Origin of the sequence: Nocardia nova, from assembly GCF_002933465.1 — a bacterium.
Lineage (GTDB): Bacteria > Actinomycetota > Actinomycetes > Mycobacteriales > Mycobacteriaceae > Nocardia > Nocardia nova_B.
In genome coordinates, this window is record NZ_PSZE01000009.1 from 173,015 (window position 1) to 215,611 (window position 42,597).

At 67.5% G+C, this 42,597-nt stretch carries 42 protein-coding genes and 1 tRNA gene (1 of these 43 running past the window's edge); 21 read left to right on the forward strand and 22 right to left on the reverse strand.

Features of this window, described 5'->3' with window-relative positions; genetic code table 11:
• The 5 genes in view from C5E41_RS14050 to C5E41_RS14070 are tightly spaced (at most 45 nt apart) and all read right to left on the reverse strand, a layout consistent with a single transcriptional unit that may run on beyond the window.
• On the reverse strand, positions 1–790 hold the 5' portion of the coding sequence (locus C5E41_RS14050; protein ID WP_104376254.1) for a glycosyltransferase family 4 protein. Its footprint begins 470 nt before the window's first position; only the first 790 of its 1,260 coding nucleotides appear in the window; the start codon lies at positions 788–790; its stop codon lies off the left edge, out of view.
• A gap of 45 nt (positions 791–835) precedes the next feature.
• Positions 836–1,696, reverse strand: a complete 861-nt coding sequence (locus tag C5E41_RS14055; RefSeq protein ID WP_104376321.1) for a TIGR03619 family F420-dependent LLM class oxidoreductase — start codon at positions 1,694–1,696, stop codon at positions 836–838.
• Between the two features lie 26 nt (positions 1,697–1,722).
• The gene (locus C5E41_RS14060; protein ID WP_104376255.1) at positions 1,723–3,207 is read right to left on the reverse strand and encodes an FAD-dependent oxidoreductase; all 1,485 of its coding nucleotides are present in this window, start codon (positions 3,205–3,207) and stop codon (positions 1,723–1,725) included.
• Positions 3,208–3,221: 14 nt separating this feature from the next.
• Entirely contained in the window at positions 3,222–3,680 is a 459-nt protein-coding gene (locus C5E41_RS14065; RefSeq protein ID WP_104376256.1) for a carboxymuconolactone decarboxylase family protein, read from the reverse strand.
• Positions 3,677–4,597, reverse strand: a complete 921-nt coding sequence (locus tag C5E41_RS14070; RefSeq protein WP_104376257.1) for an NAD(P)-dependent oxidoreductase — start codon at positions 4,595–4,597, stop codon at positions 3,677–3,679. Before C5E41_RS14070 ends, C5E41_RS14065 begins: the two co-directional genes overlap by 4 nt.
• Positions 4,598–4,995: 398 nt before the next feature.
• On the opposite strand from C5E41_RS14070, the gene C5E41_RS14075 reads away from it, so the two are divergent.
• The 5 genes from C5E41_RS14075 (at position 4,996) to C5E41_RS14095 (ending at position 10,114) form a co-directional block, all read left to right on the forward strand.
• A complete protein-coding gene (locus C5E41_RS14075) occupies positions 4,996–5,544 on the forward strand; it encodes a nuclear transport factor 2 family protein (RefSeq protein WP_104376258.1) in 549 nt (182 codons plus the stop codon).
• 5 nt (positions 5,545–5,549) lie between these two features.
• Positions 5,550–6,791: a hypothetical protein gene (locus C5E41_RS14080; RefSeq protein WP_104376322.1), complete on the forward strand. Its 1,242-nt coding sequence runs from the start codon at positions 5,550–5,552 to the stop codon at positions 6,789–6,791.
• 45 nt (positions 6,792–6,836) lie between these two features.
• Positions 6,837–8,450, forward strand: coding sequence for an acyl-CoA synthetase (locus tag C5E41_RS14085; protein ID WP_104376259.1), 1,614 nt, complete (start codon positions 6,837–6,839; stop codon positions 8,448–8,450).
• Positions 8,451–8,663: 213 nt separating this feature from the next.
• Positions 8,664–9,350 (forward strand): acetoacetate decarboxylase family protein, encoded by a 687-nt coding sequence (locus C5E41_RS14090; protein ID WP_104376260.1) that lies wholly within the window; start codon positions 8,664–8,666, stop codon positions 9,348–9,350.
• Entirely contained in the window at positions 9,347–10,114 is a 768-nt protein-coding gene (locus C5E41_RS14095) for an SDR family NAD(P)-dependent oxidoreductase (protein WP_104376261.1), read from the forward strand. Before C5E41_RS14090 ends, C5E41_RS14095 begins: the two co-directional genes overlap by 4 nt.
• Before the next feature lie 127 nt (positions 10,115–10,241).
• Here C5E41_RS14095 and C5E41_RS14100 read toward each other — a convergent pair whose 3' ends face one another.
• Positions 10,242–11,063, reverse strand: coding sequence for a crotonase/enoyl-CoA hydratase family protein (locus C5E41_RS14100; RefSeq protein ID WP_104376262.1), 822 nt, complete (start codon positions 11,061–11,063; stop codon positions 10,242–10,244).
• Between the two features lie 135 nt (positions 11,064–11,198).
• Here C5E41_RS14100 and C5E41_RS14105 point away from each other — a divergent pair, with 135 nt between their 5' ends.
• Positions 11,199–12,845: a succinic semialdehyde dehydrogenase gene (locus C5E41_RS14105; RefSeq protein ID WP_104376263.1), complete on the forward strand. Its 1,647-nt coding sequence runs from the start codon at positions 11,199–11,201 to the stop codon at positions 12,843–12,845.
• Positions 12,846–13,149: 304 nt separating this feature from the next.
• On the opposite strand, the gene C5E41_RS14115 is transcribed toward C5E41_RS14105, so the two are convergent.
• Positions 13,150–14,256, reverse strand: a complete 1,107-nt coding sequence (locus tag C5E41_RS14115; protein ID WP_104376264.1) for a HoxN/HupN/NixA family nickel/cobalt transporter — start codon at positions 14,254–14,256, stop codon at positions 13,150–13,152.
• Between the two features lie 365 nt (positions 14,257–14,621).
• Here C5E41_RS14115 and C5E41_RS14120 point away from each other — a divergent pair, with 365 nt between their 5' ends.
• The gene (locus C5E41_RS14120) at positions 14,622–15,455 is read left to right on the forward strand and encodes an SAM-dependent methyltransferase (protein WP_104376265.1); all 834 of its coding nucleotides are present in this window, start codon (positions 14,622–14,624) and stop codon (positions 15,453–15,455) included.
• A 1-nt stretch (position 15,456) separates the two neighbouring features.
• On the opposite strand, the gene C5E41_RS14125 is transcribed toward C5E41_RS14120, so the two are convergent.
• The gene (locus C5E41_RS14125) at positions 15,457–16,461 is read right to left on the reverse strand and encodes an isopenicillin N synthase family dioxygenase (RefSeq protein ID WP_104376266.1); all 1,005 of its coding nucleotides are present in this window, start codon (positions 16,459–16,461) and stop codon (positions 15,457–15,459) included.
• A gap of 349 nt (positions 16,462–16,810) precedes the next feature.
• On the opposite strand from C5E41_RS14125, the gene C5E41_RS14130 reads away from it, so the two are divergent.
• Entirely contained in the window at positions 16,811–17,746 is a 936-nt protein-coding gene (locus C5E41_RS14130) for an ABC transporter substrate-binding protein (RefSeq protein ID WP_258080965.1), read from the forward strand.
• A gap of 75 nt (positions 17,747–17,821) precedes the next feature.
• Positions 17,822–19,090, forward strand: a complete 1,269-nt coding sequence (locus tag C5E41_RS14135; protein WP_104376268.1) for a low temperature requirement protein A — start codon at positions 17,822–17,824, stop codon at positions 19,088–19,090.
• 65 nt (positions 19,091–19,155) lie between these two features.
• On the opposite strand, the gene C5E41_RS14140 is transcribed toward C5E41_RS14135, so the two are convergent.
• Entirely contained in the window at positions 19,156–19,413 is a 258-nt protein-coding gene (locus C5E41_RS14140) for a hypothetical protein (RefSeq protein ID WP_146097542.1), read from the reverse strand.
• On the opposite strand from C5E41_RS14140, the gene C5E41_RS33850 reads away from it, so the two are divergent.
• Complete coding sequence (locus C5E41_RS33850) at positions 19,400–19,570, forward strand: hypothetical protein (protein WP_181063239.1); 171 nt, start codon at positions 19,400–19,402, stop codon at positions 19,568–19,570. The genes C5E41_RS14140 and C5E41_RS33850 overlap by 14 nt on opposite strands.
• 121 nt (positions 19,571–19,691) lie before the next feature.
• Here C5E41_RS33850 and C5E41_RS14145 read toward each other — a convergent pair.
• Positions 19,692–19,765: transfer RNA gene (locus C5E41_RS14145), tRNA-Pro, on the reverse strand.
• 56 nt (positions 19,766–19,821) lie between these two features.
• Positions 19,822–20,451 (reverse strand): hypothetical protein, encoded by a 630-nt coding sequence (locus tag C5E41_RS14150; protein WP_146097543.1) that lies wholly within the window; start codon positions 20,449–20,451, stop codon positions 19,822–19,824.
• Between the two features lie 39 nt (positions 20,452–20,490).
• Here C5E41_RS14150 and C5E41_RS33295 point away from each other — a divergent pair, with 39 nt between their 5' ends.
• The gene (locus tag C5E41_RS33295) at positions 20,491–20,739 is read left to right on the forward strand and encodes a hypothetical protein (protein WP_146097544.1); all 249 of its coding nucleotides are present in this window, start codon (positions 20,491–20,493) and stop codon (positions 20,737–20,739) included.
• Between the two features lie 727 nt (positions 20,740–21,466).
• Here the strand turns inward: C5E41_RS33295 and C5E41_RS14155 are convergent.
• Positions 21,467–22,453 (reverse strand): metallophosphoesterase, encoded by a 987-nt coding sequence (locus C5E41_RS14155; RefSeq protein WP_104376271.1) that lies wholly within the window; start codon positions 22,451–22,453, stop codon positions 21,467–21,469.
• A gap of 147 nt (positions 22,454–22,600) precedes the next feature.
• Between C5E41_RS14155 and C5E41_RS14160 the strand changes: the two genes are divergently transcribed.
• Positions 22,601–23,065, forward strand: coding sequence for a GatB/YqeY domain-containing protein (locus tag C5E41_RS14160; protein ID WP_104376272.1), 465 nt, complete (start codon positions 22,601–22,603; stop codon positions 23,063–23,065).
• Positions 23,066–23,145: 80 nt separating this feature from the next.
• On the opposite strand, the gene C5E41_RS14165 is transcribed toward C5E41_RS14160, so the two are convergent.
• Entirely contained in the window at positions 23,146–25,509 is a 2,364-nt protein-coding gene (locus C5E41_RS14165; RefSeq protein WP_258080966.1) for a penicillin-binding protein, read from the reverse strand.
• Between the two features lie 281 nt (positions 25,510–25,790).
• Between C5E41_RS14165 and C5E41_RS14170 the strand changes: the two genes are divergently transcribed.
• Entirely contained in the window at positions 25,791–26,114 is a 324-nt protein-coding gene (locus C5E41_RS14170) for a WhiB family transcriptional regulator (RefSeq protein ID WP_030516437.1), read from the forward strand.
• 173 nt (positions 26,115–26,287) lie between these two features.
• Here C5E41_RS14170 and C5E41_RS14175 read toward each other — a convergent pair whose 3' ends face one another.
• Positions 26,288–27,484 carry an ArsA family ATPase gene (locus C5E41_RS14175; protein WP_104376274.1) on the reverse strand — a complete coding sequence of 399 codons (1,197 nt, stop codon included), beginning with the start codon at positions 27,482–27,484 and terminating at the stop codon, positions 26,288–26,290.
• A complete protein-coding gene (locus tag C5E41_RS14180) occupies positions 27,484–28,521 on the reverse strand; it encodes an ArsA-related P-loop ATPase (protein WP_181063240.1) in 1,038 nt (345 codons plus the stop codon). Before C5E41_RS14180 ends, C5E41_RS14175 begins: the two co-directional genes overlap by 1 nt.
• Before the next feature lie 157 nt (positions 28,522–28,678).
• Between C5E41_RS14180 and C5E41_RS14185 the strand changes: the two genes are divergently transcribed.
• The 3 genes from C5E41_RS14185 to C5E41_RS14195 all read left to right on the forward strand — a co-directional run bounded on the left by C5E41_RS14185 (position 28,679) and on the right by C5E41_RS14195 (position 30,182).
• Positions 28,679–28,843, forward strand: coding sequence for a DUF4177 domain-containing protein (locus tag C5E41_RS14185; protein WP_085997207.1), 165 nt, complete (start codon positions 28,679–28,681; stop codon positions 28,841–28,843).
• Positions 28,840–29,307, forward strand: a complete 468-nt coding sequence (locus tag C5E41_RS14190; protein ID WP_104376276.1) for a RidA family protein — start codon at positions 28,840–28,842, stop codon at positions 29,305–29,307. The genes C5E41_RS14185 and C5E41_RS14190 overlap by 4 nt, the downstream gene beginning before the upstream one ends.
• An 83-nt stretch (positions 29,308–29,390) precedes the next feature.
• Positions 29,391–30,182, forward strand: a complete 792-nt coding sequence (locus tag C5E41_RS14195) for an MBL fold metallo-hydrolase (RefSeq protein ID WP_104376277.1) — start codon at positions 29,391–29,393, stop codon at positions 30,180–30,182.
• 31 nt (positions 30,183–30,213) lie between these two features.
• Here the strand turns inward: C5E41_RS14195 and C5E41_RS14200 are convergent, their stop codons facing one another.
• Together C5E41_RS14200 and C5E41_RS14205 are read right to left on the reverse strand one after the other, a co-directional pair.
• Complete coding sequence (locus C5E41_RS14200) at positions 30,214–30,888, reverse strand: Crp/Fnr family transcriptional regulator (protein WP_104376278.1); 675 nt, start codon at positions 30,886–30,888, stop codon at positions 30,214–30,216.
• 269 nt (positions 30,889–31,157) lie between these two features.
• Positions 31,158–31,397 (reverse strand): hypothetical protein, encoded by a 240-nt coding sequence (locus tag C5E41_RS14205; protein WP_258080967.1) that lies wholly within the window; start codon positions 31,395–31,397, stop codon positions 31,158–31,160.
• A gap of 262 nt (positions 31,398–31,659) precedes the next feature.
• Between C5E41_RS14205 and nth the strand changes: the two genes are divergently transcribed.
• Genes nth through C5E41_RS14225 form a run of 4 tightly spaced genes read left to right on the forward strand, consistent with a single transcriptional unit; the run spans position 31,660 to position 35,014 of the window.
• A complete protein-coding gene (gene nth, locus C5E41_RS14210; protein WP_063024245.1) occupies positions 31,660–32,367 on the forward strand; it encodes an endonuclease III in 708 nt (235 codons plus the stop codon).
• The gene (locus tag C5E41_RS14215) at positions 32,364–33,017 is read left to right on the forward strand and encodes a TlpA family protein disulfide reductase (protein WP_104376280.1); all 654 of its coding nucleotides are present in this window, start codon (positions 32,364–32,366) and stop codon (positions 33,015–33,017) included. The genes nth and C5E41_RS14215 overlap by 4 nt, the downstream gene beginning before the upstream one ends.
• Positions 33,018–33,074: 57 nt before the next feature.
• A complete protein-coding gene (locus C5E41_RS14220) occupies positions 33,075–33,824 on the forward strand; it encodes an NUDIX hydrolase (RefSeq protein WP_104376281.1) in 750 nt (249 codons plus the stop codon).
• A complete protein-coding gene (locus C5E41_RS14225; protein WP_104376282.1) occupies positions 33,821–35,014 on the forward strand; it encodes a MarP family serine protease in 1,194 nt (397 codons plus the stop codon). Before C5E41_RS14220 ends, C5E41_RS14225 begins: the two co-directional genes overlap by 4 nt.
• Positions 35,015–35,094: 80 nt before the next feature.
• Here C5E41_RS14225 and C5E41_RS14230 read toward each other — a convergent pair whose 3' ends face one another.
• The 4 genes from C5E41_RS14230 to acs form a co-directional block, all read right to left on the reverse strand.
• Positions 35,095–36,066 carry an alpha/beta fold hydrolase gene (locus C5E41_RS14230; protein WP_104376283.1) on the reverse strand — a complete coding sequence of 324 codons (972 nt, stop codon included), beginning with the start codon at positions 36,064–36,066 and terminating at the stop codon, positions 35,095–35,097.
• Between the two features lie 21 nt (positions 36,067–36,087).
• On the reverse strand, positions 36,088–36,579 hold the full coding sequence (locus C5E41_RS14235; protein WP_104376284.1) for a phage holin family protein: 492 nt from the start codon (positions 36,577–36,579) through the stop codon (positions 36,088–36,090).
• A 39-nt stretch (positions 36,580–36,618) separates the two neighbouring features.
• Positions 36,619–37,830 (reverse strand): Na+/H+ antiporter NhaA, encoded by a 1,212-nt coding sequence (nhaA, locus tag C5E41_RS14240; protein WP_258080972.1) that lies wholly within the window; start codon positions 37,828–37,830, stop codon positions 36,619–36,621.
• 210 nt (positions 37,831–38,040) lie between these two features.
• Positions 38,041–40,029: an acetate--CoA ligase gene (gene acs, locus C5E41_RS14245; protein ID WP_104376286.1), complete on the reverse strand. Its 1,989-nt coding sequence runs from the start codon at positions 40,027–40,029 to the stop codon at positions 38,041–38,043.
• A 167-nt stretch (positions 40,030–40,196) separates the two neighbouring features.
• Between acs and C5E41_RS14250 the strand changes: the two genes are divergently transcribed.
• Positions 40,197–40,940, forward strand: a complete 744-nt coding sequence (locus tag C5E41_RS14250; protein ID WP_104376323.1) for an oxidoreductase — start codon at positions 40,197–40,199, stop codon at positions 40,938–40,940.
• Between the two features lie 488 nt (positions 40,941–41,428).
• On the opposite strand, the gene C5E41_RS14255 is transcribed toward C5E41_RS14250, so the two are convergent.
• Positions 41,429–42,208 carry an HAD-IB family hydrolase gene (locus tag C5E41_RS14255; RefSeq protein ID WP_258080973.1) on the reverse strand — a complete coding sequence of 260 codons (780 nt, stop codon included), beginning with the start codon at positions 42,206–42,208 and terminating at the stop codon, positions 41,429–41,431.
• Between the last annotated feature and the right edge of the window lie 389 nt (positions 42,209–42,597).

Below are 42,597 nucleotides of genomic sequence, written 5' to 3' on the forward strand. Positions count from 1 at the left end.
TGGCCACCAGCTGTAATTCGACATCGTGGGTGAGCCGCAGCCGTGCGAGCGCCTGCAGCAGGTGAGAGATGCCCTTGAGCGGTTTGTCGGCGCTGGCCACGGCCACGATCCGGCCCGGTACGCGACGCTCGCGGGGCCGGAACAGTTCGGTGTCGACGCCGAGCGGGACCACCCGCAACTGGGAGGCGTCGACGCCGAAGTCGTCGGCGATATCGGCGGCCGAGGTCGAGGAGACGGTGATCAGATCCGGGATCAGCCGGGCGACGCGCTGCTGCATGCCGAGGAACCCGTACCAGCGGTGGACGAACGCCTTGCGCCGCCACGGCGCGGCCGCCAGATCGACGGCCCGGTCGCGGGTGATCGGGTGGTGGATCGTCGCTACCAGCGGCACCCGGCGGGCGATGTCGAGCAGTCCCGAACCGAGGCACTGGTTGTCGTGCACCACATCGAAATCCGCCGCGCGCGAACGCAACAGCCGCGCCGCCCGCAGGCTGAACGTGCGCGGCTCCGGAAAGCCCGCCGTCCACATCGTGCCCAGTTCCAGCAGGTCGATGCGGTCCCGGATCTCCCCGGGCCGCGGCGTGCGGAACGGATCGGAATCGCGGTACAGATCCAGGCTCGGCACCTCGGTCAGCTTTACTCGGGCGTCGAGCAGTTCCGGGTAGGGCTGACCGGAGAACACCTCGACCTCATGGCCCAGTTCGGCCAGGCCGTGACTCAACTTCCGGACATACACCCCCTGCCCGCCACAGTGGGTCTTGCTGCGGTAGGACAGCAGGGCGATACGCACGTCTTCGGCTCACTTCCTGTTCAGGCGCCAGGTCGCGGTGGTGGTTCAGGCGCTCGCGCGCAGGGGCGCGAGCTTGCCGGCCAGGCGGTCGAGATAGGCCAGCACCTCGGCTTCGGACTTGTCCGGCAGTCCGTACAGTACGTCGGTCACCCCGGCGGCGCGCCATTCGGTGAGCCGCTGCGTGTCGGGTTTGCCGTCGAGGGCGACCACCCGCGGGGTGTCCTCGCGACCGGCCTCCTGCCACACCTTGGTCAGCAGCCGCAGGCGTTCCAGCAGCGTGTGGGTCTCGTACGGGGTGGTGATCCAGCCGTCGGCCGAGCGCGCGATCCAGCGGAAACCCTGTTCGGTGCCCGCGGTGCCGATCAGCACTGGCACCTTGGCCTGCACCGGCTTCGGCCACGCCCAGCTGGGGCCGAACTTCACGAAGTCGCCGTCGTAGCTCGCCTCTTCCTCGGTCCACAGCGCGCGCATGGCCTCGAGGTACTCGCGCAGCACCGTGCGGCGCTTGCTGCCCGGCACGCCGTGGTCGGCGAGTTCGTCGGTGTTCCAGCCGAATCCGGCGCCGACACTTACCCGGCCGCCGGACAGATGGTCCAGGGTCGCGATGGTCTTGGCGAGTGTGATGGGGTCGTGTTCGGTGGGAAGCGCCACCGCCGTGGACAATTCGATGCGTTCGGTGACCGCCGCCGCGGTGGCCAGCGCCACCCACGGGTCCAGGGTGCGCATGTACCGGTCGTCGGGCAGGCTCTCGTCACCGGTCAGCGGATGTGCCGCCTCCCGCTTGATCGGGATGTGGGTGTGCTCGGGCACGAAGAACGACTCGAAGCCGCGCTCCTCGGCGGCCTTGGCCGCGACCGCGGGGCGGATGCCGCGGTCGCTGGTGAACAGGACGATGCCGAAGCGCATGGTGTTCCTTTCGGTTCGGTCCGACATCAGCTCGATGCCGGACCGTCGTTGGCGGCGGCGCGGCCCGCGCGGCGACCGTAGAAGCTGCCGTCGCCGAGGGAGGTGCCGCTGGCATAGCCGCCCGCGCAGACGCCGGAGGTGCAGCGGCCGGCGGCGTACAGGCCGGGGATCGGCTCGCCCGTGACGTGGATGACCCGGGAATCCAGATCGGTGCGCAGACCGCCGAGGGTGAATCCGGCGGTGAAATTGCGCATATCGAACCCGGCCACCGGGGTGCCGATCGGCTTCACCCACTCCGGCTTCTTGCCGAGCAGCGGATCGGAGCCGGATTCGGCGTGCCGGTTGTAGACCTCGACGGTGGCCTGCAGTGAGCCCGCGGGCAGGCCGATATCGCTTTCGAGTTCCTCGATCGTTTCCGCCGCCCAGGTCGGGGGCTGGCGGAAGAAGGGGCTGCTGGTCTCGGTCTTCAGCGCTTCCTCGAGCGCGGCCTCGTCGATGATCAAGTAGGCCTGGTTGTCCTGTTGGATCAGCGTCGCCTGGCCGATCCGGCCCGGATAAGTGTCCTCGGCGATGTAGCGCTGACCGCGGCCGTTGACCAGAATGCCGCGCACCATCATCTGCGGATCGCCGAAGAAGGCGACCTCGGTGGCGTCCATATGTGCCAGTTCGGCGCCGAGTGCCTGGGCGACCCGGATACCGATGCCGTCGTGTTCCTCGATCGCGGCGGCGGGCCGGCCGATGAGTCGCGGTGCGTAGCTCTCGATCATCCGCTGCTCGTAGGCGAAGCTGCCGGTGGCCAGTACCACGCCGCGGCGGGCGCGGACGGTGATCTCCTTGCCGTAGCGCTTGGCCACCACGCCGACGACGCGATTGTCGGCCGCGACCACGAGCCGCTGGATCCGGATGTCGTATTCGGCTCGCACACCGAGGGATTCGGCGGTGTCGGTGAGCGGCTTCATCAGCATGTAACCGCCGCCCTGCTCGCCGATGCGCTTGTTCTGCATCTGCGGCAGATGGCCGCGCGGGGCGGGGGTGGCGATATCTTTGAACGGAGCGGCGTTCTCACCGCCGGAATACATCAGGCCCTCGTCGTGCGGGGGTTCCCAGCCCGGCTCGCCCCAAAATTCCTCTTTGAACGGAACACCCTGGGCGACGAGCCAATTGAAGTGCTCGACGCTGCCCTGGCAGTAGTCGTGGATCTTGGCCTCATCCACGCCGGGCCCGAGGGCGGCCAGCATGAACTTCTCCATGTTCTCCGGGGTGTCGTCGAAACCGAGCGCCTTCTGCAGCGGAGTGCCGCCACCCAGATAGATGAATCCGCCCGACAGGGAGGCCGCACCGCCCCAGCCGCCGGTGCGCTCCAGCACCAGCACGTCGGCGCCGGCCCGGGCGGCCTCGATCGCGGCGGCGACACCGGCGATGCCGTATCCGGCGATCACCACGTCGGCCTCGTAGTCCCAGTCGGTGATATCGGCGGCGGGCTGGGGTCGCACACCCAGGGTGTCGGACATGGTGGGTTCGTTCCTCACTTCTCGGCAGATTCGGCGGCGCGCTCGGCGGCGTTCTTTTCGGCGGCCTTTTTCTCGGCGGCCTTTTTCTCGGTGGCCTTTTTCTCGGTGGCCACGACTTTGCCGACGACGCTGTCGAGTTTCGTCCCGGCGGCCCAGCCGGTGTAGTGGCACAGGAAGATCGCGATCTCGCGCAACTGTTCCTCGGTCAGTTCACCGTTGCGCAGGGCCGCGCTGACCTGGATCTCCGTGACGTCGAGGTGGCCCTGTGCGGTGAGCGCACCGAGCAGCAGCAGGCGACGATCGCGCACGGACAGTTCCGGGCGGCTCCAGATGTCGGCGAACAGATGGTCCGCCGTCACGGCGAAGTGCGCGCCGGGTCCGTCGGACATCTCCCAGCCGTAGACCTCGCCCATCTTGGCCACCCCGCGCGCGCGACGCTGCTCGGGCGTGAGGCCGTCGGTTTCAGCGCTCATTGCTCTCCTCGGAAGTGTCGGTGGCGGTCCGCGGCCCGGGAGATATCGCCGGGCCCGACGCCGAGCCCGTCGCCGAGTCCGCGCAAAGCCATTCGGGCGAAGGGCAATTCGACTCCCAGCCGCTCACCCAGCGCCAGTGCCAGCGACAGATCCTTCTCCCCGAGATCGCGGGTGTGGGTGAAAATCGAATGCCAGAAGTCGTCCACCGCGACCGGCGCGGTGGTGTCGCGCAGCATGATCGCGCCCGCCCCGCCGGTGATGGCATCCGAATGCCGAACCACCTTGCCCAGATCGACGATGTTCAGACCGGCCGCCTCGGCCAGTCGCTGTGCTTCCGCGGTCGCCGTGAACGAGACGAAATGCAGCAGGTTGCGCGCCAGCTTCATCCGGGTGCCGGCGCCGACCTCGCCCGCGTGCACCACCAGTTCGGCCCAGTAGCCGAACGGTTCGCGCACCTTCTCGAAGGCGGCCTCGCTGCCGCCCACCATGACCGCGAGCGACCCCTTCTTGGCCCCCGCGCCGCCACCGCTGACCGGGGCGTCGACGAAGTCCACCTCGTGTTCGGCGCAGATGCCGGCGAGTTCGACGGCGGTCCGGTCGCTGATGGTCGAATGCACGGCGATCACCGTGCCGGGCCGCGCGGTGCTCAGCAGTCCGTCCGGACCGGTCACCACGGATCGGACCTGCTCGTCGTTGAGGACGACCACCGAGATCACCTCGGCGCGCTCGGCGACCTCGGCCGCCGTCTTCGCCGGCTCGGCGCCGCCGTCGACGAATGGCTGCACGGCCTCGGGCCGGGTATCGCAGACGACGAGGCCGCCGGGGCGCTTCAGCAGCCGCTCGGCCATCGGCGCACCCATATTGCCGAGGCCGATGAAGCCCGCAGCGCTGGCGCTGTCGTTCGTGGACCCGCTCATGGGTGCCTTTCGACGCTGTCTGGACACGTGTACGGAACTATAGGTTCGACTCTGATCTTGGCGCAAGAACTTGTTTCAATTCTGCGGTTGTGTCAAGGCGCGCGGAACCGGCGCCTACCACCGCGGGGGCGGTCGGCGGCGCCGTGGTTCAACGTCCGCTTCTTCGTAGCAAAAATGGCCGATCCATTGTCGGACTCCGATTGCGGTGGTACCGTCCAGACACATGTCCAGCGATGTGTCTTTCGCGCCTGTTCGCGAGGGATATCTCGGCCTGAACTCGTTCTCGAAAATGGGCTGACGGACCACGACGTTCGCGGCCGCCACAGCCCGGTGACCGCCCGGATCAGGCCGCGCCGGATATCGGCGCCGGCCCTCGACAGAATGTGAAGGAAGCTGCGATGTCCGGATTTTCCCGGGACGAACTCGACGAGATGGTCCGCCGCTGGGTGGTCGAGAACGAACGCTGCGAGGCGGCAGGCGACTGGCGGCCGCTGGCCGAGATGTACACCGAGGACGCCACCTACGGCTGGAACTACGGACCGACCCAGGAGTTCATGGCGGTGGGCCGCGACGAGATTCGCGAACTGGCACTGGGGCAGGAGATGGACGGCCTCGAGGGCTGGACCTACCCGTACCAGGAATTCGTTGTCGACGAGCGCAGCGGCAACGTGATCGGCTTGTGGAAACAGGTCAACGAGAACACCCGCCCCGACGGCCGCCACTACAGCCCGGAGGGCATCGGCGGCAGCTGGTTCCGCTACGGCGGCAACTTCCAATGGTCCTGGCAGCGTGACTTTTTCGACTTCGGCAACGTCTCCGCGCTGTTCGTGGAGATGATCACCGCGAACGCGCTGTCGGAGGGGATGCAGAAGCGGATCGAGCGCTCGGGCGCGGGACCGCTGCCGGGCTGGTACAAGATCGGCGAGTCGCCGGTCCCGCTGTGGTGAGCGCGATGCCCGCGAGTCGCTTCGCCACACTCAGCCGGGAGCAGCTGGCGGCGCTGGTGCCCGAACTGCTGCTGTGCGGGCATCTCATCGATCGCTCGGGAATGGCGCATTCGATCGGCGCCTTCGGGCGCGACGGGATGGCCGAGGTGGCGATCGAGGAATGGCGGCTGGCCAGCCCGATCTACACCCGCCGGATGCGCGCGGCCCTCGATATCCCGGGCGACGGCGTGGTCACGATATTCAAAGGGCTGCAACTGGATATCGGCGCGCCGCCGCAGTTCATGGACTTCCGGTTCCGGGTCGACGACGACCACAACGGCGAGTTCTGGCTCGACCACTGCGGTGCGCTCGCCGACGTCGAGCCGATGGGTGAGGACTACGTGGTGGCCATGTGCCACACCATCGAGGACCCCACCTTCGACGCGACCGCGCTGGCCACCAATCCGCATGCGCAGGTGCGCCCGATCCACCGGCCGCCCCGGCAGCCCGCCGATCGAGTGCCGGTGTGCGCGTGGACGGTTCGCATCGATCCGGCCAACGAACCGCCCGCGGTGCCGCGCAATGCGGCGCGCATGGCCGAATTCGCCGCTGTCGACATCGAATTGGCGCCGATCGAATCCGGTGGTCCGGGCCGGTCCGACTACCGCGGGCCGCTGCTGAGCGATATCGACTTCGCGGAATTCTCGCATTCGGCGCTGGTCCGGATGGCCGACGAGGTGTGCCTGCAGCAGCATCTGCTGAACCTCGGATTCCTGATCGCGGTCGGCGAGCGCGCGAACGCGGAGACCACGGCCGCCATCGCGCGCAAACAGTTCACCGGGATCGCCGGGCTCACCTCCGAACGCCTGCGCGCGGTACTGGGACTCGGTACCGGCTTCGGGGATCTGGCGCAGGTCCTGCGGCTGCATCCGGCGTGGAATCCGCTGCCCTATGTCGACATGCAGGTCGACGCCTATCACGATTCCGCGATCCTGCGCATCGCGCGCGACAGTCCCGGTGTGCGCGACGGCGGCTGGCCGGCCGCCGTCGACGCCGAACATCTGGAGCCGCTGGCGGCCATGGCGCGCGGGGTGAATCCGCGATTCGACGTGCACGCCCGCGACGGCGACGAGCGCGAGCTCGTCGTCGAGATCACCACTGCCGCAACGCCTTTCCGGGAGTCGCCGGAGGTGGCGATCACTCGGTTCAGCACCGGGGCGCAGTTCCAGTTCGCGCCCCGGCAGTCGCTGCCGCTGACGGTCGTCTGACCGCCCTCAGTCCCGAACCGCCGCTACCGACGAGAGATCTCAGATATGCCGAACAATTTCGCCGACCTGTTCGAGCACGCCGTGGACGCCATGCCGGATCGGGTGGCGCTGATTCAGGGCGAGCGCCAGGTCACCTATCAGGACCTGGAACGCCGCGGCAATCAGCTCGCCCACCACTTCGCCGCGGTGGGTCTGGGGGAGGGCAGCCATATCGGCTTCCAGATGCACAACAGCATCGAGACGGTGGAAACCCTGATCGCCGCTTTCAAGATCCGGGCGGTCCCGATCAATATCAACTACCGCTACGGCGCGGACGAACTGCGCTACGTCTACGACAACGCCGACCTCGAGGCGGTGGTACACCACCGGTGCTACGCACAGGTCGTGGATCAGGTGCGTCCGCAGGTGACCACGCTGCGCCACGCCTTCGTCGTCGACGACGATCAGGGAGGGGACGGACTGCCCAGCGAATCCGCCCCGTACGCGGAGGCATTCGAAAGCACTTCAACCGCACGCGATTTCGATGAGCGCAGCGCCGACGACCTGTTCATGATGTACACCGGCGGCACCACCGGCATGCCCAAGGGCGTGATGTGGCGTCAGGAGGACATGTGGCGGGTGCTCGGCGGCGGCATCGACTTCTACACCAACGTGCCGGTGGCCGACGAGTTCGAACAGTCCCGGGTCGGATCGCAGAACGACTCGCTGCGCTGGCTGATCCTGCCGCCGCTGATCCACGCCGCGGCGCTGATGCCCACGTTCACCGCGCTGTGGTCGGGCAACACCGTCGTCTACGAACCGCGCTTCGACGCCGACCGGGTTTGGCAGGTGGTGGCGGGGCAGCGGGCGAATATCGTCGTCATCACCGGCGATGCTATGGCGCGGCCGCTGCTCAATTCCTATCGGCAGTCGCCGGTGGACGCCTCCTCGATGGTCGCCCTCGCCTCCGGTGCGGCGCTGCTGTCGCAGCCGGTGAAGAACGAGATGCTGGAGTTGTTTCCGCATGCGGTGATCACCGATTCGATCGGCTCCTCCGAAACCGGATTCGGCGGCATCGGCGTGGCGCAGAAGGACGACGACCCGTGCCGCGGGCCGCGCGTGCAGACCGGGCGCGGTGCCGTCGTGGTGAACGACGAAGGCCGGGAGGTGGCGCCCGGCGAAGAGGGCTGGATGGCCAAGAAGGGGTCGGTGCCCCTCGGCTACTACAAGGACCAGACCAAGTCCGACAAGCTGTTCAAGACCGTCGACGGCGTCCGCATGGTCATCACCGACGACCGCGCACGGGTGGAGGCCGATGGCGCCATCACCCTGATCGGCCGCGGCAACGTGGTGATCAACACCGGCGGTGAGAAGGTGTTCGCCGAAGAGGTGGAGGCCGTCGTGAAAGCCCACGAGGGCGTCTACGACGTGGTGGTCATCGGAGTTCCGCACGAGCGCTGGGGCCATCGGGTCGCGGCGGTGGTGTCGGTGGACGGCGCCGGTCCGCTGGATTTCGCCGACCTCGAGGCACACGTCCGCACGTATCTCGCGGGATACAAACTGCCGCGCAGTATCTGGGTAGTCGACGCGGTCGGGCGCACCCCCAGCGGCAAACCGGACTACCGGTGGGCGAAAGCCCATGCCGAATCCCACCCGCCGGCCTACACCGTCGGCTCCTGAATTCCACCGAATTGCCGCCGGCCGTTCCGATCCGAGTGCTCGCTCGACCGGGGCGGCCTCGGCGCGTTCGGTCGTCGTCGTGCGGCCGGGTGCGGTCGGACCGCTCGGCCGGGGCGCGACACTGCGGCTGCGGGGAGCGGACCGTCTCGGTGAGTGGGATTTCGGGAGCGAGAAGGTCTGTGCAATCAAATTGGAACGTGTTCTACTTGGAGGATGACAGCGGTGCATTCCGTACTCGGTGAAAAAGTCAGGATGCCGGTCGAGATCCGCGACGCCGACGCCTGTGCGGCGACATTTCTCGTCGACGCGGCGGCGGCCCGGGAGATCGTGGCGCCGACCGGACTCGAACCACTCACGGTCGCCGGACGCGGGGTGTGCTCGCTGGTTTTCGTGCGCTACGTGGACGGCGACCTCGGTCCCTATCACGAATTCGGCCTCACCCTCATGGTGCGCGGCCGGGACAAGGGCCTCGGCGTCTACATTCCGTGGCTGCCGGTGAATCAGACCTTCACCTGCGCCGCCGGCCGCGAGATCTGGGGCTTTCCCAAGGAGATCGCCGATATCCGGATCACGCCGGTGCGTCGCGGCAAGCGCTGCGAGGTGCGCATCGACGATCGTCTGGCGGTGGCGATGGAGGTCGCCGGTGGCGTGCCGTCGCCGGGCGGAATGGGCGGCGCGTCGATCGCCGCCTACACCCATATGGACGGCGTCCTGCGCCGCATCCCGTGGGTGATGAACCCGTCGCAGGTGCGAATGGGCTTGGGCGGCACCAGGATCGAGCTTGGCGATCATCCCGTGGCGCACCGGATGCGAGCGCTGGGCCTGCCCGAGCGCGCCCTGTTCAGCAGCCGAATCGGACTGCTGCGCATGACTTTCGAAGACGCGGTGGAGGTTCGATGAGCACGACAGCGGTGGTGACCGGTGCGGCCAGCGGAATGGGACGCATGGCGGCCCAGCGATTGGCGGCGGGCGGTTACCGGGTCGCCGCACTCGATATCAACGACACCGGGCTGGCCGAAACGGCGCGGCGCTCGCCGAATATGAGCACCTACTCCTGTGATGTCGCCGACGAGCAGGCGGTGCGCGCGGTGATCGACAAGGTTCGTTCGGACCTCGGGCCGATCGAGCACGTGGTGCACGCGGCCGCGCTCTGTCGGGTGGGTTCGGCTCTGACACATGATGTTTCGCAGATGCGCCGGGTGATGGACATCAACTACGGCGGCACGATCAACATCTGCCAGGCGATTGTGCCGGAGATGAAGCAGGCCGGTCGCGGCACGCTGGTGTTGTTCGCCTCGGTGGCGGGCTGGCTTCCCTCGCCCGGCCTGGCCGCCTATTCGGCCTCCAAATTCGCCGTCGTCTGCTATCACGAAGCGTTGGCGCAGGAGTTGAACGGCACGGGCGTGCGGGTGATCTCCATCTGCCCGCCGATCGTGGAAACCCCGCTGCTGGAAGGCATTCGGGCCGCCAACGAGGCGGTGGTCGCCGGTCGGAAGGGCATCACCCCGGATCGGGTGCTCGATGCGGCCGAGCGGGCGGTAGCCGACCCGAAGGCGCCCCTGTTCATCTTCCCGGGCCCGGCCAAGCCGCTGTGGCTGGCCCGCCGGTTCGCGCCGAACTTCCTGCGCAAGCAGGTGACCCGAATGGTCAAGCCCGAATTGTGACCGTGCGGCGATGCCGAACCGATCGTGCAAACCTCGCCGCACAATCGGGTTTTCCCGCGATGTCGTCGAGGTTTGCACGATGTGTTCGGCCCGCCACGCACCCGGCGGAAGACCGGGTGCGGCGTCGTCAGCGGCCCTTGAACTCCGGCTTGCGGCGCTCGGCGAAGGCACGCGGGCCTTCCTTGGCGTCCTCGCTGCGGAAGACGGTGAGGCCGAGCTGCGAGTCGATCTTGAAAGCCTCGTTCTCGTGCATACCCTCGGTATCGCGCATGGTCTTCAGGATCGCCTGCACCGCCAGCGGGCCGTTGGCGTTGATCTTCTCGGCGAGCTCGAGCGCCTTGTCGAGCGCGGTCCCGTCCGGCACCACATGGCCGATCAGGCCGTACTCCTTGGCCTCGGCGGCGGTGATGTGACGCCCGGTGAGCAGGATGTCGGCGGCGACGGTGTAGGGGATCTGCCGGGGCAGTCGCACGGCCGAGCCGCCCATCGGGAACAGGCTCCAACGCGCCTCGGAGACACCGAATTTCGCGCTCTCACCGGCGACGCGGATGTCGGTACCCTGCAGAATCTCGGTCCCGCCGGCGATGGCCGCGCCCTCGACGGCGGCGATCAGCGGCTTGGTCAGGCGGCGGCCCTTGAGCAGACCCGGAATGTTGGTCGGGTCGAAGGCGCCGCCGGCGCTCATATTCTTGGCCGGATCCTGTTCGGTCATCGCCTTGAGGTCGGCGCCCGCGCAGAACGCGCCGCCCGCGCCGGTGAGGATGCAGGAGCGGATCTCCGGGTCGTTGTCGACGGTATCCCAGGCGCGCACCATCAGGTCGAGCATCTCGGCCGAGAGCGCATTGCGGACGGCCGGCCGGTTCATGGTGACGATCAGGGTGGCGCCGCGGCGCTCCAGCAGCGCGTGGGGTTCCGTGTTGCTACCTGTTTCAGTTGCTGCCGTCGTCATCGCCGACCCACTTTCCTCGGGGAATTACTCGCGTTTGCGGACGAAGTTACCCCGCAACGTTGTACAGAACAATAACGTGTTCTAGTTTGGGTGGTGGTGACCGCCGTCACGGGCGGCAAGTTATGGAGATCGCTGATGGAGACAACCACGCACAGCGGCGCTGAGACGACGTCGCATGGTGACGCCGGCGCGACCTCGCGCGGTGGCGCGAGCACGCTGCCGTCGCGGATCACGAAGACGCTGATCGACCGCCTTACCGGGCTGATCACCGCGAGCATCGCGGGGGAGAAGCGCGAACCCTACGACATGATCGAGGTGTACACCGGCGCGGTCGTCGGTGAACTCCCGCAGTCCTCGCCCGAGGACGTCGCCGCGGCGGCCGACAAGGCTCGGGCGGCGCAGCGGGAATGGGCGAACTGGCCGGTCAAGCGCCGGCTGCAGGTCTTCGAGAAGGCCCATGAGCTGATTCTCTCCGAACTCGACACCATCGCGGACCTGATTCAGATCGGTTGCGGCAAGACCCGCCGGATGGCCATCGAGGAATCGTGCGATCCGGTGATGGTGATCAGCCACTACCTCAAACACGCCGAGCGGATCCTGAAGCCGATCCGGCGCGGCGGTGCGATGCCCATCATCTCCACCTCCACCGAACAGCATCGGCCCAAGGGGGTGGTCGCGGTGATCGCGCCGTGGAACTTCCCCTTCGCGATTTCGATCTCCGATTCGATTCCGGCCCTCATCGCCGGGAACGGCGTGGTGATCAAACCCGACAACAAGACCGCGCTGTGCACGCTCTACGGCGTCGAACTGCTGCGCCAGGCGGGGCTGCCGCGCGATCTGATCCAGGTCGTCTGCGGTACCGGACCCGACGTCGGGCCCACCCTGATCGACCACAGCGATTTCGTGATGTTCACCGGTTCCACCGCCACCGGCCGCACCATCGGCGAGCGCGCGGGCCGCAACCTCATCAGCTGCAGCCTTGAACTCGGCGGCAAGAATCCGATGATCGTGCTGGAGGACGCCAACCTCGACGAGGTGATTCCGGGTGCGATCTTCGCGGTGTACGGCAACTCCGGCCAGGCGTGTATGCATATCGAGCGCATCTACGTGCACGATCGCGTCCACGACGAGTTCGTGCGCCGATTCGTCGCCGCGGCAGAGGAATTGGGGTCGAAGGCGGGCGCCTCGTACACCGCCGACCCGGAATTCGGCTCGCTGGTCTCGGTCGATCACATGCGGCGGGTGGCCTCGCACGTCGACGACGCTGTCGCGAAGGGGGCGACCGTGCTGACCGGTGGCAAGGCCCGCCCGGACATCGGCCCGGCGTTCTACGAGCCGACCGTGCTGACCGGTGTGACCCCCGAGATGGAGCACGCGACCGTCGAGACGTTCGGCCCGGTCGTCACCATCTACCGCTACACCGACGAGAACGAGGCGGTCCGGCAGGCCAATGCCACCACCTACGGTCTCAACGCGAGCATCTGGAGTTCTGATCTCGCTCGTGCGGAGAAGCTCGCCGACCGGCTCGAGGCGGGCAATGTCAACGTCAACGACGGCTTCGTCGCGACGTATTCGGCGAAGATGACGCCCTCGGGCGGCGTCAAACAGTCCGGGGTGGGCACCCGGCACGGCGACGCGGGTCTGCTCAAGTACACCGATACGGTCAACGTCGGTGTGCAGAAGAAGCAAGTGCTCTCGGCGCGGGCGGGTATGCCGTTCGACAAGCAGCTCAAGAGCACGCTGATCACGTTGCGTCTGAGCCGCCGGCTGCGTATCCGCTGACTGGTCGATGTCGTCGGTCTCCACGGCAAGGGCCCGTTGGTCCCTCGGACGACCGGGCACCTTCCATGACCCGGCACCACGCTGCGTCGGGAGCTCTCCGCGCCCGGCCTCACGGCCGCGAGTACCAGTACCCTCGTGATCGGGGATCACCACCGCCCAGCCCTGCTGCGACGCCCCCGGGGCGATCACGAATTCGGCCGGGGCCACGATCTGGCCCGGGAACGGACCGGCCGAGAAATGCTGGACCGCGTAGGAGGGTGCACAGTAGCCGGCCAGGGAGTCCTCGGCGACCGGCCGAGTGTGATTAAGCCGATTCCTCGGTCGGCGCGGGCGCCCAGCGCTCGTCCACCTTCGCCAGCCGCCAGTAGGCGATCGCGACAACCCAGGCGAGAACGAACAATCCGACGATCGCGAATCCCGCGTTGTTGAGGTCGATCCCGGCGATCCACTCCACGACCGGACCGCCGAATCCGGTGTCGTCGTGCAGCACCTTGATCAGCTCGATCGAGCCGATGAACAGGGCCACCGCGATCGACAGGCCGGTGATGGCCAGGTTGTAGAAGATCTTGCGCACCGGATCGGAGAACGCCCAGTCGTAGGCGACGTTCATGAACAGACCGTCGATCGTGTCCATCACGCTCATTCCGGCCGCGAACAGCAGCGGCAGCACCACGATCGCGTACCAGGGCAGTCCCGCCGCCGCGCCGGACCCGGCCAGTGCGAGCAGCGCCACCTCGGTCGCGGTGTCGAAACCCAGACCGAACAGCACGCCGACCGGATAGACGTGCACCGGCCGCCCCACCATCCGCATCACGGGCGCCAGCAGGCGTGCCAGGAATCCGCGCGAGTCGAGCGCCGCTTCCAGTTCCGCGCGATCGTATTCGCCGCTGTGGCGCAAACGGCGGAACACCCGCCAGATACCGACCAGCGCAACGACATTGAGCAAGCCGATCAGATACAGGAACGATCCGGAGGCCACGGTCGAGATGGTGCCCAGCGTCTTGCGGGTCGAAGAGTCCTCGTCGACCAGCGTGCCCACCACGTGCGCACCCGCCACCACCAGCGCGGCGAGGACGAACACAATCGTGGAATGCCCCATCGCGAACCAGAATCCGACCGATTTGGGGCGTTTGCCGTCGCTCATCAGCTTGCGCGTGGTGTTGTCGATGGCGGCGATGTGGTCGGCGTCGAAGGCATGGCGCAGCCCGAAGGTGTAGGCCGTGATACCCAGACCGATGCCGAAGACCTCCGTGCCGATGCGATAACCGTGCGGGGCGATCGCGCCGAACAGCAGGCCGAATCCGATCAGATGCATCAACGCGACCACGCCGAGCAGCACCGCCGCTTCCAGCCAGTCACGCCGCGACCAGTCCCGCAGCACATCGCGAAGTAGGCGGCGACGAGTGGACATGTGCCACAACCCTTCTGGGGAACCCGCGTCCCCGTCCGTGCACAGCGACGAAAGGGGTCTGGCTGACAGCATGGGCTGAACACAGTGGCGCGACCGCACCGGATTGGCACCGGTTTCCCGTTCCCATCGCGAGAACTCTGCGGACTATACCAACGGACCGCCCCCGTGCGGCCACGGTCCTCGCAGGTCGCAACAAGGGCGGTGACAGGACTCCCGATCGTTGAAATGTCGGGTATGCGCCCGTGAACCCGGGAAATAGAGGAGACTCGGCGTAACACAGTCTGTAGTACGACGGCTGTGCGGGTGCCAGTTCCACAGGGTCAGCGTTTCAGCAATGCCGTTTCAGCAATGCCAGGGGAGCCTTCATGTCGCAGTCTTCTGCCGCGTACCCGAGTCTGGTGCCGGTCGGGGTGGATACCGCTCGTGCCGGCATCGCGCGCGTCTACGATGCCGCCTTGAACGGCAAGGACAACTTCGAAGTCGACCGTGAAGTGCTCGCGCAGGTGCGTGCCGTAGCCCCACAGGTGAACGATCTGGCCTGGGCCAACCGGGATTTCCTGATCAGAGCGTGCCGATTCCTGGCCGCGCAGGCCGGGATCGACCAATACCTCGACCTGGGTTCGGGGCTGCCGACGGCGGAGAACACCCATCAGGTGGTGCAGCGGATCCGGCCCGAGGCCCGGGTGGTCTACGTCGACAACGATCCGATGATGCTGGCCTACGCACGGGCGCTGCTCGAGGCGAATTCGCAGACCAGCATCGTCGCCTGCGACATCTTCCGCCCGCACGAGGTGCTCACCGACCCGACCGTGCGCGACGAGCTGGACTTCTCCCGGCCGGTGGGGCTCTTTCAGATCGGGACGCTGCAGCACTATCTCGATGACGACGCCTGGGCCTTGATGCAGACCTATATCGACGCGCTGCCCTCCGGTTCGTATGTGGCGATCGCGCATTTCTACGATCCGGAGGAATCCGGTCCGAGCGAACTCGCCCGCAAAATGGAGGACAAGTTCGTCCACAGTCCGATGGGCAGCGGGCGTTTTCGTACCCGCGCGGAGATTCAAGCCCTGTTCGGCGGCTTGGAGATGGTCGAACCGGGGCTCGTGCTGTGCGACGACTGGTGGCCGGACGGCCCGCGACTCACACCGCTGTCGGATGTGCGCCGGTGCATCGTGGGCGGAGTCGGCCGCAAGCCCTGACTCAGTACGCCCGCGCGAGTGCGCTCGGGGTGATGCCGTGATGCAGTTCGGCCACGTCCGGATGGGCCCGGATGCGCGATTTCCAGGCGTTGCGGCCGTAGGTGTCGAAGATCGGGTTGTCCGGGTCGGCGGTGACTCCGCGTGCGGCCGCGGCCAATTCCGGTGGCAGCGGTAGCAGCGGTATCCGGGCATCCAGCGCCGGATTCAGGAAGTACGGGATGGAGATGCGGTCGGTGCCCGGCTCCGGAGCGAGCACGCGGTGGCGGGTGGCACGCAGATAGCCGCCAGTGGCCACCTCGAGCAGCTCGCCGATGTTCACGATGAAGGCGCCCGGTAGCGGCGGCGCGTCCACCCATTCGCCGGGCGACAGCTCCACCTGCAGGCCGTGCGAATCCGGTTCCACCAGCAACAGGGTGAGCACACCGGAATCCTTGTGCGCGCCGACGCCCTGGGGATTGTCCGGGTTACCGGGGTAGCGCACCACCTTGATCAGCGTGGCCGGCCGGTCCGCGAAGGCCGGATCGAAGAAGTCCTCCGACGCGCCCAGTGCGGCGGCCCAGTGCCGTAGCAGGGCACGTCCGACTCGCGCGAGGGATTCGTCCCAATCATGCAGTGCGGGACGAAGTTCCGGAAGCGCCGTCGGCCACAGGTTGGGTCCCTGCAGTCGCCAGTATCCCTCCGCCCCGGCGATCGCCTCGGCCTCCGGCCCGATATCGATCTGCTCACGCCAGTCGACCAGGCCGTTGGTCAGCTCGCCGCCGAGTCGCGAATAGCCGCGGAACTGCGGACTGCGTAACTGGCTGATCTCCTGTTTGGCCGCCTCCGGCAGTGCGAAGAACCGCCGGGCCAAGGCGAGGAGTTCGGTGCCGCGCTCGGGCGCGACGCCGTGACCGGTGAGATAGAAGAACCCGAATTCGTGTGTGGCCGCCCGCAATTCGACCTGAAACCGCTGCGGATCGGAATCCGCGCTCGCCAGATCGAGTACCGGGAGTACGCGCTCGGTCATCGCACCTCCTTATCCTCGGGGTCATCGCAAGATCTACCGCATTCGCGCCGTGTCCGAAAGGGTTCGACTCGGACGGAACTCAACTGTCCCGCAGGATGTGTACCCAAGGTGATCGACGCGTATTTTCGGCGACCGAATCGTCGTGATTCAAAGGGGAGGCTTGGCAATTCGCAACACCTAGGCTCGGCCGAGCCGACGCGCACCACCGTGCCGTCGTGCGCAGTGTCGAGAGGAATTCCTGATGTCCGGACGTATCCGCGCCGCACTATCCGTCTTCGCAGCCGGTACGGCTGCCGCTGTGCTACTGACCGCCTGCGGCAGCGGAGGATCCGCCCACACGGAGAACGGGGTGACCTCGCTTCGGTACCTGGGCTGGACCGATCGGGTCACGCTTCCGGAACTCGCGGAGAACCTCGGATTCTTCGACGGCACGATCAAACTGGACTACGTCGGCAACACCATCAGCGGGCCGCAGGAAATCCAGACCGCCGCGACCGGGCAGGTCGACTTCGGCGGGGCCTTCGCCGGTGCGGTCGCCAAGCTGGCCGGTGCCGGGGCGCCCATCACCGCGGTGGTCAACTACTACGGGTCGGACGAGAAGTCCTTCCAGGGCTATTACACGCTCGACAACAGCCCGATTCACTCGGCCGCGGATCTGGTCGGCAAGAAGGTCGGCGTGAATACGCTCGGTGGCCAGAACGAGGCCGATATCCACGATGCGCTGAAGAAGGCCGGACTGAGTGTCGACCAGATCAAATCGGTGCAATTGGTGGCGCTGCCGCCGCCGAATATCGAACAGGCGCTGCGTCAGGGACAGATCGACGCCGCGGCATTGAACGGCCAGTTCCAGCAGCGTGCGGTGGCCAACGGGGGAGTGCGTCCGATCTTCACCGAACTCGACGAATACGGCGGTCCGATCAACGGCGGGCCCTACGTCTTCCGCAACGATTTCATCGCGAAGAACCCCGATGTGGTCCGCACCTTCACCACCGGCGTCGCGAAGGCGATCGAATGGGAGCGCAGCACGCCGCGCGATCAGGTGATCGCGAAATTCACCGACATCATCAACGCCCGGCATCGCACGGGAGAGGACACCTCGACGCTGAAATACTGGCTTTCAGTTGGTGTTCCGGCGCGCTACGGCACGTTGTCGGACGAGGATTTCACCCGCTGGCAGAGCTGGCTCGAGGACACCGGGGCCATCGATCACAAGCTGGATCCGAGCAAGTTCTACACGAACAAGTTCAACTCGCTGCTGCAGTCGTCGGACGCTTCCGGGAAGTAGCGCTCGCGGGCGTCCTGCCACGGCGGCGAGCCGGGAGCGGCGAGCCGACCCGTCGGTACGGCATCATCGGTGCCCATGAGCGACTCCGTATCCACCGGCGGCGCCCGCGGCCCGGCGCACCGCCTCATCCGAATGACCGGCCGGGACCCCGACGAACCGGGGCGCGTGTCCTCACCCCTGGAGCTGCTGTTCGACCTGACCTTCGTGGTCGCGGTCGGCGCCGCGGCGTCGTATTTCGCCGAGATGGTGGCCGACGGGCATGCTGGCAAGGCGGTGCTCGCCTTCGTGCTCGCGATGTTCGCGATCGTCAACGCCTGGATCAATTTCAGCTGGTTCGCCTCCGCGTTCGACACCGACGACTGGCTGTACCGCGTGCTCACCATGGTGGTGATGATCGGCGTCGTGGTCTTCGCCCTCGGCTTGCCCGCGATGTTCCATTCGGTCGACGTGGGCGATCACCTCGATGTGCGGTTGATGGTCATCGGCTACATCCTGATGCGGATCGCGATGGTGCTGCAGTGGTGGCGCGCCGGGCGGGAGTCGCCCTCCTTCCGGCATGTCGGTTACGGGAGCATCCGATGGACGATCATCGCCCAAATCGGCTGGGTGATCATCGGATTCGTGCACATGCCGCTGCTCGTGGCAGGGGTGGGATGTCTACTGCTCGGCACGCTGGAATTGCTCGTACCGGTGCTGACGCAGGGCCGCGCGAGCGGTACCCCGTGGCATCCGCACCACGTGGCCGAACGCTACAGCTTGTTCGCCATCATCGCGCTCGGTGAGGGCGTGGTCGGCACGGTCGCCTCCTCGGGCGGGCTGCTCGGCGGCAGCGACGGTGGGCAGTGGAGTGCCGATGCGATCGCGATCGTGGTCGCCGGCGTGGGCCTGACCTTCGGCATGTGGTGGGTGTACTTCACCACCCCGTTCGGCGAGATCCTCGTGCACCGCCGCAACCGCGGCTATCTGTTCGGTTACGGCCACATCCCGCTCTACATGGGTATTGCCGGCGCGGGCGCCGGCCTGCACGTCGCGGGGCTGTCGCTCGAGCACCACTCCCATATCGGCCCGGTCGCGGTGGTCCTGGCACTGGCTCTCCCGGTGGGCGTGTACCTGCTGATGGTCTATCTGCTGCACACCCTGCTGTTGTCGGCCCCCGACCCGTTTCACATCCTGCTGCTCACCCTCACGGCCGTGGCACTGGCCGTCGCGGTGATCCTGGCCGCGCTGGGAGTCTCGATCGCCGTGTGCCTACTGGTGGTGATGACCTCCCCCTTCATCACTGTGATCGGCTACGAAACAATCGGCTATCGGCACCAGCGCGAGATGCTGGCGAATCTGGAGTGAGAAAGCCCCTGGAGTACTGCCCGCTGTCCGATGTCGGACAGGTGCGAGCGAGCCCGTCAGCGTGCCTATCGAGGACCTGGCGACCAGTACGGCGTCCGATCCGGCGGCTGCTGCGCGGAATGCTGCTGCGGCGGGCTCCACAGCGGGACGTCCTGGTTCTGCGGGGGAGTCCACATCGGCAGATCCTGGTGCTGCGACGCCTCCGGAGCGGAACCTCCCTGCCGCCGCCCCGGCGCCTTCACCAGACTGACGATCAACAGAACCGCTCCCGCGATGAGAATGATGATCCCCAGGATCACCATCAAGCCGATGAGTGCCACCACGACCAAAGTTGTAGCACAAGGTTTTCCGGTGGTCCCGGAAATGGGAAGGCAGCTCGCCCGGAGGATCGGGCGGTGGGCGGCCCTTGATACCTACGAGCACTACATCCGCAAGACCGACGATTTCGACGCGGTGCGCCGGTCGATGGGCGACGACTGAGCTGCCGTGCTGCCATTTGCTGCCTCGGCGGGTGTTGATCGCTTCGGACGTGAAGGGTAAAGCAAGAGGCCCCTGACCATGTGTACTGATCAGGGGCCTCTGCCGTGTCTCCACACACGAGTCGGGGTGACAGGATTTGAACCTGCGACCTCTTCGTCCCGAACGAAGCGCGCTACCAAGCTGCGCCACACCCCGTGAGTTGAGCCTGTCGTAGCTTACAGCAGGGGGTGGCGGATCATTAAATCCGCTGTTCAGCGGGCGGGGAGGGGGCGGATGGTGGAGAGGATGCGCTTGGCGGTTTCCTTGTCCACGGACCTGTCGACGCCGGTGTCGGCGGCGACGGTCATGACGAAATTTCCGTTTTCGCTGGGGAAGGCGAACGTGTAGACCGCGAAGGTCGTGGCGCAGCCGGGGGCAGGCGGCGGCGCGCTGCCGGTGGTCTCCACGAGGGCGCCGTGCAGCTGCCCGTCCAGCGAGACCATCGGCTCGGCGGGTGCCGGGGCGGCGACGGTGGCGTTCGACCAGCCGAACTTGGCCATCCGGGCCCCGACATCGGCGGCGGCCGCGGCCGGGTCCGTCTGGGGGGACATGGTAAGGAAGGCGTTGGTCCGGGTGTAGTTCGGGCAGTAGTTCTTGCCGTCCTGGGCCAGGCCGGCGATTTCCAGCGGATTCGAACCGGAACCCCAGGCAGCGGTGCCGACCGGATCGACCTTCCACTCCGGAGGCGCGTCGTAGGCCGCACCACGATCGAGGATCTCGACGACTTGATAGCCGGGAACCATCGGCGGGGGCGCGGCGCCGTGCTGCGGTTTCGGAGCCGTCTGCTGCGGGCGCGACGGCGGTGGCGGAGGCTGGTTTTCGCTACTGAGCGCGCTTACCATGGAAGGCTTCCCGGAGCCCCCGGCGGCCGATGAGTCGGAATGCCGGCTCGCGACGATCGCTACGGTCGCGCCGACCGCCACGACGACCAGCACCCCGACTCCGCTGAGCAGCAGAGCTTTCCGCCGCCGTCGCCGTTGTTCGGATACCTGCGGCAGCGCGGTGTGCGGGTGCTGGGCCGTCGGCGGCCCCCAGGACACCTGTGGCGGTGCGGGGCGGGATCCGACGCCCAATTGCCACTCGGGCTCGGGGCGACCGTTGCCCAGTGGTGCCGAGAACTGTTGTGGTGAAGGGATATTCGCGCCCGATGCCGAGCTGCCCGCCCACTGTGGCGCCCCGGGCTGCGCGCCGAAGGCCGTAGTTGGCGCATCGGCTCCACCGGGCCCCGTAGGTGCACCGGAGTTCCACTGCCCGCCGACAGGATTCGGGCCGTGCGGTCCGCCGGGTCCGCCCGGGGGGCCGAAACCGTGCGGTGGTGGAGCGAAGCCCGACGGAGCGCCCGGCGAGGTGGGTGCAGAGCCCAGTGGATCGGCAGGAGGGTGGGGCACCGGCCCCTCGGTGCCGATCTGCCGTGTCTCGAAAGCCGCGGGGGCACCGGGATTCAGCTGACCGTTCCCGGGACCCGGCCCGGCATTCGGGCCACGGGAAGCGTCTCCGCTCGCGCCGCCCTGTGGCGACCACGGACGGCCCGGAGCGGAATTCCCTCCGGCGGTATCGTTCCCGTCGAACAGCGATCCGGGTGACCGGGCCGCGTCCGGCGCCGCGGGCCGCGCGGGAGAGCCGGGTCGTGCAGGATCGGCTGTATTGCCGGGAGCGGTGGGAATCGACCCCGGCCGCGCCCACGGAGACCCTTGCGGCACAGGGAAATTCGCACCCGGCACCCGCCGGATCGCCAGCGTCGGCGGGGTCTCGTTCGAGTCGGGAGTGGGTTCTCGTCTCGCGGTCGGATCGTCGTTCCGCTCGAACCCACTGTTCACCGTGTAACCCCTGCCTGATGTCGTGCCTCGGCACGCCACCCTAGCGCGCCACGACCTCCGATTCCGAGACGCCATGGCCACTGTCGGTGATGGGGCCTTTCGGCGGTGCGGCCACGAGCGTCAGCAAGGTCGCTTCGGGGCGGCAGCAGAAGCGGTACGGTGCCCACGGCGAGGTACCCAGGCCCGCGGACACGTGCAGTCGCGTATGCGCACCCCAGCGCGACGGGCCCTTCACCCGGGACCGATCGATACCGCAGTTGGTGACCAGCGCGCCGAAGCCCGGCAGGCACAGCTGCCCGCCGTGGGTGTGGCCCGCCAGCACGAGGTCGTACCCGTCGCCGGCGAACCGGTCGAGCACCCGGGGTTCGGGCGAATGGGTGAGTCCGATGCTCAGATCGGCCAGGGGGTTCGGCGAGCCGGCGACGGTGTCGTACCGGTCGCGGGACAGGTGCGGATCGTCGACACCGGCGGTGGAGATCTTGATTCCGGCGACCTCGAGATCGCGCCGCACATGGGTCAGATCCAGCCAGCCGCGTTCGGTGAACGCCGCGCGCAGATCCTGCCAGGGCAACGGATCGCCGTGCACCCGCTTGTGGTTCTTGTCGAAGTACTTGAGCGGATTCTTCGGAACCGGCGCGAAATAGTCGTTGCTGCCGAAGACGAAGATGCCCGGACGGGAGAGCAACGCCGTCAGCGACTGCACCACCGCGGGCACCGCCTTCGGATGCGCGAGGTTGTCGCCGGTGTTGACGACCAGGTCCGGTTCCAGAGCCGCGAGTTCGCGAACCCAGGCCTGTTTGAGTTTCTGGCCGGGCGTCATGTGCAGGTCGCTGATGTGCAGCACACGCAGGTTCGACGAGCCCGGCTGCAGCACCGGCATCGTGGCCTCGCGCAGGACGAAGGCATTGCGTTCGATCAGCGAGGCATAGCCGATTCCGGCCACTGCGGTACCGGCGGCCGCGGCGGCGACCTTAGCTCCGGAGCCCAGCGCTGCTCGTCGAAGTGCGGGGGACGAGAATACGGGCATCAGCCCAGAATAGGCGACCAGTGTGACGAATACCGAGTGTGATTCCGCACAGGCATCCGGATTGTCGGGCGATGTCGGGCCCGTTGCCCTACTCGACACGCGGAAATGCGGTGTGAGGGCCCGCCCGCAACGGCTAGCGTGTGGCGCATGTCGGAACTCAAATCGAAGTTGCGCGCCGATCTGACCGCGGCGATGAAGGCCAAGGACACATTGCGCCTCAGCACGCTGCGCATGCTGCTGGCGGCCGTGCAGAACGCCGAGGTCGCCGGCGCCGAGGCCAAGGAGCTGTCCGATGCCGAGGTGATCGCGGTCCTCAGTAAGGAGGCCAAGAAGCGCAACGAGGCGGCCGTCGTCTACGAACAGAACGGTCGCGGCGAGCTGGCCGCCAACGAGCGCGCCGAGCAGGAGATCATCGACGAATATCTGCCGACCCCGCTCACCGAGGCCGAAGTCGCCGATCTCGCCGATACCGCCATCGCCGACGTGGCCGAACAGCTGGGGGAGCGCCCGGGCATGAAGCAGATGGGCCAGGTCATGAAGGTCGCGACGGCGCTGGCCGCGGGCCGGGCGGACGGTTCGCGGATCTCGGCCGCGGTCCGGGCCCGGCTGTAGTACCGAGGCTGTAGTCCCGAGCCCGGACGAAGCGAGAGGCCGGCGAATGTGTCCTACATTCGCCGGCCTCTCGCGTTCCGCTATCGGGGGATGGGAATCGGAATCGGTGGCAGCCTCGGTATCTGCGGCAGACCCGGGATGACCGGCGGTGCCGGCGGCGGTCCGGGCCGGGGAATCTCGCGCTGCGTGCCGTCGCTGACGAGCACGGTGATCACCGATCCGGGAATGGCCGAGCCGTTCGGCGTCGTACCGGTGACCGTCCCCTTGGCCGCCGAACCGGGCGAGGTGACAGTCGACACCTGGAAACCCGCGCCGATGAGCACCGAACGGGCCTCGGACTCCGACATCCCGGTCACATCCGGAATCTGCGCATTGTTCGAGCCGCGGACATATTTGTCGTCCAGCGGCGGTAGCGCGGGCGGCGGGAATTTGTCGAGTACCGGTTTGATACCGCCGAACCAGCTGCGGGCCGGTTCGTTACCGCCGTAGAGGTTACCGTCGCCGCAGGTGCGCAGCGGGAACGAGCAGATCTCGCCGGGCGTCGGGGAGTCGCCGTAGATGTAGGCGGCGCCCGCCATCGAGTTGGTGAAGCCGAGGAATGCCGAGGACCGGTGGGTTTCGGTGGTTCCCGTCTTCGCCGATACCGGAGCGTTCCAGCCCACCGCACGCGCGGAACCGGCGGCGGTACCGCCCACCGCGTCCTGGCTCAGCGCATTGGCCAGCGTATTCGCCAACCCGGGCTCGACGACCTGCTCGCAGGCCTGCTGGGTGAGCGGGACCTGCTTACCGTCGCGGTCGAGCACCTCCGCGATCGGCGAGGGCGGGCACCATTTGCCGCCGGAGGCCAGCGTTGCGGCGACATTCGACAATTCCAGCGGATTGATCGCGACCGGGCCCAGCGTGAACGAGCCGAGATTCTGCTGTTTGACCATGTCCGCCAGGCTCTGATTACCGTGGCCGGAGGTACCCGCCTCGGCATAGGAGCGCATCCCGAGCCGCACCGCCATATCGACCGTCGGCGTTACACCGACGTCCTGAATGAGCTTGACGAAGGCGGTATTCGGCGACTGAGCCAGAGCCTCGGTCACCGACTCGGGCGATTTGTAGTTACCGGCGTTCTTCACGCAATAGGTGGCGGGCGGACACCCCGCGGCACCACCGTTACCCATACCCTTGGCGGCGAAGAACGACGGCACATCCAACTGGGCGCTGGTGCCCAGGCCCTTCTCCATCGCGGCCGCCGTGGTGAAGATCTTGAAAATCGATCCGGCGCCGTCACCGACCATCGAATACGGCTGCGGTTGCACGGTTTGATGCGCGCCCTGGTCGAGGCCGTAGGTACGGCTCGAAGTCATCGCCAGAATGTGGTGAGAGTCCTGGCCGGGAGCGATGATGCTCATGACCTCGGCGATATTCTCCAGATTCGGATCGGTGTTGGCGGTGACGGCCGCCTTGACCGAATTCTGCACCGCCGGATCCAATGTGGTGCGGATCAGATATCCGCCCTTGTCCATCTGGTCCTTGCTGATTCCGGCATTGGCCAGATACTGCAGCGCGTAATCACAGAAATAACCGCGGTCACCTGCGGCGATGCATCCGCGCGGCAGGCCCTTCGGCTCCGGCAGCACCCCCAGCGGCTGCTCCTTGGCGGCCCGGAATTCGTCGGCCCGGCTCGGAATGTTCTGAATCAGCGTGTCCAGCACGGTATTACGCCGCTCCATCACACCTTTGGGGTTGGTGTACGGGTTGAGTTTGGAGCTGGACTGGACCATGCCGGCGAGCATGGCGGCCTGCGCGACCTTCAAATCCTTCGCGTCGACGCCGAAATAGGTCTGCGCGGCGTCCTGAATGCCGTAGGAGCCGTTGCCGAACGGCACCAGATTCAGATAGCGAGTGAGAATCTCGTCCTTGGTGAGTTCTTTCTCCAGGGTCAGCGCCATTCGGATTTCGCGCAGTTTACGGGCCGGGGTGGTCTCGATGGCGGCGCGGCGTTCGGCATCGGTTTTCGCGACCACCAGCAGCTGGAAGTTCTTCACGTACTGCTGGTCGATGGTCGAGGCGCCCTGCTGCACCTCACCGCTCGAGGTGTTGGTCAGGAATGCGCGCAGCGTGCCCTGCCAGTCGACGCCGCCGTGTTCGGCGAAGCGCTTGTCCTCGATGGAGACGATCGCCAACTTCATATCGTTGGCGATCTTGTCGCTGGGGACCTCGAAACGTCTCTGTTCGTACAGCCACGCGATGGGGGCTCCGGTCGCATCGACCATCGTCGACACCGCCGGTGCGGTGCCCGCCACCAATTCCGCGGAAACGTTGTCCACGGCATCGGCTGCGCGGTTCGACAGGTATCCGAAGCCGCCTGCGAGCGGGAACAGCAATCCGGCGACGAGTACGGCCGCTAGGACGCAGGCGCCGGCCAGCCTCGCGAGCGTTTGTGAGATCGGCACGCGCCCCAGCCTAATTGGCCCGCCGTCACACGCGCGGTGCGCGGTCGGCGGCGCGCCATGACAGCTGGTCGGGCGGCCTCCGCAGGGACGGGCGTACCAGAAAATACGGGCACGGTCTTGCGCTCGCCCCATACCTTTACCTAGATTGAGAACCCAGTGTGATAGAGCTAACACTCAAAGTGGAATGTGGTGCGGAGCGCAGCGGGGTTGGGTTGCTGTGGGCTGCACGCGATTCCGGAGCGCCGTTGACCCGGTGTTCGGACTGCAAAGGGGCACACCAAATGCACATGACTACCCCCATCGCTCGATTGGACGTGGAGCAGGCCGAAGCGAGAATCGCCTGGGTGTCCCAGGCCCGATGCAAGGAAGTGGATCCCGACCAGTTGTTCGTGCGTGGCGCCGCCCAGCGCAAGGCGGCCACCATCTGTCGGCACTGCCCGGTGCTCATGGAGTGCGGTGCCGACGCCCTCGACAATCGAGTGGAATTCGGTGTGTGGGGTGGGATGACCGAGCGGCAGCGGCGTGCGCTGCTCAAGCAGCATCCCGAGGTGACCTCGTGGGCGGACTTCTTCCGTGCCCAGCGTCAGCAGAAGGTCGCGATGTAGTCGAGAAAGAGTTCGGTCCGAGCCCGCGCTTGCGGGCTCGGGCCGTTTCCGGGCGGTGACCTGCGGAATCGGGGCCGCATGGCACACCGCCGGACTCGGGCGAATCAGCTACCGCCGGACTCGGGCGAATCAGCTACCGCCGGACTCGGGCGAATCAGCTACCGCCGGAGAGTTCAGGCCGCGTCGGATCCGGCGAGCTGTTCGCCGACCGCGCGCAACGCGTCCAGATCGGACACTTCGAACGGCAGGGCGGTCACCGCCACGATCGGCACCCGCGGATGGGCGCCGGTGAAGCGGTGCAGCAGATGCTGTTCGCGCTTGGCGGTGACCGCGCGATGGGCGTGGATGCGCAGGATGTCGGCGGTCAGTGTCGCGGCGTCCGTGGCGGCCGCGGCTTCCTGCACGGTCCCGTCGGCATCACTGCCGGCGCCGGGACTCAGCCGGTCCGCGGCGGCGATCGCCTGAGCCGCAGACAGAGTGCACAGCACCGGGTGCGTGCGATTGAGCACCAGGCCGGCCAGCGGCATCCCGTCGGTGGACAGCCGATCCACGAAGAACGACGCCTCGCGCAGTGCGTCCGGCTCGGCGGCGGCGACCACCACGAAATGGGTACCGGGCCGCGAGAGCATGGCGTAGGTGCGCTCGGCGCGGTCCTGGAACCCGCCGAACATCGACTCCAGCGACTGCAGGAACAGCGAGGCGTCCTTGAGCATCTGCCCGCCCACGACCGTGGACACCCCGCGCACGGCGAGGCTCATCGCGCCGGTGACGAAGCGGCCCACGCCCCGGCCGGGCGCCATGATGACGCGGATCATCCGGCCGTTGAGGAAATTGCCGAGCCGCTTGGGCGCGTCGAGGAAGTCCAGGGCGTTGCGTGAGGGCGGCGTGTCGACGACGACCAGATCCCACTCGCGCCTGCCGACCAGCTGGCCCAGCTTCTCCATCGCCATGTACTCCTGCGTTCCGCCGAAGGAGGAGGCGACGGTCTGATAGAAGGGGTTGGCGAAGATCTGCTCGGCCTTGTCCGCGCTGGTGTGCTCGAGCACCATCTCGTCGAAGGTGCGGCGCATATTGAGCATCATCGCGTACAGCTCACCCTTGGCCGTCTCGGGCAGTTGCACGCGCTGGGGCGCGTTGCCGAGGTCGGTGACGCCCAGCGACTGGGCCAGCCGCCGCGCCGGGTCGATGGTGAGTACCACGACCTTGCGGCCCTGTTCGGCCGCGCGCAGGGCGACCGCCGCGGCGGTGGTGGTCTTGCCGACCCCGCCGGAGCCGCAGCACACCACCACCCGGGCGGTCGGGTCGGCGATGATGGCCTCGACATCCAGCAGCGGAGTCGCCGGCGGGATCAGCGGGCTCGGGTGGCTCATCAGCGGACTCCCTGCGCGCTCAGATGTTCGGCCAGTTCGTACAGTCCGCCCAGGTCCATACCGTCGGGCAACGCCGGCAGATACAAGCGGCTGATATCCACCTTCGCCAGTTCGGCGGAGCTGTCGTCCTGGGCCTGCAGGGTTGCCGAATGTTCCACAGCTTCCCGGATCAGGCCCTGGAAGTCGTTGTCGTCCACCGTGATTCCGGCTTCGGCCAGTCCCGCCCGGACGGCGTCCAGATCGACGTCACCGGTCGCGACGCGGGCGCGCACGGGCGCGGGGAGAAAGCCCTCGGTAGCGCGATTGACGATGACCGTGCCGATCCGGAAATCGGATTCGGTCAGCTCGGCGATCGCATCCGAGGTCTCCTGCACCGGCAGGGCCTCGAGCAAGGTGACCAGGTGGACGATGGTCTGCTCGGAATGCAGCAGCGCCGCCACGCCCTCTGCCTGCCCGGCGATCGGCCCACCCTTGGCGACCTCGGCCATGGCCTTGGTGACGTCGAGGAATCCGGCGATGCGACCGGTCGGCGGGGCGTCGACGACGACTTCGTCGTAGACGCGCCGACCGGATTTGTCCGTGCGGACCGCGCATTCTTTGATCTTGCCGGTCAGTATCACGTCACGCAGACCCGGTGCGATCGTCGTGACGAATTCGATGGCGCCCATCCGGCGCATCGCCCGGCCCGCGAAGCCGAGGTTGTAGAACATGTCGAGATATTCGAGGAAGGCGTGTTCGATATCGAGGGTCAGCGCCATCACCTCACCGCCACCGTCGGCGGTGGCGATCTTGGTTTCGGTGGGCGGCAGTGGCGGCAGGTCGAACAATTGGGCAATCGATTGGCGGCCCTCGACCTCGACCAGCAGTACCCGGCGCCCGCCCGCGGCCAATGCGAGTGCCAAAGCGCCTGCGACCGTGGATTTTCCGGTCCCGCCCTTGCCGGACACGTAATGCAGCCGCGCTTTGTCGGCTCGGTCCGGCCATCCTAATTTCAGTCCCGGCTCTTGCGAAACGGGTACTGCTGTCGGTACTCCCACGATCGCGAGCCTATAACCCGTTACGAAACAGCGACCAGAGGATCGCCCTACTGTCTCGTAGGCCACAGCGCACTTTCGCACGAGCCGGAAATGTGCTGATCGGTCCGCGACGAGTGTCTCGGCCGCACCCTCGGTGCACCCAGTACGCTTCTGCGACATGAGCGATGTGACGGTCTGGGAATACGCGACGGTGCCGCTGTTGACGCATGCGACCAAACAGATTCTGGATCAGTGGGGCGCCGACGGCTGGGAGCTGGTCACGGTGCTGCCGGGGCCGACCGGTGAACAGCATGTGGCCTATCTGAAGCGGCCCAAGCAGTGACGGCAGGCACCGACTGGCGCGCCAACCTCGAACGACTGGGTCTCGCGCTGCCGCCGGTCGCGGCCCCGGCGGGCGCCTACATCCCCGCCGTGCGCAGCGGTTCGCTGGTCTACACCGCCGGCCAGTTGCCGTTCGTCGACGGCGCGCTGTCGGCTACCGGCAAGGTCGGCGCCGAGGTGAGTGTCGAGGACGCCGCGCGGGCGGCGGGCCTGTGCGCGTTGAACGCGCTGGCCGCCGTGCATGATCTGGTGGGATTGGACGCGGTCGTGCGGATCGTCAAGGTTGTGGGATTCGTCGCGTCGGCACCGGGTTTCACCGATCAGCCACTGGTGATCAACGGCGCGTCCGAGCTGCTGGGAGAGGTGTTCGGCACGGCGGGCGTGCATGCCCGCTCCGCCGTCGGCGTCTTCGAACTGCCGAAGAACACCCCGGTCGAGGTGGAGCTCATCGCCGAAGTGCGGTAGGCAAGGTCTGTAACCGGAGTTCCGGACAATGTCGCGCGGCCGCTCGTTCAGCGGCCGCGCACCGGGCGTTAGGACCACATCTCATGACCCTCACTCATCCCGCGTACGGGCAGCTGCGGGCGGTCACCGAGGCTGCCTCGGTGTTGTTGGCGAACAACCCGAACCAGATGACCCTGGAGGGCACGAACACCTGGATTCTGCGAGCTCCGGGTCGATCCGACTGCGTGGTGATCGATCCGGGGCCCAAGGACAAGGCGCACAGCGAGGCGATCGCCCGCGCCACCGACGGAAATATCGCGCTGACGTTGATCACGCATCACCATCACGACCACACCGGCGGCATCGACCGGCTGGTGAAACTGACCGGAACGCCGGTACGCGCGATGGATCCGAAATATCTGTCCGGCTCCTCCGCGCCGCTCACCGACGGCGAGGTCGTCGAGGCGGCAGGGCTGCGCCTGACGGTGCTGGGCACTCCGGGACATACCCGGGATTCGGTCAGTCTGCTAATCGACGACGCGCTGATCACCGGCGACACCGTGCTCGGCAGCGGTACGACGGTGCTGGAATCGCGCGACGACGCGCTCGGCGACTATCTCGACTCCCTCGAGCTGCTCGCCCGGCACGCCCCCGGCCGTGCGCTGCTCCCGGCGCACGGCCCCGATCATCCGCAGGCCGAACCGGTGATCGGCTACTACATCGAACATCGGCATCAGCGCCTGAATCAGGTGCGGGCGGCGTTACGCGAACTCGGCGACAACGCGACACCGCTGCAGGTCGTGGCCAAGGTGTACGCCGATGTGGACAAACGGCTGTGGCCGGCCGCGCGCAGCTCGGTCGAGGCCCAGCTCGCCTATCTGCGCGGCCGGAACTGATCCGGATGCGCCGGAGCGCGGTGGGAAATCCCTACCGCGCCCGGCGAGCCAGCCGCTCCGAATCGGAGATCAGCACGCTCTTACCCTCGAGCCGCAGCCACCCGCGGTGGGCGAAATCGGCCAGGGCCTTGTTCACCGTCTCGCGCGAGGCGCCGACCAGCTGGGCGATCTCTTCCTGGGTGAGGTCGTGGGTGACCCGAAGGGCACCGGCCTCCTGAGTGCCGAACCGCTGCGCGAGCTGCAACAGCGCCTTGGCGACTCGACCCGGGACATCGGTGAAGATCAGGTCGGCCAGATTGTTGTTGGTACGCCGGAGGCGGCGGGCGAGCACCCGCAGCAACTGTTCGGCGATCTCCGGTCGCTGGTCGATCCAGGCCTTGAGCGCATCGCGATCCATGGTCACCGCACGCACCTCGGTCACCGTGGTGGCCGTGGAGGTACGCGGGCCTGGGTCGAAGATCGACAGCTCGCCGAACATATCCGACGGGCCCATGATGGTCAGGAGATTCTCGCGCCCGTCCGGGGAACGGCGGCCGATCTTCACCTTGCCGGACGTGATGATGTACAGCCGATCTCCGGGCTCGCCCTCATTGAAAATGATATGGCCACGTGGAAAATCCACCGGCTGAAGCTCTTTGGCGAGAGCAGCCACCGCGGTGGGCTCGACGCCTTGGAAGATGCCTGCTCTGGCGAGGGCCTCGTCCACGAATGTGCTCCTTATGGGAATTGACAGTGCTTACTGCGGCGTCAGCGGGTCCCCACGTGGTACGCAGGCTGCCGCCTGGCTCGGCGTCGCTCGCCACAGTGCTGGACCGAAGCGTTCGGCCGACAGTGCAGTCTACTTGCCATCCACGCAGCGTAGTGACAGACACCACGTAACGTACGGTTTGTGAACGGGCGCGGCGTCGCGGAAAGTTCCCGGGCTGGAGTATTGGCGAGTCGGGCGCGGCGGTATCGCCGGACGGCGGAATCGGTCTAACTGGCCTGGGCGACGTCCAATTCGTCGCGATTACGGCGGCGGCCGCCGGAGCCGGCGTGTGCGGGCACACCCAACTTCGCCAACTCGTTGACCTCGGCATTGCTGGCCCTGTCCAGATATTGCTGGACCTCTTCACCCGGTTCGAGCAGCTTGCGCAGCCGGTTTTCGACACGTTCCATGGACAGTGCGAAAAGCATCAACACCACCGGGAAGAGCACCACAGCGAGTCCTTGCATACGGGTGAGTAAACACGGAGAAGGTCTCAGATGGAACACGGGAGGAGTTCGCGATCACGCTCACGTCGGCGCGGTTCCGTATGGTGGACGAGTGCGTGAACCCAGATCCACCGCCGTGAACGGGCACGAGACGGCCGCGACGGCCACCGATGCGGCGTCGGTCACAACGACCGAATCGAGTTCTCCGGCTCGAAAAAAACTTCCGCGGAAATCTGCGCGCGCGAACTCGAAACCGGCCGCCCGATTCGCCGACGAAACCCGGCTGGGTCTGGTACGCCGCGCCCGGCGGATGAATCGCACGCTGGCGCTGGCATTTCCCGACGCACACTGCGAACTGGATTTCACCACTCCGCTCGAATTGGCCGTGGCGACAATCCTTTCCGCGCAATGCACCGACGTCCGGGTGAATCAGACGACTCCGGCATTGTTCGCCCGGTATCGCGATGCCAAGGCCTACGCCGAGGCCGATCGCACGGAACTCGAGGAATACATCCGGCCCACCGGCTTCTATCGCAACAAGACGAGTTCGCTGATCGGGCTGGGGCAGGCGCTGCTGGAACACCACGACGGCGTCCTGCCGCACACGTTGGCCGAATTGGTGAAGCTGCCGGGCATCGGGCGCAAGACCGCCAACGTCATCCTCGGCAACGCCTTCGATGTGCCGGGAATCACTGTCGACACCCATTTCTCGCGGCTGGTGCAGCGATGGAAATGGACCACCGAGGACGACCCGGTCAAGATCGAACACGCCGTCGGGGAACTGATCGAGCGCAAGGAATGGACGATGCTCTCGCATCGGGTGATCTTCCACGGCCGCCGCGTCTGCCATTCCCGTAAACCGGCGTGCGGCGCGTGCCTGCTGGCCAAGGATTGCCCCTCGTTCGGAATCGGCCCGACCGACCCCGCGACGGCCGCCGCACTGGTGAAGGGACCCGAGGCCGAGCATCTGCTCGAATTGGTGGGCCGGTGAAATCGGTTCCTGCGGCGTGGCGATGGGCGTTCGTCGTTCTGATAGCTGTCGTAGCGCTCGCTGTCGCGGTCTGGCCGCGGGGTGACCACGACAGTCCGTCCGTGACCGCGACCGCGGTGCAGGGCGGGCCGGCGTCCGCCTCCGACGGTCAGCGTGCCGCGGCGGCATTGGCCGACTGTCCGCGTCCGGGCGCCGCGGCCGCACAGCCTCCTACGCCGGCCGCCGGTCCGCTGGCCGGAATCACGCTCGACTGTCTGGTCGACGGCCGTCCGGTCGACCTCGGCGCATCGCTGGCCGGGCATCCGGCCCTGGTGAATCTGTGGGCCTACTGGTGTGAGCCGTGCGCCCGGGAACTGCCCGCGCTGCAGCAATTCTCGGCGCGCGCCGGGAGCGCGCTGACCGTCGTGACCGTGCACAGCGATCCCGACGAGGGCAAGGCGCTGGCCCGGTTGCGCGACCTCGGCGTGCATCTGCCGGGTATGCAGGACGGCGGCGGAAAGGTGCGCACGGCGGTGCGAGCGCCTGCCGTGCTGCCGGTCTCGGTACTGGTCCGCGCCGACGGTTCGATCGCGAAGGTGGTGGTCCGGCCGTTCGACACCGCCGAGGACGTCGCCGCGACGGTCGCGCGGGAATTGGGGGTGCGGGTGTGAACGGGCAGGCAGTGTGTACGACCGTGGAGGGCCTCGTCCGTGCCCGATAGATCCGAGATGAACGACAATTCGACAGCTGCGGACCGGCCGCACCAGCTCGCCACCGATATTCCGGGTTGGTTGCGTGGAGTGGCCGAACACGAACCGGCTGATCCGACGGGCGTGAATCAAGTGCTCAAACGCACCGCGGGCAAGGTGGCCGCGGCCGCTCTGCGCCCCCGCGAGGCCGCCGTCCTCGTCTTGTTCGGCGGGTCGCCGGAGGCCGATGCCGGAAGCCGCGGCGGTCTCCCGGCCGACGCCGATGTGTTGTTGACCCAGCGCGCCGCCACCCTGCGCCAACACCGCGGGCAGGTCGCCTTTCCCGGCGGTGGGGTGGAACCGGGTGACGACGGTCCCGTCGGCACCGCGCTGCGCGAGGCGCGCGAGGAGACCGGTCTCGACCCCGTGGGCGTGGAACCGTTCGCCATCCTGCCCACGATCTTCGTCCCGCCGTCCCGGTTCGACGTCACACCGGTGGTCGCGTACTGGCGCACGCCCGGTGAGGTGCGGGTGGTCAGCGAAACCGAGGCCGCCCGCGTGGTGCGGGTGCCGCTGGCGGATCTGATCGACCCGGCGAACCGGTTCGTCGTTCGCCATCCGCTGGGGTACATGGGACCGGCGTTCGCGGTCGATGGCATGCTCGTCTGGGGTTTCACCGCCGGTGTGCTCGCCGGTCTGCTTGCGGTATCGGGATGGGAGCGGGACTGGGATCACCATGACGTGCGTGATCTGCAGGCCTCGCTCGCGGCAGTGGGGATGACGTTATGAGTAGTTCCGGGTGGCTCGACCTCGCGGTCTTGATCATCGCGCTGCTGGCTGCCACCTCGGGGTGGAGACAGGGCGCGGTGGCCTCGGCGCTCGGATTTCTCGGCGTGGTGCTCGGCGCGGTCGCCGGCATCCTGATCGCGCCGCACATCCTGCAGCACATCAGCGAGGGCCGCAAGCGCGTCCTGGTCGGCGTCGTGCTGATCGTTGCGCTGGTGATCGTCGGCGAGGTGGCGGGCATGGTGCTGGGCCGCGCCGCGCGCAGCGGTATGCGACATCCGTTCACCCGCAGTATCGACAGCGTGGTGGGTGCGGGGCTGCAGTGTGTGGCCGTACTGGTCACCGCCTGGCTGCTGGCCTTGCCGCTGGCGTCGTCGTCCCAGCCGGGTATCGCGGCCGCGGTCAACGGCTCCCGGGTGCTCGCCGACGTGAACCAGGTCGCGCCGAACTGGCTGCGTCGCGTGCCGAACGAATTCTCCAAACTGCTCAACACCTCGGGCCTGCCGGAGGTGATCGGCCCGTTCGGCCGGGCGCCGATCGCGGCGGTCGAGCCGCCGGACCCGAGCGTTCTCGACACGCCCGTCGCGCTGAATCTCCAGCACAGCGTGCTGCGGGTGAACGGTGTCGCGCCGAGTTGTCAGCGCGCGCTGGAAGGTTCCGGATTCGTCGTGGCGCCCGAGCGCATCATGACCAACGCGCACGTGGTCGCGGGCACCTCCACCGTGCAGGTCGACACCGCGCGGGGTCGCCTGGACGCGACGGTGGTGCTGTTCGACCCGGCCAAGGACGTCGCCATCCTGGCCGTTCCCGGGCTCAACGCGCCGGTGATCCCGCTCGCCCCGTCGCCCGGAAAATCCGGGCAGAGTTCGATCGTCCTCGGCTACCCCGGCGGTGGCCCCTACACCGCCAGTGCGGCCCGGGTGCGCGAGACGCTCGAGCTGACCGGTCCCGACATCTACAAGAGCAACACCGTCGAACGCCAGGTCTACACCGTGCGCGGCCGGGTGCGCGCCGGTAATTCCGGTGGCCCGCTGGTCGATACCGACGGTGAGGTGTTGGGCGTGGTCTTCGGCGCGGCGGTCACCGACGACGACACCGGCTATGTGCTCACCTTGAAGGAGGTCGAATCCGATCTGCGGGCCGCGTCGAATTCGACCGCGCCCGTCGGCACCGGTGACTGTGTCCTGAGCTGACCCGCTGTCGGCCGACGTCCAGGGGCGCAGCCGCGGCGCCCACACCGGCGCTGCGGACGTGTCCGGAGGTCTGCCGTGCGCTAGACGTACTGCGCGGTCGCCGGATCACCCAGCAGCTTCGACAGTTCCGCGGTGACGGCGTCCGGATTCTCCTGGTGGGCGAAGTGCCCGGCCCGCGGGATCGTGACCACCCGGCGATCGGGTGAGAGTTTGCCCGCGCCGCGCACGGTCGATTCGAGCATGTAGTGGTCGGCGTCGCCGCGCAGGATCAGCGTCGGCACGCGGACAGGTTCGCGCATCGCAGACAGGAAGCGGCGGCCGTCGGGGCGCCACTGACTGCGGAAGGCCCAGCGCTGGTATTCCAGGGCACAGTGAGCCGCGCCCGGTATCCGGATCGCCGAGCGCATGCGCTGGGCGGTGTCGACGAACTCGGAGGTGCCCGCCCACTGCGGCCTCACCCGCTCGCGTACGAGACGTTCGATTTCGAATCCGTCCTGCCGGGTGAGCCGGCGCTCGCCGTACCGCGGCAGCTGATACCGCAGGAAATTCGGCAGATAGGCCGCGCGCTGGCGACGATCGCGCAGCACGGCCCGTTTCAGCGCCACCGGATGCGGTGAGGCGATCAGCGCGATCGAGCGCACCACCCGCGGATGCAGAACCGCCGTCGCCCAGCACACCAGTCCGCCCTCGGCATGGCCGACCAGGGTCGCGTCGGTATGCCCGAGCGCCCGCACCAGGCCGGCGATATCACCGGCCAGCGTCCAGCCGTCGTAGCCGCGCGGCGGTTTGTCGGAATCGCCGTATCCGCGCAGATCGACGGCGACCGCGCGGTAGCCGGCTTGGGTGAGCCCGATCAGCTGATGCCGCCACGACCACCAGAAATCGCCGAAGCCGTGCAGGAGGACGACCAGCGGCCGCGCGGGATCGCCCACCGCGTCGTCGGCGCCGCCCTCGGCGATGTGGAATCGGATGCCGTTGGCGTGCACGTCACGATGCGTCCACGGACCGTCGAAGCGGACGCTGGACGGATCGGGAAGCGGATTCGACGACACGCCGAAAGCGTAATCGCCGGACTATGCGGTCGGCTTGGCGGCCGGGCCGTCGGCGTGCGATCCGAAGCCGTGCGGCAGCACCGTCCGGGTTTCCTTGAGCGATTCGATCGTCTTCTCCGGCGCTCGCACCTTGCGCACCTTCCGGTAGCCGAGGAACGCCAGGACCGCCACCGCGACGATCATCAGCGCGAAGACGATCAGGAACGCGGCCCACCGGTACAGCCACACATCCAGCAGTTCGGCGAGGAAGAAGAAAAAGAAGAACGACGAGAACAGCAGCACCGTCAGGGCGCCGATGAAGAAGACGCTGCCCTGCAGGCCCTTCTTGATCTCGCCGGTCACCTCGGCCTTGGCCAGCTCCACCTCGGCGCGGACCAGGGTCGACATCTGCTCGGCGGCATCGCGCACCAGATCCCCGACGCTGGCATTCGCGGTGGTATCGACCTCGGACAGCGGAATCGAGGTGATGGTCCGGTTTCGGCCCGCGTCGTTACCGCCGTTTGTGAAGCTCAATTGCTCGACCCTTCTCCATGTCCCGGTGCTGTCCGGCCTTCACTCGTATTCGGTGGCCGCACTCGCGTCTCGCCGCGCCTGATGCGCCCGCCCACGTCGCAACAGTAGCGCCGAACCGAGCAGAGAGGCTGCCAAGGACGTCATCAACACGGCGGCTTTCGCCAGTTCGGTCGCGGCCCGGTCGGGCAACGCGAGTTCTGCCACCAAGAGGCTAACGGTGAAACCGATTCCGCCCAGTACCGACAGGGCCGACATATCCCGATTGCCGAGACCCGCGGGCCGAGTGGCGATTCCGAACCGGATCGCCAGCCAGCTCGAGCCGAAGATGCCCACGGTTTTGCCGACCAGTAGTCCGGCGATGATCGCCAACGACAACCGCGAGGTGAACAGCTCGCCGAAAACGCTGGTGGACAAGGGAACTCCGGAGGCGAACAGCGCGAACAGCGGGACGCACACGCCGGCGGAGATCGGCTGGAACAGATGCTCGAGCCGGGCGGCCGGTGCCTCGTCCTCCTCCGGATCCGGGCGTACTCGGGTCAGCAGCCCGCAGATCACCCCTGCCAGCGTGGGATGAATACCGGCCTCGTGCAGGGCATACCACGACAGCAGCGCCAGCGGCACGTACACCAGCGGCGTACGGATACGCAGCCGCTGCGCCAGCGCCCAGCCCGCGAAGCAGGCGGCGGCCCCGACCAGCCAGACCAACGCCACGGTGGTGGTGAACAGCACCGCGATCAACACGATCGCCATCAGATCGTCGACGACGGCCAGACTGAGCAGAAATACTCTCGCCCCGGCCGGAATTCGCGAGCCGGTCATGGCCAGCACCGCGAGCGCGAAGGCGATATCGGTCGCCACCGGAATCGCCCAGCCGCGATCCATGCCCGGCACACCCCAGCCGACGGCGAAGGCGATCACGGCCGGGGTGATCACGCCGCCCACCGCGGCCACCACCGGGAGCGTGGCCCGCTTGCGGTCTGCCAGCTCACCGACGACGAGTTCGCGCTTGAGTTCGAGCCCCGCGACGAAGAAGAACACCGCGAGCAGACCGTCCTCGGTCCAGTCGCCCAACGTGAGGTCCAGGTGCAGCGGAGGGATCGCGACAGTGGTGTCCACCATCGCGAAATAGCCGTCACGCCAGGGCGAATTGGCCCACAGCAGCGCCACCGCCGCCGCGACGAGCAGCAATGCGCCGCCGACGGTTTCGGTGCGGAGATAACGAGCGAGCTCGGAGCGCAGCGCGACGATCACGGAGATCCTTTCGGGAGCGGACGGCGACTGCGGCGGGCACTCCCGCAACGGGCTCACCAACCACACGCCGACCAGACTTCCCGGCACTCCTTGACGAAATTTTACCGGTTCAGGCGTTGCCATTTACCGCCGCCTCTGGGCTTCGCGGCGGCGAACGGTCGAGCCCACGTCTGGTGCGGCACCGGACGTGGGCTCGAAAAGCGGGGTCGATCAGGCGTTGGAGGCGCGGATGGCTTCGAACACGTTCGGGTCGACCAGAGTGGAGGTGTCGCCGAGTTCGCGGCCTTCGGCGACATCGCGCAGCAGGCGGCGCATGATCTTGCCGGAACGGGTTTTGGGCAGTTCGGGCACGATGTGGATTTCGCGGGGGCGTGCGATCGGGCTGATCTCGCGGGAGACCTCGGCTTTGAGTTCGTCGACCAGTTGCTGTCCGGAGTTGTTCGTACCGCCGGTGAGGATGACGAAGGCGACGATGCCCTGTCCGGTGGTGGCGTCGCTGGCGCCGACGACCGCGGCCTCGGCGACACTGTGGTGTCCGACGAGCGCGGATTCGACTTCGGCGGTGGAGATGCGGTGGCCGGAGACGTTCATGACGTCGTCGACGCGGCCGAGGACCCACAGGGCGCCGTCGGCGTCGATCTTGGCGCCGTCGCCGGCGAAGTACCAGCCCTGGGCGGCGAAGCGTTCCCAGTAAGTGGCCTTGTAGCGTTCGTCGTCGCCCCAGATGCCGCGCAGCATCGACGGCCACGGCTGGTCGAGGACGAGATATCCGACGACCGCGGAGCTTGCGGAGCGGTCCGAAGATTCAGCTTCGGTTCGATCGATTTCGACGGAGTTGCCTTCCTCGTCCACGACTTTCGCGGAGATGCCGGGCAGCGGTGCCATGGCGGCGCCCGGTTTGGCGGCGGTGACACCCGGCAACGGGGAGATCATGATGGCGCCGGTCTCGGTCTGCCACCAGGTGTCCACGATGGGCGCGGTGCCCGCGCCGATGACCTCCCGGTACCAGCGCCAGGCCTCGGGGTTGATCGGTTCGCCGACCGAGCCGAGCACGCGCAGCGACGACAGATCGTGGGCGTCGGGGATCTCGCGGCCCCACTTCATGAAGGTGCGGATCAGTGTCGGCGCGGTGTAATAGATGGTGACACCGTACTTTTCGATGATCTGCCAGTGCCGGTGCTCGTCGGGGAAGTTGGGGGTGCCCTCGTAGACGACCTGGGTGGCGCGGTTGGCCAGCGGGCCGTAGACGATGTAGGAGTGCCCGGTGACCCAGCCGATATCGGCGGTGCACCAGTAGACGTCCTGCCCGGGTTTGTGGTCGAACACGTAGTGGTGGGTGTAGGCGACCTGGGTCAGATAGCCGCCCGAGGTGTGCAGGATGCCCTTCGGTTTTCCGGTGGTGCCGGAGGTGTAGAGGATGTAGAGCGGGTGCTCGGCATCGAAAGCGCTGCAGGCGTGGTCCGTCGATGCCTGGGCGACGGTTTCGTGCCACCACAGGTCGCGGCCCTCGGTCCATGCGATCTCGAGATTCGTGCGCCGCACCACCAGGACGTGTTCGACGCTGTGCGGGACGTCGCCGTGGGCGTAGAGCGCCTCGTCGACGGCTTCTTTCAGCGGTGCGGCCTTGCCGCGGCGCCACTGGCCGTCGGTGGTGATCACCAGCCGCGCCTCGGCGTCGTCGACGCGCTGGCGCAGGGCGCTGGGGGAGAATCCGGCGAAGACCACCGAATGGGTCAGGCCCAGCCGCGCGCAGGCCAGCATCGACACGATGGCCTCGGGGACCATCGGCATGTAGATCGCGACCCGGTCGCCGGCGGTGAGGCCGAGTTCGGTGAAGTAGTTCGCGGCCTGGGAGACCTCGGCCTGCAGCTGGGCGTAGGTGATCGAGCGGGAATCGCCGGGCTCACCTTCCCAGTGGATGGCGACCTGGTCGCCGTAGCCGTCGGCGACGTGGCGGTCCACACAGTTGTAGGCGACGTTGAGCTTGCCGCCGGTGAACCAGCGCGCGAACGGGGCGTCGTCCCAGTCCAGGACCCGATCCCAGGGCTGATGCCAGTGCAGCCGCTGCGCTTGTTCGGCCCAGAACCCCGCACGATCCGCCGCTGCCCGCTCGTAGATGGACGCATCGGCATTGGCCGCCGCGGCGAACTCGGCGGTCGGCGGGTACACGTCTCGGTGCTCAGCGGTGGTGTCGGTCATCTCGCCTCCATCGGGCCTGTCCATCGGATACGCGTCGGCCGCAGCGTGACCGCGGCCACGATGTGACCCTAACGGACCGTGACCTGCGCCGCGTACCGGTCCCGAACGGTGGGCTCGGGAAGCGGACCCCAGTCGGCCGTGGGGTGCGCTCGGCTAGCGTGTGGGTCGTGAGCGACGTGCTGCAGCCCCTGGTCGACCTGCCCGGTGTCCGCGATGCGGCCGACCGCGCCCGCGATGCGCTCGCCGAAGTCCACCGGCACAAGGCGAACAGGCGAGGCTGGCCGACCACGGCGGCCGAGGCGGCGGTCCGTGCGGCGCGCTCCTCGGCGGCGATCGACGGCGGGGCCACCGAACTGCCCGCCGACGGCCGGGTCGCCGATCCGATTCTCGCGGGGGCGTTGCGGGTCGGACAGGCCCTCGACGGTGACGCGCTGCGGAATCTGGTCGGCGTGTGGCAGCGGGCGCCGCTGCAGGCGCTGGCTCGTCTGCATCTGCTCGCCGCAGCCGATCTGGTCGACGACGAAATCGAACTCGGCCGCCCGCGACCGGAGCCGGGTGTCGCCGAACGACTCGATCTGCTGGCTCAGACCGTACTGACCTCGAACGCGCCGGCCCCCGTGCTGGCCGCGGTGGTGCACGGCGAGCTGATGTCGTTGCGTCCCTTCGGATCGGCCGATGGGGTCGTGGCGCGGGCGGCGTCCCGGCTGGTGGCCGTCGCGAGCGGCCTGGATCCGCGCAGTCTGGGCGTACCCGAGGTTTTCTGGTTGCGACGCCGCCAGGCCTACCTCGACGCCGCGGCGGGCTTCGCCGAGGGGACGGCCGAGGGTGTGGGCGGTTGGGTGGTGTTCTGCTGCGGCGCGCTGGAAGACGGTGCCCGCGAGGCCCGATCGATCGCCGATGCGGCGGCATGAACGCGTGGGGTGAGTGCTGATCGCAGCGAATGCGAAACGGGTCCGCACATCGAAGCGGGCGGCGTAGCCGTCGTCGGCCTCACCGCCCGCTAGCACGGACTACCCGGTTACCAAGCGTGCTTGTCGGGTTGTGTTCTGCGGCCTCGGCGATCATCCGAACCCCGCCGGTTCATCCCCGCAACCTGTGCGAGGCCATTGCCGACGTGAATTCGAATTTCGCAGGCCCACAACGCTTCTGCCCTTGTCGCGGCGCGCTCCGCGTGGGTGCCTGGCGTCCGTGCTGGGAAGTGCGGATGGGAGATCGAACCTTCTCTTCCGTTTCGATCTTGGCCTTCCGCCCCTCCGTGGGTCCATTGTTACTCTGTGAGACCCCTCACATCAAGGGTCGAAAGGACATTACTCATAATCGGCGTGGGGCCCCTCGAATCGTGGTTACATCGATGGGTTGCGCGCCGTTGACCAGCCGCGATACGCCCGGAGTGCCGCCCTCAGCGGCGCCGGCGCAGTAGCCGGTAACTGAGGGCGCCGGCCAGTATCGCGCTCACTCCGACCACCGCGGTGGCGGCCACCGTCGTGGTCGACGGCGCGGGGATGCGCGACCACAGTGACACCGGATTGGAGAAGGTCAGGATCGGCCACTCCCGGGCCACCGCCTCGCGTCGCAGGTTCCGGTCGGGGTTGACCGCGGTGGGATGTCCGACCGCCGACAGCATCGGCAGATCGGTGATCGAATCGGAGTAGGCGTAGCAGCGCGAGAGGTCGTAGCGCTCGGTCGCGGCCAGCTTCTCGATCGCCTCGACCTTGCCCTCGCCGTAGCAGTAGAACTCGACTTCGCCTGTGTACTTACCATTTTCGACCACCATGCGAGTGGCGGCGGTATGCGTCGCGCCCAGCGCGGCGGCGATCGGAGCGACGATCTCCTCGCCCGACGCCGAGACGATCACCACGTCGTGGCCGCGGATCTTGTGGTCGGCAATCAGATCCGAGGCCTCCGCATAGATCAGTGGATCGACCAGTTCGTGCAGTGTTTCCGCGACGATCGAGCGCACCTGCGACACATCCCAGCCGGCGGTCATCTTCGTCAGATGTTCGCGCATCCGCTCCATCTGGTCGTGGTCGGCGCCGGAGAGCAGGAAAAGGAAGTGCGCGTAACTGGATTCCAGTACGGTGCGCCGATCGATCAGGCCCTGCGCGAAGAACGGGCGGCTGAAGACGAACGCGCTCGACTTGGCGATGACCGTCTTGTCCAGATCGAAGAATGCGGCGATCCGGGGTGCGGACGGAGCATCCGTCGTCCGGTGCGCGCGGTTCGCTGCTGCATCGTTGCGGTGTCGCGGGTGCCCGGTATCCCCGGCGGCCCGATCGTTCGTAGCTGTTTGGTCGCCCTCGGCCGTCACGGCTCCAGAATAGGGAGCGTCCCCGGTGACGCGGCGTTCAGCCCGGCCGCACGCCCCGTCCGATGCCCCGGGAGCTGCCCGCTCCGGGCCGAAACTTCGTGGGGCGATGGACTTGCATCGCGGCCGGTTTCTGGGTGTAGTATTGCTGGCACCTGGACATGGTCCAGGCGCGTTCAGCCCGACCCCCCGGGGCTGAACCCCGACGGCCCCAGCCTCCTCCTGTCTCTTATACACATCTGACGCTGCCGACGACTTAATAG

Coding starts and splice junctions, on each gene's coding strand:
- C5E41_RS14055 (WP_104376321.1), bottom strand. CDS start 1,696: ATGCGCTTCGGCATCGTCCTGTTCACCAGCGACCGCGGCATCCGCCCC.
- C5E41_RS14060 (WP_104376255.1), bottom strand. CDS start 3,207: ATGTCCGACACCCTGGGTGTGCGACCCCAGCCCGCCGCCGATATCACC.
- C5E41_RS14065 (WP_104376256.1), bottom strand. CDS start 3,680: ATGAGCGCTGAAACCGACGGCCTCACGCCCGAGCAGCGTCGCGCGCGC.
- C5E41_RS14070 (WP_104376257.1), bottom strand. CDS start 4,597: ATGAGCGGGTCCACGAACGACAGCGCCAGCGCTGCGGGCTTCATCGGC.
- C5E41_RS14075 (WP_104376258.1), top strand. CDS start 4,996: ATGTCCGGATTTTCCCGGGACGAACTCGACGAGATGGTCCGCCGCTGG.
- C5E41_RS14080 (WP_104376322.1), top strand. CDS start 5,550: ATGCCCGCGAGTCGCTTCGCCACACTCAGCCGGGAGCAGCTGGCGGCG.
- C5E41_RS14085 (WP_104376259.1), top strand. CDS start 6,837: ATGCCGAACAATTTCGCCGACCTGTTCGAGCACGCCGTGGACGCCATG.
- C5E41_RS14090 (WP_104376260.1), top strand. CDS start 8,664: ATGACAGCGGTGCATTCCGTACTCGGTGAAAAAGTCAGGATGCCGGTC.
- C5E41_RS14095 (WP_104376261.1), top strand. CDS start 9,347: ATGAGCACGACAGCGGTGGTGACCGGTGCGGCCAGCGGAATGGGACGC.
- C5E41_RS14100 (WP_104376262.1), bottom strand. CDS start 11,063: ATGACGACGGCAGCAACTGAAACAGGTAGCAACACGGAACCCCACGCG.
- C5E41_RS14105 (WP_104376263.1), top strand. CDS start 11,199: ATGGAGACAACCACGCACAGCGGCGCTGAGACGACGTCGCATGGTGAC.
- C5E41_RS14115 (WP_104376264.1), bottom strand. CDS start 14,256: ATGTCCACTCGTCGCCGCCTACTTCGCGATGTGCTGCGGGACTGGTCG.
- C5E41_RS14120 (WP_104376265.1), top strand. CDS start 14,622: ATGTCGCAGTCTTCTGCCGCGTACCCGAGTCTGGTGCCGGTCGGGGTG.
- C5E41_RS14125 (WP_104376266.1), bottom strand. CDS start 16,461: ATGACCGAGCGCGTACTCCCGGTACTCGATCTGGCGAGCGCGGATTCC.
- C5E41_RS14135 (WP_104376268.1), top strand. CDS start 17,822: ATGAGCGACTCCGTATCCACCGGCGGCGCCCGCGGCCCGGCGCACCGC.
- C5E41_RS33850 (WP_181063239.1), top strand. CDS start 19,400: ATGAGTGCCACCACGACCAAAGTTGTAGCACAAGGTTTTCCGGTGGTC.
- C5E41_RS14150 (WP_146097543.1), bottom strand. CDS start 20,451: ATGGTAAGCGCGCTCAGTAGCGAAAACCAGCCTCCGCCACCGCCGTCG.
- C5E41_RS33295 (WP_146097544.1), top strand. CDS start 20,491: ATGCCGGCTCGCGACGATCGCTACGGTCGCGCCGACCGCCACGACGAC.
- C5E41_RS14155 (WP_104376271.1), bottom strand. CDS start 22,453: ATGCCCGTATTCTCGTCCCCCGCACTTCGACGAGCAGCGCTGGGCTCC.
- C5E41_RS14160 (WP_104376272.1), top strand. CDS start 22,601: ATGTCGGAACTCAAATCGAAGTTGCGCGCCGATCTGACCGCGGCGATG.
- C5E41_RS14170 (WP_030516437.1), top strand. CDS start 25,791: ATGCACATGACTACCCCCATCGCTCGATTGGACGTGGAGCAGGCCGAA.
- C5E41_RS14175 (WP_104376274.1), bottom strand. CDS start 27,484: ATGAGCCACCCGAGCCCGCTGATCCCGCCGGCGACTCCGCTGCTGGAT.
- C5E41_RS14185 (WP_085997207.1), top strand. CDS start 28,679: ATGAGCGATGTGACGGTCTGGGAATACGCGACGGTGCCGCTGTTGACG.
- C5E41_RS14195 (WP_104376277.1), top strand. CDS start 29,391: ATGACCCTCACTCATCCCGCGTACGGGCAGCTGCGGGCGGTCACCGAG.
- C5E41_RS14205 (WP_258080967.1), bottom strand. CDS start 31,397: ATGCAAGGACTCGCTGTGGTGCTCTTCCCGGTGGTGTTGATGCTTTTC.
- C5E41_RS14220 (WP_104376281.1), top strand. CDS start 33,075: ATGAACGACAATTCGACAGCTGCGGACCGGCCGCACCAGCTCGCCACC.
- C5E41_RS14225 (WP_104376282.1), top strand. CDS start 33,821: ATGAGTAGTTCCGGGTGGCTCGACCTCGCGGTCTTGATCATCGCGCTG.
- acs (WP_104376286.1), bottom strand. CDS start 40,029: ATGACCGACACCACCGCTGAGCACCGAGACGTGTACCCGCCGACCGCC.